Annotated in this window: 56 protein-coding genes (1 of these 56 running past the window's edge); 30 read left to right on the top strand and 26 right to left on the bottom strand. The window is 35.6% G+C overall.

What is annotated here, in order from left to right:
* The 3 genes in view from pheA to lysA are tightly spaced (at most 2 nt apart) and all read right to left on the bottom strand, a layout consistent with a single transcriptional unit that may run on beyond the window.
* On the bottom strand, positions 1–194 hold the 5' portion of the coding sequence (gene pheA, locus CQA38_RS07950) for a prephenate dehydratase (protein ID WP_137633471.1). 871 nt of this gene lie to the left of the window's left edge; 194 of the gene's 1,065 nt are visible here — the first part of the coding sequence; it begins with the start codon at positions 192–194; its stop codon lies beyond the left edge, outside the window.
* On the bottom strand, positions 191–955 hold the full coding sequence (locus CQA38_RS07945; RefSeq protein ID WP_137633470.1) for an HAD-IIA family hydrolase: 765 nt from the start codon (positions 953–955) through the stop codon (positions 191–193). Before CQA38_RS07945 ends, pheA begins: the two co-directional genes overlap by 4 nt.
* Positions 956–957: 2 nt before the next feature.
* Positions 958–2,199, bottom strand: a complete 1,242-nt coding sequence (lysA, locus tag CQA38_RS07940) for a diaminopimelate decarboxylase (protein ID WP_137633482.1) — start codon at positions 2,197–2,199, stop codon at positions 958–960.
* 177 nt (positions 2,200–2,376) lie between these two features.
* Between lysA and CQA38_RS07935 the strand changes: the two genes are divergently transcribed.
* Positions 2,377–2,835 carry a DUF411 domain-containing protein gene (locus tag CQA38_RS07935; protein ID WP_137633469.1) on the top strand — a complete coding sequence of 153 codons (459 nt, stop codon included), beginning with the start codon at positions 2,377–2,379 and terminating at the stop codon, positions 2,833–2,835.
* 11 nt (positions 2,836–2,846) lie between these two features.
* Complete coding sequence (locus CQA38_RS07930) at positions 2,847–3,434, top strand: isochorismatase family protein (protein WP_137633468.1); 588 nt, start codon at positions 2,847–2,849, stop codon at positions 3,432–3,434.
* A gap of 166 nt (positions 3,435–3,600) precedes the next feature.
* Here CQA38_RS07930 and CQA38_RS07925 read toward each other — a convergent pair whose 3' ends face one another.
* The 10 genes from CQA38_RS07925 to bamA all read right to left on the bottom strand — a co-directional run bounded on the left by CQA38_RS07925 (position 3,601) and on the right by bamA (position 14,596).
* Positions 3,601–5,244: a flagellar hook-basal body complex protein gene (locus CQA38_RS07925; RefSeq protein ID WP_137633467.1), complete on the bottom strand. Its 1,644-nt coding sequence runs from the start codon at positions 5,242–5,244 to the stop codon at positions 3,601–3,603.
* A gap of 25 nt (positions 5,245–5,269) precedes the next feature.
* Entirely contained in the window at positions 5,270–5,998 is a 729-nt protein-coding gene (locus CQA38_RS07920) for a flagellar basal body rod modification protein (protein ID WP_137633466.1), read from the bottom strand.
* Between the two features lie 50 nt (positions 5,999–6,048).
* On the bottom strand, positions 6,049–8,181 hold the full coding sequence (locus CQA38_RS07915) for a flagellar hook-length control protein FliK (RefSeq protein ID WP_137633465.1): 2,133 nt from the start codon (positions 8,179–8,181) through the stop codon (positions 6,049–6,051).
* 21 nt (positions 8,182–8,202) lie between these two features.
* On the bottom strand, positions 8,203–8,529 hold the full coding sequence (locus CQA38_RS07910) for a hypothetical protein (RefSeq protein WP_137633464.1): 327 nt from the start codon (positions 8,527–8,529) through the stop codon (positions 8,203–8,205).
* A gap of 195 nt (positions 8,530–8,724) precedes the next feature.
* A complete protein-coding gene (locus CQA38_RS07905) occupies positions 8,725–9,642 on the bottom strand; it encodes a tRNA-dihydrouridine synthase (RefSeq protein ID WP_137633463.1) in 918 nt (305 codons plus the stop codon).
* 3 nt (positions 9,643–9,645) lie between these two features.
* Positions 9,646–10,632, bottom strand: a complete 987-nt coding sequence (locus CQA38_RS07900) for a hypothetical protein (RefSeq protein ID WP_137633462.1) — start codon at positions 10,630–10,632, stop codon at positions 9,646–9,648.
* Positions 10,629–10,985 carry an RNA polymerase-binding protein DksA gene (gene dksA, locus CQA38_RS07895; RefSeq protein ID WP_137633461.1) on the bottom strand — a complete coding sequence of 119 codons (357 nt, stop codon included), beginning with the start codon at positions 10,983–10,985 and terminating at the stop codon, positions 10,629–10,631. The genes CQA38_RS07900 and dksA overlap by 4 nt, the downstream gene beginning before the upstream one ends.
* Positions 10,986–10,994: 9 nt before the next feature.
* A complete protein-coding gene (locus CQA38_RS07890) occupies positions 10,995–11,447 on the bottom strand; it encodes a 23S rRNA (pseudouridine(1915)-N(3))-methyltransferase RlmH (RefSeq protein WP_137633460.1) in 453 nt (150 codons plus the stop codon).
* 3 nt (positions 11,448–11,450) lie between these two features.
* On the bottom strand, positions 11,451–12,293 hold the full coding sequence (gene accD / locus CQA38_RS07885; RefSeq protein ID WP_137633459.1) for an acetyl-CoA carboxylase, carboxyltransferase subunit beta: 843 nt from the start codon (positions 12,291–12,293) through the stop codon (positions 11,451–11,453).
* A gap of 77 nt (positions 12,294–12,370) precedes the next feature.
* Complete coding sequence (bamA, locus tag CQA38_RS07880; protein WP_137633458.1) at positions 12,371–14,596, bottom strand: outer membrane protein assembly factor BamA; 2,226 nt, start codon at positions 14,594–14,596, stop codon at positions 12,371–12,373.
* Between the two features lie 80 nt (positions 14,597–14,676).
* On the opposite strand from bamA, the gene CQA38_RS07875 reads away from it, so the two are divergent.
* The 11 genes from CQA38_RS07875 (at position 14,677) to CQA38_RS07825 (ending at position 24,457) form a co-directional block, all read left to right on the top strand.
* Positions 14,677–15,504, top strand: coding sequence for a prephenate dehydrogenase (locus CQA38_RS07875; RefSeq protein ID WP_137633457.1), 828 nt, complete (start codon positions 14,677–14,679; stop codon positions 15,502–15,504).
* Positions 15,505–15,600: 96 nt separating this feature from the next.
* Entirely contained in the window at positions 15,601–16,980 is a 1,380-nt protein-coding gene (locus CQA38_RS07870) for a M23 family metallopeptidase (protein WP_137633456.1), read from the top strand.
* Complete coding sequence (gene lpxC / locus CQA38_RS07865) at positions 16,977–17,861, top strand: UDP-3-O-acyl-N-acetylglucosamine deacetylase (RefSeq protein WP_137633455.1); 885 nt, start codon at positions 16,977–16,979, stop codon at positions 17,859–17,861. Before CQA38_RS07870 ends, lpxC begins: the two co-directional genes overlap by 4 nt.
* A gap of 41 nt (positions 17,862–17,902) precedes the next feature.
* A complete protein-coding gene (locus CQA38_RS07860) occupies positions 17,903–18,304 on the top strand; it encodes a tRNA threonylcarbamoyladenosine biosynthesis protein TsaB (protein ID WP_137633454.1) in 402 nt (133 codons plus the stop codon).
* An 8-nt stretch (positions 18,305–18,312) separates the two neighbouring features.
* Positions 18,313–19,197 carry a homoserine kinase gene (gene thrB, locus CQA38_RS07855; protein WP_137633453.1) on the top strand — a complete coding sequence of 295 codons (885 nt, stop codon included), beginning with the start codon at positions 18,313–18,315 and terminating at the stop codon, positions 19,195–19,197.
* The gene (locus CQA38_RS07850; RefSeq protein ID WP_249355246.1) at positions 19,178–19,477 is read left to right on the top strand and encodes a DUF448 domain-containing protein; all 300 of its coding nucleotides are present in this window, start codon (positions 19,178–19,180) and stop codon (positions 19,475–19,477) included. Before thrB ends, CQA38_RS07850 begins: the two co-directional genes overlap by 20 nt.
* Complete coding sequence (infB, locus tag CQA38_RS07845; protein ID WP_137633452.1) at positions 19,464–22,100, top strand: translation initiation factor IF-2; 2,637 nt, start codon at positions 19,464–19,466, stop codon at positions 22,098–22,100. Before CQA38_RS07850 ends, infB begins: the two co-directional genes overlap by 14 nt.
* 18 nt (positions 22,101–22,118) lie before the next feature.
* Positions 22,119–22,484: a 30S ribosome-binding factor RbfA gene (gene rbfA / locus CQA38_RS07840; RefSeq protein WP_137633451.1), complete on the top strand. Its 366-nt coding sequence runs from the start codon at positions 22,119–22,121 to the stop codon at positions 22,482–22,484.
* The gene (rimP, locus tag CQA38_RS07835; protein WP_137633450.1) at positions 22,471–22,905 is read left to right on the top strand and encodes a ribosome maturation factor RimP; all 435 of its coding nucleotides are present in this window, start codon (positions 22,471–22,473) and stop codon (positions 22,903–22,905) included. The genes rbfA and rimP overlap by 14 nt, the downstream gene beginning before the upstream one ends.
* Before the next feature lie 96 nt (positions 22,906–23,001).
* Positions 23,002–23,994 carry a bifunctional diaminohydroxyphosphoribosylaminopyrimidine deaminase/5-amino-6-(5-phosphoribosylamino)uracil reductase RibD gene (ribD, locus tag CQA38_RS07830; RefSeq protein WP_137633449.1) on the top strand — a complete coding sequence of 331 codons (993 nt, stop codon included), beginning with the start codon at positions 23,002–23,004 and terminating at the stop codon, positions 23,992–23,994.
* Positions 23,975–24,457: a hypothetical protein gene (locus CQA38_RS07825; protein ID WP_137633448.1), complete on the top strand. Its 483-nt coding sequence runs from the start codon at positions 23,975–23,977 to the stop codon at positions 24,455–24,457. The genes ribD and CQA38_RS07825 overlap by 20 nt, the downstream gene beginning before the upstream one ends.
* Positions 24,458–24,505: 48 nt before the next feature.
* Here CQA38_RS07825 and CQA38_RS07820 read toward each other — a convergent pair whose 3' ends face one another.
* From CQA38_RS07820 to rmuC, 5 genes are all read right to left on the bottom strand, one after another.
* Positions 24,506–25,036, bottom strand: a complete 531-nt coding sequence (locus tag CQA38_RS07820) for a YagU family protein (RefSeq protein WP_249355248.1) — start codon at positions 25,034–25,036, stop codon at positions 24,506–24,508.
* A gap of 165 nt (positions 25,037–25,201) precedes the next feature.
* The gene (locus tag CQA38_RS07815) at positions 25,202–25,999 is read right to left on the bottom strand and encodes a TerC family protein (RefSeq protein WP_137633446.1); all 798 of its coding nucleotides are present in this window, start codon (positions 25,997–25,999) and stop codon (positions 25,202–25,204) included.
* A gap of 47 nt (positions 26,000–26,046) precedes the next feature.
* Positions 26,047–26,619, bottom strand: coding sequence for a phosphoribosylglycinamide formyltransferase (gene purN / locus CQA38_RS07810; protein ID WP_137633445.1), 573 nt, complete (start codon positions 26,617–26,619; stop codon positions 26,047–26,049).
* Positions 26,610–27,998 (bottom strand): NAD(P)H-hydrate dehydratase, encoded by a 1,389-nt coding sequence (locus CQA38_RS07805; RefSeq protein ID WP_137633444.1) that lies wholly within the window; start codon positions 27,996–27,998, stop codon positions 26,610–26,612. The genes purN and CQA38_RS07805 overlap by 10 nt, the downstream gene beginning before the upstream one ends.
* Positions 27,979–29,460, bottom strand: coding sequence for a DNA recombination protein RmuC (rmuC, locus tag CQA38_RS07800; protein WP_137633443.1), 1,482 nt, complete (start codon positions 29,458–29,460; stop codon positions 27,979–27,981). The genes CQA38_RS07805 and rmuC overlap by 20 nt, the downstream gene beginning before the upstream one ends.
* Positions 29,461–29,608: 148 nt before the next feature.
* Here rmuC and CQA38_RS07795 point away from each other — a divergent pair, with 148 nt between their 5' ends.
* Positions 29,609–32,176, top strand: coding sequence for an autotransporter outer membrane beta-barrel domain-containing protein (locus CQA38_RS07795; RefSeq protein WP_137633442.1), 2,568 nt, complete (start codon positions 29,609–29,611; stop codon positions 32,174–32,176).
* A gap of 115 nt (positions 32,177–32,291) precedes the next feature.
* Here CQA38_RS07795 and fumC read toward each other — a convergent pair whose 3' ends face one another.
* Complete coding sequence (fumC, locus tag CQA38_RS07790; protein WP_137633441.1) at positions 32,292–33,689, bottom strand: class II fumarate hydratase; 1,398 nt, start codon at positions 33,687–33,689, stop codon at positions 32,292–32,294.
* Between the two features lie 189 nt (positions 33,690–33,878).
* On the opposite strand from fumC, the gene CQA38_RS07785 reads away from it, so the two are divergent.
* Complete coding sequence (locus CQA38_RS07785) at positions 33,879–34,448, top strand: ribonuclease HII (protein ID WP_137633440.1); 570 nt, start codon at positions 33,879–33,881, stop codon at positions 34,446–34,448.
* Positions 34,449–34,479: 31 nt separating this feature from the next.
* On the opposite strand, the gene dmeF is transcribed toward CQA38_RS07785, so the two are convergent.
* Positions 34,480–35,451 carry a CDF family Co(II)/Ni(II) efflux transporter DmeF gene (gene dmeF / locus CQA38_RS07780; RefSeq protein ID WP_137633439.1) on the bottom strand — a complete coding sequence of 324 codons (972 nt, stop codon included), beginning with the start codon at positions 35,449–35,451 and terminating at the stop codon, positions 34,480–34,482.
* 119 nt (positions 35,452–35,570) lie between these two features.
* On the opposite strand from dmeF, the gene CQA38_RS07775 reads away from it, so the two are divergent.
* The 5 genes from CQA38_RS07775 to CQA38_RS07755 all read left to right on the top strand — a co-directional run bounded on the left by CQA38_RS07775 (position 35,571) and on the right by CQA38_RS07755 (position 40,600).
* The gene (locus CQA38_RS07775) at positions 35,571–35,843 is read left to right on the top strand and encodes a metal/formaldehyde-sensitive transcriptional repressor (protein ID WP_137633438.1); all 273 of its coding nucleotides are present in this window, start codon (positions 35,571–35,573) and stop codon (positions 35,841–35,843) included.
* 225 nt (positions 35,844–36,068) lie between these two features.
* Complete coding sequence (locus CQA38_RS07770; protein WP_137633437.1) at positions 36,069–37,712, top strand: lactate permease LctP family transporter; 1,644 nt, start codon at positions 36,069–36,071, stop codon at positions 37,710–37,712.
* Between the two features lie 50 nt (positions 37,713–37,762).
* Positions 37,763–38,503, top strand: coding sequence for a (Fe-S)-binding protein (locus CQA38_RS07765; RefSeq protein WP_137633436.1), 741 nt, complete (start codon positions 37,763–37,765; stop codon positions 38,501–38,503).
* The gene (locus tag CQA38_RS07760) at positions 38,500–39,942 is read left to right on the top strand and encodes a LutB/LldF family L-lactate oxidation iron-sulfur protein (RefSeq protein ID WP_137633435.1); all 1,443 of its coding nucleotides are present in this window, start codon (positions 38,500–38,502) and stop codon (positions 39,940–39,942) included. Before CQA38_RS07765 ends, CQA38_RS07760 begins: the two co-directional genes overlap by 4 nt.
* Positions 39,935–40,600, top strand: a complete 666-nt coding sequence (locus CQA38_RS07755) for a lactate utilization protein C (RefSeq protein ID WP_137633434.1) — start codon at positions 39,935–39,937, stop codon at positions 40,598–40,600. Before CQA38_RS07760 ends, CQA38_RS07755 begins: the two co-directional genes overlap by 8 nt.
* A gap of 100 nt (positions 40,601–40,700) precedes the next feature.
* Here CQA38_RS07755 and CQA38_RS07750 read toward each other — a convergent pair whose 3' ends face one another.
* Positions 40,701–42,101 carry an outer membrane protein transport protein gene (locus tag CQA38_RS07750; RefSeq protein ID WP_137633433.1) on the bottom strand — a complete coding sequence of 467 codons (1,401 nt, stop codon included), beginning with the start codon at positions 42,099–42,101 and terminating at the stop codon, positions 40,701–40,703.
* A 218-nt stretch (positions 42,102–42,319) separates the two neighbouring features.
* Between CQA38_RS07750 and CQA38_RS07745 the strand changes: the two genes are divergently transcribed.
* The 3 genes from CQA38_RS07745 to CQA38_RS07735 are packed head-to-tail and all read left to right on the top strand — an operon-like array spanning position 42,320 to position 44,462.
* The gene (locus tag CQA38_RS07745) at positions 42,320–42,856 is read left to right on the top strand and encodes a 50S ribosomal protein L25/general stress protein Ctc (RefSeq protein WP_137633432.1); all 537 of its coding nucleotides are present in this window, start codon (positions 42,320–42,322) and stop codon (positions 42,854–42,856) included.
* Positions 42,853–43,404 carry an aminoacyl-tRNA hydrolase gene (gene pth, locus CQA38_RS07740; RefSeq protein WP_137633431.1) on the top strand — a complete coding sequence of 184 codons (552 nt, stop codon included), beginning with the start codon at positions 42,853–42,855 and terminating at the stop codon, positions 43,402–43,404. Before CQA38_RS07745 ends, pth begins: the two co-directional genes overlap by 4 nt.
* On the top strand, positions 43,401–44,462 hold the full coding sequence (locus CQA38_RS07735) for an LptF/LptG family permease (protein ID WP_137633430.1): 1,062 nt from the start codon (positions 43,401–43,403) through the stop codon (positions 44,460–44,462). The genes pth and CQA38_RS07735 overlap by 4 nt, the downstream gene beginning before the upstream one ends.
* A gap of 13 nt (positions 44,463–44,475) precedes the next feature.
* Here the strand turns inward: CQA38_RS07735 and CQA38_RS07730 are convergent, their stop codons facing one another.
* Entirely contained in the window at positions 44,476–45,411 is a 936-nt protein-coding gene (locus CQA38_RS07730) for a bile acid:sodium symporter family protein (RefSeq protein ID WP_137633429.1), read from the bottom strand.
* Between the two features lie 98 nt (positions 45,412–45,509).
* Here CQA38_RS07730 and ilvD point away from each other — a divergent pair, with 98 nt between their 5' ends.
* On the top strand, positions 45,510–47,198 hold the full coding sequence (gene ilvD, locus CQA38_RS07725) for a dihydroxy-acid dehydratase (RefSeq protein ID WP_137633428.1): 1,689 nt from the start codon (positions 45,510–45,512) through the stop codon (positions 47,196–47,198).
* A 163-nt stretch (positions 47,199–47,361) separates the two neighbouring features.
* On the opposite strand, the gene proB is transcribed toward ilvD, so the two are convergent.
* Positions 47,362–48,141: a glutamate 5-kinase gene (gene proB, locus CQA38_RS07720; protein ID WP_137633427.1), complete on the bottom strand. Its 780-nt coding sequence runs from the start codon at positions 48,139–48,141 to the stop codon at positions 47,362–47,364.
* A gap of 147 nt (positions 48,142–48,288) precedes the next feature.
* Here proB and fabZ point away from each other — a divergent pair, with 147 nt between their 5' ends.
* The 5 genes from fabZ to mreC are packed head-to-tail and all read left to right on the top strand — an operon-like array spanning position 48,289 to position 52,521.
* Positions 48,289–48,729: a 3-hydroxyacyl-ACP dehydratase FabZ gene (gene fabZ / locus CQA38_RS07715; RefSeq protein ID WP_137633426.1), complete on the top strand. Its 441-nt coding sequence runs from the start codon at positions 48,289–48,291 to the stop codon at positions 48,727–48,729.
* A gap of 4 nt (positions 48,730–48,733) precedes the next feature.
* Entirely contained in the window at positions 48,734–49,519 is a 786-nt protein-coding gene (lpxA, locus tag CQA38_RS07710; protein WP_137633425.1) for an acyl-ACP--UDP-N-acetylglucosamine O-acyltransferase, read from the top strand.
* Positions 49,516–50,742: an ATP-dependent Clp protease ATP-binding subunit ClpX gene (gene clpX / locus CQA38_RS07705; protein WP_137633424.1), complete on the top strand. Its 1,227-nt coding sequence runs from the start codon at positions 49,516–49,518 to the stop codon at positions 50,740–50,742. The genes lpxA and clpX overlap by 4 nt, the downstream gene beginning before the upstream one ends.
* The gene (locus CQA38_RS07700) at positions 50,742–51,782 is read left to right on the top strand and encodes a rod shape-determining protein (protein WP_034906639.1); all 1,041 of its coding nucleotides are present in this window, start codon (positions 50,742–50,744) and stop codon (positions 51,780–51,782) included. Before clpX ends, CQA38_RS07700 begins: the two co-directional genes overlap by 1 nt.
* Positions 51,772–52,521, top strand: a complete 750-nt coding sequence (gene mreC, locus CQA38_RS07695) for a rod shape-determining protein MreC (RefSeq protein WP_137633423.1) — start codon at positions 51,772–51,774, stop codon at positions 52,519–52,521. The genes CQA38_RS07700 and mreC overlap by 11 nt, the downstream gene beginning before the upstream one ends.
* A gap of 1 nt (position 52,522) precedes the next feature.
* Here the strand turns inward: mreC and CQA38_RS07690 are convergent, their stop codons facing one another.
* The 3 genes from CQA38_RS07690 to CQA38_RS07680 form a co-directional block, all read right to left on the bottom strand.
* On the bottom strand, positions 52,523–54,157 hold the full coding sequence (locus CQA38_RS07690) for a methyl-accepting chemotaxis protein (RefSeq protein ID WP_170999493.1): 1,635 nt from the start codon (positions 54,155–54,157) through the stop codon (positions 52,523–52,525).
* 153 nt (positions 54,158–54,310) lie between these two features.
* Positions 54,311–55,051: a prepilin-type cleavage/methylation domain-containing protein gene (locus CQA38_RS07685; RefSeq protein ID WP_137633421.1), complete on the bottom strand. Its 741-nt coding sequence runs from the start codon at positions 55,049–55,051 to the stop codon at positions 54,311–54,313.
* The gene (locus CQA38_RS07680; RefSeq protein WP_137633420.1) at positions 55,048–56,226 is read right to left on the bottom strand and encodes a glycosyltransferase family 39 protein; all 1,179 of its coding nucleotides are present in this window, start codon (positions 56,224–56,226) and stop codon (positions 55,048–55,050) included. Before CQA38_RS07680 ends, CQA38_RS07685 begins: the two co-directional genes overlap by 4 nt.
* Before the next feature lie 182 nt (positions 56,227–56,408).
* On the opposite strand from CQA38_RS07680, the gene CQA38_RS07675 reads away from it, so the two are divergent.
* On the top strand, positions 56,409–57,671 hold a 1,263-nt coding region (locus tag CQA38_RS07675; protein WP_212741822.1), incomplete at its 3' end, for a cache domain-containing protein.

The following is a 57,671-nucleotide window of genomic DNA, read 5'->3' as shown; positions in this document are numbered from 1 at the left end:
AGCAAATTTTGCTGATTTAAGCTTTTTAAACGCTTGATAATAGCAAGTTCTCGCTCTGGACGATAAATTTGTCCTTTGTTTTTATATTTAAGTTCACCAACACTTTTTACATAAGACATTCGCTTGCCAAGTAGCTTTAAAATCTCATTATCAACCTCATCAATCTTTGCCCTCAAATCCTCTAAATTCATCATTTTTCCTTTAAATTTTGCAAAAACTCAGCCACACTAGGATAGACAAAGTCAAGCTTGCTTTCATCAAGGTTTTTTGTGCTTGAAATTTTACCACTTAAAACCAAAGCTGTTTGCATACCTTGTGCCTTAGCTTGCACCAAATCGCCCCTAAAATCATCACTAATGATAAGCGTATTTTCAAAATTTGCCCTTTTATCTTGACTTTTTAAAAGCTCTAAAGCCCTTTTATAAAAGGCAAAACTTGGCTTTCCAACCACCTCATAGCTTGCATTGCTCGCATATTCAAGCATTTTCATAATGGCTCCAACACCCGGATAAAGCCTCTCATTTTTCTTATAAATACTTGTTTCATGCAAAGCAATCACCCTTACTCCAGATTTTGCAAGCTCTATCATAGCAGCAAAATCATCCATCAAAAAGCCATCAAAACTCGCCACAAGCACAGCCTTTGCTTCTTTATAATCCAAGCTAAAACCAAGCTTTTCAAGGCTTTGTTTAAACTCGGCTGAGCCAAAAGCAGCGATTTTGCAAGGCTTAAGTAAGCTTAAAAGCACGACAAAAGGATCAATATAAGCATTATCCTTTATATCAAGTCCCTTTGCTCTTAAATGCTCTAAAAAATCAAGCTTTTTGGTATTATTTGTCACGATAACATAGGCTAAGTTTTTTTCATTTAAAAAGCTGATTAATTCCTTAGCCCCAGTAATCAAGCTTTTATCTGTATCACTTAAAAGCGTGCCTTGCACATCGATGAAAAACATATTTATCCTTCTTTCAAACACTCAAGCTCATCTTGCACTAAAGTTTCAAAGCTTTGTCTTTTGCGGATAAGTTTGATTTGTGTTTTGTCATTTTCATCTTTGAATTTGGCAAGCTCGCATACTTTTGGGCGGGTATTATAATTGCTACTCATAGAAAAACCATACGCCCCAGCATTTTTAATCACGAGTATATCTCCATTTTTGCTTTGCTCTAAAAGCCTATCTTTAGCAAAAAAATCCCCACTTTCACAAATTCCACCCACCACATCACAAAGACTTTTTTCGCCTTCATTATAAGGTAAAACTATCTCATGATAGGCATTATAAAGGCTTGGGCGTAAAAGATCGTTCATAGCCGCATCTGTTATAATAAAGCGTTTTGAAGGTGTGATCTTTTCATACAGCACGCTACTTACTAGCTCACCAGCTCGTGCAACCAAAAAGCGTCCCGGCTCAAGTGCTATGGTAAGATCAAGCCCACTTAAAGAACTAAGCACGCCTTGAGCATAAGCATATAAGTCTGGCTCGCTTTCGCCTTCATAAGAAACACCTAAACCACCGCCTATATCAAAAAATTTAAGCTCTATATTTAAGGCTTTTAACTCACGCACAAGTTTGGCTACAAGGGCGCTTGCCTCGTGTATTGGGCTTATATCAAGAAGTTGCGAGCCTATGTGAAAATGAATACCAACTGGCTCTAAAAATTCACTTTTATGAGCGTAAAGATACATTTTTCTTGCAAGATCAAAGGCAACGCCGAATTTATTAACATTTAGCCCTGTAGAGATGTAAGGGTGGGTTTTTGCATCGACATTTGGATTTACTCTTATGCTGATACGAGCTTTAATACCTAGCTTTTTTGCCACATTTTCAAGCACATACATTTCAGCTTCGCTTTCAAGATTGATATACAAAATATCATATTCAAGAGCCTGTTTTAGCTCAAGCTCGCTTTTTCCCACTCCACTAAAAATGATCTTATAAGGCTTAGTGCCAACTTGTAAAGCCCTTTTTACCTCGCCTATACTTACGCAGTCAAATCCACTATCAAGCTCTTTAAGCAAAGACAAAAGGCTTAAATTTGAGTTAGCTTTCATGGCATAAAAAATTTGAGATTTTCTTGCTTTAAAGGCTGTTTTTAAACGCAAAAAACGTTCTTTAATCATATCAAAATCATAGATATAAAAAGGAGTGCCAAACTCCTTTGCCAAAGCCTTATAATCAAATTTTAAATCCGCACTCATCAAAACGCCTTTTATCATTTAAAAATGCAAATTATAACAAAATTTTGCTTAAAAGGCGTATATTGCTTTACTTTTTAGCATAAGAATGAATAAAAAATCGTTTTTTATTCATTTTGCAAACATAATGTTAGCAAAGCGTGTTACAATACTTTAATTTCAAATTGAAAAGGAGCAGCAATGAAAAAGATTGTTTTAGCGTGTCTTTTAACCCTGCCACTTTTGGCAAATGACAAGCTTATCGAACTTTATGAAAGCAAAACTTGTGGGTGTTGTGATTTGTGGGCAAAATATATGCAAGAAAAGGGCTATACACTCAAGGTGCATAAAAGTGATGATTTTATGCAAATAAAATACAAAATGAATATCAAACCAGAATTTCAAAGTTGTCATACAGGTATCATCGCAGGCTATGCTATAGAAGGGCATATGCCAGAATCAGCCGTATCGTGGCTTTTAAAAGAAAAACCAAAAAATGTGATAGGCTTGGCTGTGCCGGGTATGCCTCAAGGAAGTGCTGGTATGGAGCAAGGCTTTGAAGATGAAGAATATCCAGTGATTGTTATGATGAAAGATGGTAGCTCTAAGCTTTATGGGATTTACAAAGGGCAAAAGCTCATTCAAAAAGGCGAAATCTAAAAGGAGAAAATATGCAAACCTTACTACAAAAAGATGAAAGCCTACTTTTAGGGCTTGACATACAAGAAAGACTTATCCCAGCAATGTTTTACAAAGAAAAAGTGCTGAAAAACGCTCAAATTTTACTTACTGGGGCAAGAAAACTTGGCATAAAAACGCTCATAAGCGAGCAGTATCCAAAGGGTTTGGGTAAGACTGATGAGGCTTTGAAATTTAAAACTATAGCTGATTTTAACGCCTTAGATCATAATGATGAAAGCCCTCAAGTAAGGCTTTTTGAAAAAATTTCTTTTAGTGTAATGAATGATGAAGCGATCGCAAAATGCATAAAAAGCACAAATTGTAAAAGCTTAGTCTTTTTTGGCATAGAAACACATATTTGTGTTTTGCAAAGTGTGATTATGGCTTTGAAAATGGGCTTTGAAGTATGGCTTATCGAAGATGCTCTAAGCTCAAGAAGCAAAGAAAATCACAAAAATGCTTTGCGTTTTATGCAAACTTGCGGAGCAAAAATCATCAATACTGAAAGCTTTTTATTTGGCTTGATGAGTGATGCAAAAAACGAACACTTTAAAGCCATTAGCACTTTGATCAAATAGCCTTTTACAAGACTTAAAACACAAATTTGAGCTTGAGAATTTAACTTGAGCTCAAACTTTTTGATATATGCTTGCAAATTTTTATAAAAACAAAGCAAAACAAATATTTTGCTTGATTAAAAACTTTTAACTCTTTAACTCGAAACTTATTCATAGTGTTTTAAATTTAATTTTTCATATTGATGGCTCTTTGTATCATCTCATCACTTGTTGTGATACTTTTTGAGCTTGCATCAAAAGCTTTTTGCATAACGATGAGATTGGTTAGCTCCATGCTTAAATCCGCATTTGATTGCTCTAGCTTGCCCCCAACAAAGCTTGCTGTGTAGTTAAAATCGCCATTTTGATCATAAATAAAAGTCGGCGCTCCACTATTTGAAGTTTGCATAAAATTATTGCTACCAGCTGAAGCTAAGCCTTGTTCGTTGATGAAATTATACAAAGCAAGCTTGCCTACAACAGCGGTGCGTCCATTGGTAAATTGCGCGACTAAAGAGCCATCTTTGCTGATATCATATTGCGAGAAAAAGCCCTCAGCAAAGCCATTCGATCTTACAACAAGTTCATCATTTGAGTTAGAATTTTTGTTGATATAGACTCCATCATAGCCAGAGCCTACATTTGCATTTAAAGGTGTGCCAAGATTGACACTAATCGTGCCACCATTTGGATTTGGCACACTAGTAAGTGAGTTAGCGATCAAGGCTCCGTTTTGATTAAATACCAAATTTCCATTACTCAAACCGCCGACTAATTCGCCTTCACTATTATACACCCCAGCACTTATGCTGTATTCGATATTTTCGCCAACTTGAGGCAATACACGAGAAAGCGTGTAACGCAAGGTGCTTCTTGATCCATCGCTATTATACACATCAGCTTCTAAAGTCTTATTATCTGCGCTTTCTTGCTCAGTAGCTAAAACTGCAGAGTCTATATACAAGCTATCCCGGTCAAGCCCAGCTAAATCCACAGCATTGGTTTGATAGTTTAAATTTTCATCTAAAATCGCTTCTATGCTTGATGTTACGCCATTTGCGTCTTTGAAATTTAAAATCACTCTTTCGCCAGCCTTAGCGCTGAAAATATCAGCTCTATTAACAGAGCCACTTGCAACGATCTTACCCTCATCATTTGTAGCGATATTTATGTTATTTGTATTTAATTCTACTTTTACGCTTTGAGTTTTAGTTTCAGCATTTAAACTCCCTTTAAAACTCACACTTGTGGTAACTTCTGGAGGAAGATATAAATTCTTAGGCACTGAAAGTATGCTTTGTGTTGTTGTTGCACCTATGCTAAAATCTTGATTTACATTGTTTATAGTCCAGCCTGAAGTAACTGCGCCTGAGCCTAAATTTGTTCCCATAAGAGAAGAAACTCTGTCGCTAAAGCTCATTTGGGAAAAATTTGGATTCATCGTGCCTAAAACATAGTTTCCAAAGCTATCGACTAAATTTCCATTTCCGTCCCTTGAAAAAGAACCATTTCTCGTATAATAAGCTTGATTATTTGCCCCTAAAACGCCAAAAAAACCCTTGCCGTTTAAAGCCACATCAAACTCACCATCACTTGTCATAAACGAGCCTTGTTCAAAAACAACCTTACTTGCCGAACCTGTGCCGCCAAAGCCTGATTGGGCAGGGTTGGTTGATTGAGAGCTTGCTCTTTGATAAAAAATATCTTCAAATTCAGCAGAGGAGTATTTAAAGCCCGGAGTATTGATATTTGCTATATTATTTGCACTTATATCTATCCCAAAATTTTGAGTTTTGATACCATTTACTCCATTATAAAATCCGCTAAACATAACTCCCCCTTTGTCTTTTTAATTTTTAGCTAATCTCAGCTATTTTATCAAATTTCACATACTGCCCAGCGATTTGAGCCTCAGGCACGCCGTCTTTGAATCGGATACTTTCTATAGGATATGCTCCATACGCACTAGTAGAAGTGCCTCCATCAACATCAGTATAGCTTACCTTCATCGAGTAATTGCCAGCTCCGACATAATTGCCCTTATCATCTCTGCCATCCCAATCAATAGTGTTTGTGCCGACTTTAAGATCATCTTTTGCCACTTTAATGCTTCGCACCACATCACCGCTTGCATTAAGCACTTGAAAAGTCGCCCCGTCTTTTGTCTCTTTAGGAAGATACATTTTGGCTGAAATTTTTTCAGTCGCGCTTGTGAGTTTAAAGGTGCTTTCTGTAATCACAGCTGTTCTTCCTATGGCATTAAGCACGGATAAATTTCCACTTGAAAGCATAACATCTGAAAGCTGAGTCATAGTCTCAACCATTTTTTCCATAGTGGTATTTGTATTTTGTTGCATTTCAAGAGCAGCAAGTTGTGAAGTTTGCGTAAGCATTTTATCACTATCCATAGGATCGGTTGGATCTTGGTGTTGCATTTCTATCAACAAAAGTTTCAAAAATGCGTCTTTATCCAGCATCGCATTTGAGGCTGCTGAACTTGCACTTGAATTATTTGTTGAGCTTGTGTTTGTTGTCGCTGTCGTTGTCGGCGTGGTAACTGAATTGGTTGTTGTTGCTAAAGCCATCTTACTCTCCTTGTGATTTTATCTTTATTTAAAGCAATTTTTGTTCCAAGTTAAAAATATCTTGCTAAAACAAGCTCTAGGGTATTGTTTTCACTTGTATTTTCAAACTCGCTTTCATAATTAAAAGCATTTTTGTTTTTGTTTTGTCCTTGATTTTGCTCTTTTTTGCTTTGATCGCTAAAGTTCATTTCAAGCCCTGTAAATCCCATATTTACAAGTGAATTTTTAAACTCAGCTTGGTTTTGGATAAATAAGTTCATCGCATTGGTATTGGTATTAAAATTGATATGTAAATTACTTCCTCTTTGGATCAAAGTAACCTCAACTTCACCTAAATTTGATGGATTTAAGGTGATATTAAGCTTGGTAATTGGAGCTTTGTAATTTGCCATTTGCTCTTTTAAATCATTTGCAAAATGTTGCAAAGTCTCTTTAGCATTTACTGCTGATTTAAGCTCATTTCTTGATACTTGAGCTAAATCCTTAATCAAAGAATTTAACTCGCTATTATCGCTTTTATTGATATTTAAGGTGCTTTCCTCACTACTTTTTTGCGTACTTTCTTTGCCAAAATTCAAGTTTTGTTGTTCTTTTGAAGCATTTTGGTTTTGCTCGCTATTTGCGTTATTTTGCGCGTTTGAGTCTAAGTTTTCTTTGGTATTGATCTTGTTTAAGATATTTTCAAAAGCAGGTTTTACATCTGTACTTTTAAAATCTTTATTTTCTACTCTTACGCTCTCACTCATAGTTTTTATCTCACTTGCAAGTTTTACTTGCTCGTTTGAGTTTGCTTTTATCTCACTTTTTGGTGTGCTTTTTTCTTTTGTAAGTTCTTTTGTATTTTGATTATGTATTGTTTCAAGCTCATCTTTTACATCAAAATCATTTTTTGTTATGATTTTTTCTGCATTTTTTGGCTCAGCATTTTGAGTTTTTAAAGCTTGGTTTTGAGTTGCTTTTTCATCTTCGTTTTGAATTTGTGTTTGTATTTTTTCTTTTTCTTTTACCAATTTAGAGTTTAAAATTTGAGTATTTTGTCCTTCTTTACTCACTTCTTTTGTAAGATCTTGAGTTTGGCTTTTAGTTTCTTTTATCTCTTGAGTTTGATTAAAGCTCTTAGAAGAAGCCTTTGTGTTTGGCTCATCTTGTAAGATAAAGGTATTTTCTTTTATGCCCTTTTCAGTGCTAGGTGTTTGCAAAGAAGCGTTTGAGCTGTTTTTGGCTGTGTTATTAAGCTTATCGTTGATAGCTTCTTTTGAGCTTAACACTTGCAAAGTGCTTTTAAATTCATCTTTTTGTGTGTTTAAAGTGCTGTTTTTAGCTGTTTTTTCGCTTATATTTTCTTTTGTATTTTCTATTTTGCTATCTAAATGATCGATGATTTTATCTTTAGGCTCTTTACTTGGCGAGCTTGTGTCGATTTTTGTAGCTTTGGTGTGAGTCAGTTCATCAGTATTTTCACTCACTAAAGTTTTTTTGTTTTTGTTTTCTAAATCCAAGCTTTTTAATGCTTTTGAAAGTAAATTTGTAGCATCTTTTGAATTTGATTTTTGTGTATTTTGCTTACTTTCTAAGCCCTCAAGTGCGGCAGCTATTTTGGTGTTGAGATATTGCTTGAATACATTTTCAATAGACTTGTTAAAAAACTCAGCCTTGTTTAAATTTGGAAAAGCTTCTTTAAGTTCAAGCAAGCGATCAACCTTGATGTTTGAAACATTTAAATTTAAGCCTTTAGCAAGCTCTAAGAGTTCGCCTAAATTTTTTGCACCTTTTAAAGCTTCAAGATTGCTTTGTGTGCTTAAAAGCTGTTGAGTTTGGCTTGAAAGATTGCCAAGCTTGATATCTGTGCTTTGAATTTGAAGTTTTTCTAAAACTCCCAAAACCTCCATGAAGCTTAAGGACTCAAATATAGACTCGTTCTTACTCTCATCAAAACTGCCAAAGCCTCCTAAAAGATCGCTTTTTTCAAGCATAGCTCTTGCATCTTGTAATACTTCTTGTTCGCTGATTTGTAAGCGTTCTGGCAAAAATTGATTCGTCTCATCGATAGCTTGGACTAAATTTGCTAAAAAGCTTTGCCCCTCATCACTACTTACTGAACTTGATGAGCTTGCTGGCTCGCTCGCACTTGTTTTTACTTGCTTGAATGCAAGATCGATGATATCACTTTTTGCCGCTAACATAATATTTCCTCGTAATTTTTTTTATAAAAATGACTCTTGAGCTAAATGTGGAAATGATGAGCGCAAGCTTTCACTTGGATAAATTTTAAGCATAATATTTGCTTCATTCATCTCCTCGATAAACTCTAAAAGCTCGTTTAAATCGCGAGCACTTTTGATCTTTTCATAGTTTTTTTCATCATTTAAGATTGCAGAAAGTTCTGCTGAAATTCTTACCATTTTTTCATCTTGTGCCTTTGCTTTTAAATTCTCAAGCAAGCTTAAAACTTGCAATACAAGCTCAGGTTTTTTTGCACTTAATTCCTCTTTGAAAGTCTCTAAAGCTTCTAATTGAATCGGCTTTGACATTTTTGTCTCCTTAAAATAAAATATTTTCTCTAAGAAAAGCAAGTTTCGTTCCAACTTTTAAAATTTCAAAAAATAAAAACTAAACTCAATGTAGCAAAAACTTACAAAAAGCAAAAAAGTTAAAAATCTACAAGAAAAATGATTACATTAAAATAAAAATTACAAAAGATTAAGAAGTATAAAAGCAAAAAACACTTAAAAAAATGCCTCAAGTTCTTGCTGCATAGCCTTTGCATTCTCGCAGCGATTGATCTTGTCTCTAAAAGCTGAAGCGTCCTTGTAGCCTTTGGAATATTCGTGCAAATGCTTTCTAAAAAGCTTCACGCCTTGCTCGCCGTAGTGTTTAAGCATAGCTTCAAAATGAAAAGAAATGATTTCTTTTTTTAAGCTTTCACTGACTTTTTCACCGTTTTTAATCTCATAAAAAATCCAAGGCTTACCTATGCTAGCCCGCCCTATCATCAAAGCATCGCTTTGTGTGAAAGCTAAGACTTCTTTAGCATTTTCAAAGCTTATATCTCCGTTTGCTACTACTGGGATTTTTACAGCTTTTTTAGCTTTTAAAATACCTTCATAATCGGCCTTTCCGCTGTAAAGTTGCTTTCTTGTTCGTGCGTGTATGCTGATAAAATCAGCTCCGGCTTGCTCGCAAGCTTGTGCGATTTGATCTGGGATTTTTTCCTCAAAGCCAAGTCTAAATTTCACACTTAGGCTTTTTTTCTTAGAATGCGTTTTTATCGTGCTAACAAGGCTTTTTAAAAGCTCTAAATTTAAAAGCAAGCTAGCACCTGCGTTTTGTTTGATGACTTTATTGACCGGGCAACCGCAGTTAAAGTCTATACCATCGATAAATTCAAAGTCATTTAAAAGCAAAACTGCTTTTTTAATCACTTCTTTATCAGCACCTGCGATTTGAACTATGTATGGATTTTCAAGGCTTGATTTTTCAAGCATTTTAAGGGTTTTTTTGCTCTCATACACCAAAGCATTTGAGCTTATCATCTCACTTATGGTTAAATCAGCGTTAAATTTTTTTACCACTTCCCTAAAAGGCAGATCAGAAAAACCTGCCATAGGAGCAAGGATTAAAGGCTTTTGAGTAAAGTCTATCATTATTTATTGCACGAGCGTGTTAAAATCAACTTTTTTGTGATGTTCTCTTGCTAAAAGTATGATATTGAACTCTTCATACTCTTTAGAACTCATTTTTAGCTCAAGTCTTAACTCATCAAAAAGCCCAAATTCAGCCAAGATAAACAAATACGCTTTAAGCGCATCGCTATTTTGCTCTTTAAGTTTTTTAAAGATCGCTATTAAAGAATCTGGATCAAGTTTTTTAGTGCTTAATTTAGCGATATCAAGGTATTGCTTTTCACTTAATACCGCTTCATTAAGCAAGCTTTCAAATTCTTGATTATTCATTTGCAAGTTGCCTTGTTCAAAACGTTTGAAAAGCTCGGTGATTTGTTGAGCGTTTTTATGCAAACTCAAACTTTGAATTTGCTTGAAAGTGCCAAGTTTTAAAAGCTCTTCAAAAGCGATAAGATCGAGTTCGTTTTGAAATTCTTTTTTATTTTTGAGTCTTAAAAATGCGTAATTTATATCGTTTAAAATGGTGTTTTTTTCATTAAGTTGCACAAGTGGATTTTCTTGATCAAGTTTAAATTTCTTTAAATTGACGCTTTTTTGCTCTTTAAGCTCACTTAAGATATCAAGCACTTCATTTAATTTATCATTATTTGGAATTTTTTCAAATGTTTTTAAACTTTTTACTAGCTCGGCTGCATTTTGAAATTCTTTGATTTTAAAATGTGGCTTAGGATTTTTTTCTAAGAGTAAATCAAGAGCAAAATGTTGAAATTTGCGAGCATCACTATAAAAATCTTTTGTTTTTAAATACCGCAAAAAGGTATAAAAACTCATATGTAAAATCGCACAAACAAACAAAAACACTACCGGCAAAACAACCCAAACCACCACCGGCAAGGTAAATTCATACCCTCCAAACATAAGGGTAAATTCAGCATTACTCACATGATAAACAAAGGCTCCTAACAAGACTAAATAAAGCAATCCTGAGAATATAAAAAGCTTGATCCTCATAGTTTTTCTCCTTTTTCTATACTTTGACGACAATTAATGCAATATTTTGCATGAGGCTTGATCTTAAGGCGTTCGATACTAATATCTTCTTCGCAAGATTCACAAATTCCATAAATACCTTGCTTGATCTTAGAAAGCGAATTTTCAATCTCGTCAAGCTCTTGTTTGAGATTTGAATTTATAGTTTGTTCAATCTGTGAGCTTGTGTTAATGCTTGAAAAGTCAATATTATCATTTGGTTCTGAATTATACAAATCCTCGATTTCTTGAGTATTGCTATCAAGCTGATTTAAGATAAGTTTTTTTCTCTCTTCTAAAATTTTTTGAAAACTTTTGAGTTTTGATTTATCCATTTGAAGCCTTTATTTGTGATATGGGTGTTGATAGTGCAGACAAAAAGCGCGGTAAATCTGCTCTAAAAGAACGATTTTAACAAGATGATGAGCAAGGGTGAGTTTGCTTAAAGATAAACTTAGATCAAAATTTGAAAGAAAGCTTTTTTCAAAGCCATACGCCCCACCGATAAAAAAGCTTAACTCACTTTTATCTACCAAAAGCCTTGAAAATTCTAAACTATCAAAGCTTTTGCCCCGCTCATCAAGAATGATACTATAGCCTTTTTTATGTGCTAACATTGGCTCTTCATAGCTTTTTTTCGCTTCACTTGCGCTAAGTTTTTGAGCATTGGCGATTTTGTTGTTAAATACATTGTATTCACTTAAACGCGCATAATGACTAATAAGCTTGGTGTATTTATGTTCAAGGTTTTGAAATTCACCTTGTTTTTTTTGCACGCAAACGATATGAATTTGCAAAGCCTAACTCCTACTTAAGAGCTTTAAAAAATCGCTAATACACTGCTTAAGCTCACTTCTTTGCACGATAGCATCAATAAGTCCGTGTTCAAGTAAAAACTCAGCCCTTTGAAAGCCTTCTGGCAAATCAGCCCCTATAGTCTGCTTAATCACTCTTGCTCCTGCAAAGCCTACTAAAGCACCCGGCTCAGCGATAATAATATCGCCTAAAAAAGCAAAAGAAGCTGAAACCCCACCCATAGTAGGATCAGTAAGCACACAAATACAAGGCAACTTCTCATCAGCTAAAAGTTTTAAGGCTGCTGAGGTTTTACTCATTTGCATTAAAGCAAAAGTGCTTTCTTGCATTCTTGCTCCACCTGAAGCACAAACGATGACAAGAGGAGTTTTATTTGTTATAGCCCTTTGCACCGCTCTTACAACCTTTTCGCCCTCAACCGAACCTAAAGAGCCGCCCATAAAAGCAAAGTCAAATACAACAAGTTGAGTTTTTACGCCATTCATCAAACATTCGCCGCTGATTGCCGCACTTTTTCGCCCTGTTTTTTCTTCACTTTCACTCAAACGCTTTTTATAAGACTTGCTATCTACAAATTTAAGTGGATCAATAGCGTGCAAAGCTGCGTCATACTCTATAAAAGAACCCTCATCACTTAAAAGCTCTATCCTTTGAAGCGGAGAAATTCTCATATGAAAATTACATTTTGGGCAGACATTATTTGAGCTTTGTATCTCTTTGTAATACATTAAAGCATGGCAATTATCGCATTTTACCCAGTGATTTGGTGCTTCACTTGGCGAAGCTTGTTTGCGTCTTATACCTGAAAAAAGTTCTAAAAAATTCATTCTTTAAGCCTTGTAATAAAACTTCGCCATTATAGCAAATAAAATATTTGACTTTGCTAAGAATGGCAATTTTTTTCTTAAAATCTCGTTCCAAGAGTAAATTCAAAATTATTTGTATCATCGCCAGGTTTGTCATTTAACGCCCTTGCAAAGACAAGTTGCAAAGGACCTATAGGCGTGATCCACTCTATAGCCATACCTGTAGAGTAGCGGTGTATGCTTTTATCAATATCAAGCACAGATCTACCCACCGCACCATAATCAAAAAACAAAGCTCCTCTAAGCTTGATCCTATCGATGATAGGAAAACTTAGCTCAAATGAGTTTGTATAAGCTATCGTTCCGCCCTCTTCGTAGCCATAGCGGTTTTTTGGGCTTACGGTTCTGCTTTCAAAGCCTCTTATGGAGCTAATACCTCCAAGATAAATTCTTTGATTGATTGGTAATTTACCTGTGTCCCAAATTTTATAAAACGCTCCCTTGTAACGATAAATCAAATCAAGCCCTATATAATCTTGCAAACCTTGATAAAAGTTAAATCTCGTGCTTGAAGCCACAAAATTTTGTGTTCCTCCAACCCCAGCAACTTCAAGGGCTGTTGAAGCGATAATCCCTCTTCTAGGTAGATAATAATCATCTGTATTGTTAAATGAAATCGCCGGTGTAACTGAGCTTTTCACACTTCGCCCAAGCTCATAGCCAGAAAGCAAAAGCGTAGGACTAAGATAATAGATATTATCGGCTTCATAATTATAAGTTAAACTTGCATTAAAATACCTAAAAAACTGCCTTCCAAGCGTGATATCAAAACCACGACTTTTTTCACTATAAGTATCCCAATCATACTCATTTGCATACACGCTTCCGCCCAAACTATAATAAGTATCAAATAAGCGGGGATTTGTAAGTCCTATACGACCAGAAAGATAATCGTCACTTTTATCCACGCTTATGACACTTTTAAGCCCTGTGCCAAAGATATTTGTATCAGAAAGTGAAGCATTAAGCAAAAGCCCATCAGTCGAGCCATAGCCAATGCCTCCTGAAATCGATCCTGTAGAAGCTTCAGTAACTTCAACAATCAAATCAAGTTGAGTCGCATCAACCCTTTGTTCTTTGATATTCACATCATCAAAATACGAAGTCCTGCGAAGTGCATTATTTGACTCTATCAAATCACTTTTGTGATATAAATTCCCTTCTGTAAGATAAAGCTCTCTACGCACGACTTTATCGGCCGTGCGTGAGTTGCCTGAAATAATGACATTTCTAATATACACCTTTTCATTTGGAATAACCTTAAAAACTATACTTACCTCAGCATCAAGTTCGTTTTTTTGTATATCTGGATACACCTGAGCAAAAGCATATCCTAAGTCAGCTGTGGCTGTTTGTATGAGTGTTATATCTTGGCGAATTTTTTCTATATTTGCTGTTTTGCCGACTTGAGATTTAAGATCATCAACTTGCTCGGTATTTTCTTCTTCGCTAAAAACGGGGTTTTCTATACGAATTGCAGCGATTTTATAAGAAATTCCTTCCTCGATAAAATACGACAAATCAGCTTTGTAATTATTTGTATCTGTGCGTAAAAATGCTGAAGAAACTTTAGCATCAAGATAGCCTCTTTTCATATATTCATCACTAATCCTTGCGCTATCATTGCCAAGTTCAAAGATTTTCAAAGCCCCATCATTCCTACCCCACATCCAGCCCATAAATTCGCGTTCTTTATTAGCTATACTTGGTTCTACATCACCATAATCAAGCTTTTTACTCCCACTTAAAAGCACATTTTCTATAGTGATATTTTCGCCTCTATTGATGATGAAATTGAGCTGCAAACCGCTTGCATTACTCAAAGGCTCGGTGCTTGTTTCTACCACAGTATCAAAATACCCCTTTGCTTCATAAAACATACGTATGCGCTCAGCAGCTTCTTTTACAGAACCCTCATCATACAAATATCCTCGTTTGATATTAAGTATGCTATCAATTTGCTTGCGATCATTTGAAGCAACACCGGTAATATCAATCCTTGCAATACTTTGCTTTTGTTTGAGCTTAAACTCAAGCACGCCATTATTTAGCTCAGCTTTTATATCACTAAAATAATTTTGCTTGTATAAATTTAAAATCGCTTTATTAATCTCTTTTTCACTTATATTTTGAGGGGCTTTAAGCCCGCTTATATCAAGAGCGCTTTGAGCTGAAAGTTGAGTCAGTCCGCTAAATTTGATCTCATTGACTTGCACAGCCAAAGCAAAATTTACTAAAAAACAAAAGCCAATTATTTTTTTCATACTGATTTTTTACCTCAATTTGAGTTTTAAGCGTGTATAATAACCAAAAAAATATAATGAAAAGTTTTTGAAAGGATAATATGAAAATAGGTATCATTGGTTTGGGGCTTATGGGTGGAAGTTTGGGGCTGTGTTTAAGAGAAAACAAGCTCATTAGTAAGGTGCTTGGATATGATACGGACGAAAAAAATGCTAAAGAAGCTTTAAATTTAGGGCTTGTTGATGAACTTGCAAGTTTTAAGGAGATCAAAACTTGTGATATTATCATTTTAGCTATCCCTGTTGATGCTATAGTAAAAGTGCTTAAAGAGCTTAAAGATACAAGCTCAAATACAACTATTATAGAACTTGGAAGCACAAAAAAAGAGATCATTAAAAGCTTACCAAAAGAACTAAAAAGCCATTTTATCGCCGCTCACCCTATGGCAGGCACTGAAAATAGCGGTGCTAAAGCAGCTTTTAAAGAACTTTATAAAAACGCTGTATGTGTGCTGTGTGAGAGCGAGGCAGCTGAGGTAAAACACAGACAAAGAGCGGTTGAGCTTTTTTCATATCTTGGTATGCAAATCATCTTTATGAATGCCTCAGCTCACGATCATCACACCGCTATCATCTCTCATCTTCCACACGCCATAAGCTTTGCCTTAGCAAATTTTGTGATGAAAGAAGAAAACAAAAAAAATATCGTGCATCTAGGCGGTCCTTCTTTTAAAGGAATGAGCAGAATCGCCAAATCAAGCCCAGCAATGTGGGGCAGTATCTTTGAGCAAAATAAAGAAAATTTGCTCGCAAGCATAGAGCTTTTTCAAAATGAACTTGAATTATGCAAGAAAATGATCCAAGATGATGATGAAAAGGCTTTAAAAAAGTGGATGAAAAAAGCAAATGCTTTAAGAGATATTTTATAAATTTAAAAAAACAGAAGTAAGCAAATGCAAGGATAAATTTACTTCTAATTTACTTAAACACATTAAAATATCAAGAAATTTTTAAGGAAAACGATCATGGCACGCAGAAAGAAAACGAATAAAATCATCTTTTTACTCGTCCTTGTTGTGATCGCTCTTGCTTTGTTTTTTGCAAAGCAATTTGAAATTTTTGAAAAAAATCCTCCTGTAATTTATGCTGAAGACAAGGTGTATCTCAATCTTGCTGAGCCTATCATTATGCGTATTGCTGATGAGCAATCAGGGCTTGCGAGCATTAAAATCACACTCAAAAAAGATAGCAACGATAGCGGTGTGGTAATCAAAGATGAAAGATTAAACAATAAATTTGAATCAACGCTTGAAATTTTCTTGCCTAAAAACTCTTATAAAGAAAAGATAAACTCCTATATCATGCAGGTTGAAGCCAAAGATAAGAGCTTTTGGAATTTCTTTGGTGGAAATACCGCCTTTAAAGAAATTCTTATCATCCTTGATGATAAAAAACCCCTTGTTTCAATACTTTCAAACTCATATCAAATCGAACAAGGAGGAGCTGCAAGCGTTGTTTTTAAAGTAAAAGATGAGAATTTAGATCAAGTATTTATCCAAACTGACAAAGGAAAAGTATTTGCGGTAAGTCCTTATCTCAAACAAGATTATTATGCAAGTTTAATCGCTTGGGACTCTAAAGATGAGGATTTTCGTGCATATGTTGTCGCTAAGGATAAAGCCGGAAACACTACCAAAGAGCGCATACGATTTTATCTTAAAAACCGACAATACAGAAACTCAAACATAGCCTTAAATGATCGCTTTTTAGAAGGCAAAATTCAAACCCTAGCCGAGCAATACGCTCCACAAGGAAGCAATTTTAACAAACTTGAAAGCTTTAAATTTGTCAATGAAGACTTAAGACTTGGCAATGAAAAACGCATTCACGCTCTTACAGCTCAAGTAAGCAATCAAACACTTAAAAGCTTTCCTATCAGGCTTTTTCTACCGCTTAAAAACGCGATGAAAGTAGCTGATTTTGCCGATCATCGCTTTTATTCTTATGAGGGCGAATTTGTAAGCGATAGCTATCACATGGGACTTGATCTAGCAAGCGTGGCAAAAGCTCCAATTTTTAGCTCAAATGATGGGCGAGTTGTATTTGCTGAAGAAAATGGAATTTATGGTATAAATATAGTTATTGATCATGGCTTTGGGCTTTACAGCCTATATGGACACTGCACAGTAAGTGAAGTAAGCGTAGGCGATGAGGTTAAAGCTGGAGACATCATCGCGGATACTGGTGTAAGTGGCTTAGCTTTGGGCGATCATTTGCATTTTGGTATCTTGATACAAGGTGTTGAGGTGCGTCCTGAAGAATGGCAGGATAGCAATTGGATCAAAAACAATATCAGCAAAGTCCTTGATGAGGGCAAAAAAATCATACAAAGTGAGACAAGATGAAACAATTAAGCATTGCAAAAAGCGTCAAAGGCGTAGGCATAGGACTTCATAAGGGCGAGCCTATAGAAATCACTCTTGAGCCTATGGAGGCAAATTCAGGTATAGTTTTTTTTAGAAGTGATTTAAATGCCACTTATAAGGCTTTACCAAGTTCAGTGATTAATACCAAGCTAGCTACAGTTATAGGCGATGAAAAAGGTTATGTTTCAACTATAGAGCACTTAATGAGTGCCATTAATGCTTATGCTATAGACAATATACGCATAGTTTTAAATGCAAATGAAGCTCCAGTAATGGACGGAAGCTCTATAAGCTTTTGCATGATGCTTGATGAGGCTGGGCTTAAAGAGCTTGATGCGCCTAAAAAAATCATGGTGATTAAAAAGCCCATAGAAGTGCGAGATGGGGATAAATTCGTCCGCCTTACTCCAACTGATGAGCCTAGGATTAGCTATACTATCAAATTTGATAATGCCCTTATTGGCGAGCAGCATTACAGCTTTGAGTTTAGCAAGAAAAATTATATAGAAGAAATAGCTAGAGCTAGAACCTTTGGCTTTTTAAAAGATGTTGAAACCTTGCGTGCAATGAATTTAGCTCTAGGTGGCAGTCTTGAAAATACCATAGTTGTTGATGAAAATCGCGTCTTAAATCCTGAGGGCTTGCGTTTTAAAGATGAGTTTGTGCGTCATAAAATTTTAGATGCCATTGGGGATTTAAGCTTGCTTGGATATAGGGTGTATGGGGATTATATCTCTTATGCAGGAAGCCATCATTTAAATCACTTACTGACCAAAGAAGTGCTTAAAGATAGTAGTGCGTATGAGATTGTCAGTCTTGAGACACAAAAAGCTCAAATTTATGAAAAGGTCTTTGCATAAAAAAGTATTCTTTGCTTTTAAATGCCCTTGCAAAGCCTTTAATGCTGGGCATTTATGAAGATGATATTTTGATTAAAAGCGTGCAAAGTGATGAAAGAGCAAGTGAGGCTCTGCCTGTTTTACTTCAAGCTTTGCTTAAAGAATTTGAGTTTTCAAGGCTCATTTATGCTAATGGACCAGGTTCTTATATGGGGATTAAAATCAGCTTTTTAACCCTTAAAACTCTAAGTATAGTCAAAGATATACCCCTTCTTGCACTTAGTGCTTTTGAGCTAAATGACTTTAAGCCTATAAGGGCAAATAAAAAGCTATGTTTTGTGTATAAAAAGGGCGAAATTTTCTTAGAAGACACAGAAGCAGGCGAGTTTTTCTTGCCTAAAAGCTTGCAAGACTTGCATTTAAAAGAGGATAATTTGCCTTTTTATTTTTTAGAAGCGATTTAGGAGTAAATTTGAAGATCATCGTTCCAGCTACTAGTGCGAATTTAGGACCAGGCTTTGACTGCTTGGGACTAAGTTTAAAGCTTTTTAATGAGGTTGAAATTTTACCCAGCAAAGAACTTATTATTAAGATCAAAGGCGAGGGAGAAAAGAATAAAAACTTATATACTAGCAATAACGCCTTTGTGCAAATTTTTTATCAAAAGTTTTTTGAACTTAGCAAAGAAAAAAATCCTCCTTTTAGCTTTCATTTTACAAACAAAATCCCCCTCTCAAGAGGCTTAGGAAGCTCATCAGCTGTTATAGTTTCAGCCCTAGCTTGTGCGTATAAGCTTGCAAAAATAAAGATCAGCAAAGAAGAAATTCTAAATGAGGCTTTAAACTATGAAAATCACCCCGATAATATAGCCCCTTGCACGCTTGGAGGCTTTGTTTGCTCTATAGTTGAAAATAAACAAGTTTTAAGTATCAAAAAAAAGATTGATGATAATCTTAAAGCCCTTGTTGTTGTGCCAAAAAGCGAATTTAGCACTAAAGAAAGCAGAAATACTTTAGCTAAAAATGTCAGTTTTAAAACTGCTGTATATAATCTTGCCCATGCTTCTTTTTTAACGGCGTGCTTTTTAGAAAAAAAATATGAGCTTTTACATCTTGCAAGTAAGGACAAACTTCATCAATTAAGACGTATGAAAGCCTTGCCCGAACTTTTTAGCGTGCAAAAACTTGCCCTTGAGAACAATGCCTTAATGAGCGTGCTTTCAGGCTCAGGATCAAGCTTTTTTTCTTTATATTTTAAAGATGATATTATGCAAGCTATGCGTAAAATGCAAGAAAAATTTTCAAATTTTAAAGCTTTAATTTTAGAATTTGACAATAATGGCTTTGAATTTTGCTAAAAATCTAAGAAAAAAAGATATAATTTTGAAGAAAAAACATACAGCGATTAGAATGTGCGTTATTTGCAAGCAAAGATTTTCCCAAAACGAGCTTTATCGTTTTTGGCTCAAAGATAAAAAAATTGTTCTTAATCTACATTTTGGACGCAGCTTTTATCTTTGTGAGATATGCTTACATAAAGAGGATAAAAAAAGCTTGCAAAAACCTTGTTTTAAGGCACAGGATATCAAAATAACTCTGCAGGATTTAAAGGAGATACAAAATAATGGCAAAGATTAGAATTCACGAGATTGCTAAAGAAATGGGCTACAACAGCAAAGAAGTTTTAGAAAAAGCCCTTGAACTTGGACTGAATGTAAAAACCGTTTCATCAGCAGTAGATGAAGAACTCGCAGCAGTGATTTATGAATACATACAAACTAAGCAAATTCCAGAAAGCTTTAAGGCAAAAATGCCAAAATCAAATAACACAAAAAGTGAAAAAAAGAAAGAGGAGACAAAAACTAGCCAAACAAATAAAGAAGAAGTCAAAAAAGAAACAAAAAAACCAGCCACAAAAGCAAAAAAAACAAATGAAAAAAGCATAAATTTAGAAAAAAATGAAGCTAAAATCGAGCCAATCTCTCAAGAAAACCTTGCTCAAAAAGAAATGATACAAGAACTCAAAAAAGAAGAACCTGCCGCACCGCAACAAGCTTCTCTCACCCAAAGAAGAGGACTTGTCATCGTCAAAAAGAAAAAAGATGAAAATCTAAAAGCAAGAGAAACTCAAGCAAGCGAAGAAAAACCAAAAACAAGCACAAGAATTGATCTTAAAGATATGTTTTCAAGCACTCAAGAAGAAAGCATAAAAAAACCAAAGAAAAAAGACAAAAAACCAAACACCTCAGCTCGCAAAGATGCTATGCAAAAAATGGACTTGCTTGGAGGGAATGATTTTAGCGATATAAGCCTTGATGATGAAGATGTCGTAGTTTTGCCAGATTTTAGCAATATAGCACAAAAACCAGCCCCAGCACCTACAAACAAAAAACAACCCGGAATTTTAAAGCAAAGTTTTAACCAATTCACTGAAACGAGCATACAAAGAAGAGGACGTAAAAAACCACCAAAACGTATAGAAAAGAAAGAAAGTGCGCAAGTTACTAGCCTTGAAATTCCAAAAGAAATTCGTGTATATGAATTTGCTGATAAGCTTGGCAAAAATACAAGCGAGATTATCTCAAAGCTTTTCATGCTAGGTTTAATGACGACTAAAAACGACTTTTTAGATGAAGCAGCGATTGAAATTTTAGCTGAGGAATTTGGAGTTGAGATCAAGATCATTGATGAGGCTGATGAGTTTGATTATGTTAAAGAATACGAAAGCGTGCAAGATGAGGGCGAACTTAGTGTAAGAGCTCCGGTAATTACTATAATGGGGCATGTTGATCATGGTAAAACTTCCTTGCTTGATTATATAAGAAAATCTCGCATTGCAAGTGCTGAAGCTGGAGGCATTACTCAGCATGTAGGTGCTTATATGGTAGAAAAAAACGGACGCAAAATAACTTTTATCGATACCCCAGGACATGAAGCCTTTACAGCTATGAGAGCAAGAGGGGCAAGCATTACTGACATCGTTATCATCGTTGTTGCTGCTGATGATGGGGTAAAACCACAAACCAAAGAAGCTATTAATCACGCAAAAGCAGCTAATGTGCCCCTTATCATAGCCATTAATAAAGTCGATAAAGAAGGTGCAAATATTGATAGGGTAAAAACTCAGCTTGCTGAAATGGATATAACACCAACTGAATGGGGCGGAAGCTATGAATTTGTGGAAGTTTCAGCTAAAAAAGGCACTGGGGTTGAAGATTTGCTTGAAATCGTGCTTTTACAAGCTGATATTTTAGAGCTAAAGGCTAATGCTAAGGCTCTAGCTAAGGCAAGCATAGTAGAAAGTTCTTTACAAAAGGGCAGAGGAGCAGTCGCTACTGTCATCGTGCAAAATGGAACGCTTAAGATAGGAAGCACCATAGTTGCAGGCGTAGCCTATGGCAAGGTGCGAGGGCTTTTTGATGATCAGGGCAAGGCTTTAAAAGAGATAAAGCCTGGAGAATGCGGAGTCATCATAGGCTTAAGTGAAGTAGCTGAAGCTGGAGAAATTTTAATTGCTGTGCATAGTGATAAAGAAGCTAGAGAATACGCTCAAAAACGTCAAGAATACAACCGCCAAAAAGAACTTAGTAAATCCACAAAAGTAAGCCTTGATGAACTAGGAGCAAAGATCAAAGAAGGCAATCTTAAAGTCTTACCAGTGATCTTAAAAGCTGATGTGCAAGGCTCACTTGAAGCCTTAAAAGCAAGCCTTGAAAAGCTTAGCAATGAAGAGATTAAAGTTAATATCATTCATGCTGGTATAGGCGGTATCACTCAAAGCGATATAGAACTAGCCAGTGCTAGTGAAAACTCTGTCGTGCTTGGCTTTAATGTGCGTCCAACAGGAGAGATTAAAGAAAGGGCTAAGGATAAGGGCGTAGAGATTAAAACCTATAATGTTATTTACAACCTCATCGATGATGTAAAAGCCCTTTTAAGCGGACTAATGAGTCCAATCATCAGCGAAGAGCAACTCGGACAAGCCCAAATTCGCCAAGTGATAAATGTGCCAAAAATAGGACAAATCGCAGGTTGCATGGTAACAGAAGGCGTGATTAACAGAGGGGCAAAAATCCGCCTTATCCGCGAAGGCGTGGTTGTATATGAGGGCAATGTAAGCTCGCTTAAACGTTTTAAAGATGATGTTAAAGAAGTCGCAAAAGGCTTTGAATGTGGCGTTGGCATAGAAGGATGCAATGACATGAGAGAGGGTGATTATATAGAAAGTTATAAAGAAGTCAAGGAAATGGTGAGCTTGTAGGCTACTTAAGGAGCAAAAATGAACGAGCAAGAGCTAAGAAAACTTCGCACCCAAAGTGTGCTAAAAGAACTTATCCCAGAGGCTTTAGCAAGTCTTGATGATGAGCTTTTAAGGAATTTAAGCATTACTGATGTAGAGTGCAAAAAAGGTAGATATGATGCCTTTGTGTATGTAGATAAAGCTTTTTTTAACGCCTTAGAGCAAGAAAAAATTTTACTTGCTCTAAAAAAAGCTGCTAAAGCCTTGCAAAATTACTGCATGAGCGAGCAAGGCTGGTATCGCTGCCCAAATTTTCACTTTAAATTCGATGAAAGACTTGAATATCAAAACCACATAGACGCCCTTTTTGAAAAGATAAAAAAGGAAAAAGATGAACGAAAATGATTTAAAAGCCCTTTGTGCTGAAGCTAATGTAAGTTTTTATGATAGCGAGCTTGTGCGTGAAAACTCAAAGCTGTTTTATAGGGTATATATCGTCAAAAAAGGCGGTGTGAGCTTAGAAGACTGCCAAAAAGTAAGCGAAATACTCTCGCCCTTACTTGATGCAAATGAGCCAAGTAAAGAGGCATACTTCTTTGAAGTTTCAAGCCCGGGACTTGAAAGAAAGCTCAGCAAATTAGAGCATTTTGTTTTAAGCGTGGGCGAACTAGTGAAAATCACTACAAATGAAAAAGAAAAGCTTAAAGGCAAGCTTTTAAGCGTGGAGGGCGACAATTTAAGCTTTCAAGATTTAGACGATGAAAAGTCTCATTTTACCTTGAATTTTAAAGATATAAAAAAAGCTAAAACTTTTGTGGTGTGGTGAAGATTATAATTTTTTAAACAAAAATTATAAAGAATTTAAACTACAAAGCATTTTTCATCTTTTGCTATACTTTCACAAAAATTTAAAGAAGCAAAGATGACAAAAGAATTTTATATGAAATTAGCCTTAAATGAGGCTTGGAACTTTCAATTTTTAACCTATCCTAATCCAGCTGTAGGTTGTGTGATTTTAGATAAAAATGGCAAGCTTTTAAGCATAAAAGCTCATGAACAAGCAGGACAAGCTCATGCTGAGTTAAACGCCATAAAAACAGCCTTAAAAGAGCTTGATCCAGCCTTACAAATCCCTGATGAAGCCAATGCTGCTCATGAGTTTATACTTAAAAATCATCATTTTTTGCTTAAAGGCTCTAGTGCTTTTGTTACTCTTGAGCCTTGCACTCATAAGGGCAAAACCCCAGCTTGTGCTAGACTTTTTAGCGAGCTTAAGTTTAAAAAAGTTTTTATCAGTGTAAAAGATACGCACAAGCTAGCAAGTGGTGGGGCTGAGTTTTTAAGGCAACATGGCATTGAAGTTGAGCTTGGGCTTTGTGAAAAAGAAGGGCTTGATCTACTTAAACCCTTTTTAAAATGGCAAAAAAATGAGCCTTTTAAGCTTTTTAAACTCGCTTTAAGCCTTAATGGCTCGCCTTTTGGTAAGTTTGTCAGCAATGAATTAAGCAGAAGCTATGCTCATAAAATCCGCTCAAAGCTTGATTTACTTGTAGTTGGCGGAGAGACTTTAAGAAAGGATCGCCCAATTTTAGATGCAAGATTAGCTGGCAAGGAAGCTAAGGCTCCAAATTTGTGCATCTTAAGTCATCAAGAACTTGCTAGCTTTGATGAGAAAATCCCAGCCCTTAAGGTGCCAAACCGCCAAATTTTCACTCAACTTCCAAAAGAAGCCAAATTTATGATGTTTGAAGGTGGGGCAGAGTTTTTAAAAAACTTTGCTAAGGATATGGATATGTTTTTGATCTTTTCAAACTCAAAATTTACCGCACAAGCAAATGTGAGTTTAAATTTAGAACTTAAGCCTTTATACAAGGGCTTTTTAGGAGATGATACTTATGGCATTTATGAGCTTTGAGCCTTTTTTTGTGGCACAAAATGAGCTGATTTTTTTTCATATTAAAGAATTGCAGAAAAAAAAGACGAGCAAATATTGCCTTTATAAACTCAAAGATGAACGCGATGAGCTTGAATATATAGGCGTTTTAGATGAACTTTTTAAGCAAAATGATGAACTTATACTTGCAAAAAGAAGGAATAAAATCATCTTATTTAAAAATTTCACTCAAAACACGGACAATTTCAAAGAAGCAAATTTGAGATCTTTGCTTTTTTTGATCTTATGCTTTGTAGCAAGTGCTGTTTTTTTGGTATTTTGCTTTATGAATGACTTTCAAATGATAGATATATTCTTTTTTGCAATATTTATTCTAGCTTTTATCTTAAGTTTAAACAATTTTTTAAAAATTATAAAACAAATTTCCATGCTTAAAATGACAAAAAAGGAAGAAATTCAAAATTTTATCGATAATAGTTCTTGAAAATAGCTAAAAGCCCTTGCAAAAACAAGGACTTTTTTAAAAAGTATTTTAGCTTGCATCAGCCGTTTTTGTGATACGATTTCTTATATCGCGACGTGCTATTTCTATACCCCAAAGCCACACTATATGCCCAAAAAGCTCTGATAAATGCTCATCAAGAGGAATTTGACTGAGTGGTGGCACTTCAGCAACCAAAGGCATAACGATAACATGAGCAAAAAGATATACAAAAAAGCCAAAAACAGCACCCTGCCACATCTTAATGCGAGGATATACCTCAGCAAGCATACAATATGCCACACCAAAAACTACCGAAAAGCCAATATGCACGATAAAAATGCTTAAAGGTAGCTCAACACCTGAAAACATATATGTCCAATCACTTGGCAAGCCAAGTTGCTCTAAGAAAATTTTTGGTGGAGTTGTTCGCTCAAGAGCATCGACAGGCCAAGGCACACTTGGATCTCTTGGAGGAAAAGGCACTTCCCAACCCCACTTAACAATACCACCAAAAACACCTGCTAAAATTCCTATAAAAAAGGCAAGAGTAAGACGTCTTTGGCTAGGATTTGTAACCATCATTTTCATTCCTTTTTGATAAAAATATGCAAAAATTTGTAAAACTGATTATAGGATTTTATATTAAATTTATTTTTAATATAAAATTAAAATTTTGCTTTTTTTTAAACTCTATCAAAAATTATAATTTGATACCATATCTTACAGGCTTCAAAAAAATAATTTTTATTTTTCTTTTGGCTTGAAATGTTCTATTTTCTTGCTCGAAATGATATTTAAAATTTCAACCACCAAAGAAAAGATCATCGCTACATAAATATAAGCTTTATCGATATGCAAATCCACGCTTTCAGCCACTAAAACCACACCAACCATAATTAAAAAAGCCAGAGCAAGAATTTTTATACTTGGATAAGTTTCGACAAAATCAGCGATAGGCTTACTTGCAAAAAGCATAACAGCTACAGCGATGATAATAGCTATAACCATAATTTGCAAGTTATTTGCTATACCTACAGCTGTAATGACGCTATCAAGAGAAAAAACTATATCAAGAAGTATGATTTGAGCGATAATGATCCAAAATTTTGAACTTGTGCTTGTGTGATGTGCTTCGCCATGGTGCATTTTAAGCTGTTCGACTATCTCAAGCATAGGTTTGATGATTAAAAAAAGCCCACCAAAAAAGAGCACTAAATCCCTGCCTGAAATTTCACTTGGCATAAGCTCAAGAGTGCTTTTAAGCGTAGCATTATCCTCTATAATCATCGGCAAATATACATTAAACAAAGGTGCGGTAAGCTTCATAATCCAAAACAAAGAAAAAAGCAAGCCTATACGCGCAAGCATGGCTAGCATTAGCCCAAGATATCTTGTTTTGTCGCGTTGATGAGCGGGAAGTTTATTGACTAAGATGGCTAAAAGTATGATATTATCGATTCCCAAAACGATTTCTAAAGCGGCTAAAGTTGCCAAAGTCAGCCAAGAATCAAGGCTAAAAATCCACTCTAAACTTTCTATCATCACTTGCTCCTATTTACTATCAAAAGCACAATTATAAGCTTTTTTACTTAATTTTTACTAAAGATTTTTATCACACTTTGGGGTAAAATTTTATGTTCTAGGGCGTGAATTTTTGCCTCAAACTCCTCTAAGCTCAAGCCTTCTTTTTGAAAGGCTTCTTGAGCGATGATTTGTCCGCCATCAAGCTCTTCATTTACCCAATGCACGCTTACTCCGCCTAGCTTCATATCGCTGTAAAAGCTTTCTTTGATCGCATTTGCTCCCTTAAAAAGTGGCAGTATAGAAGGGTGTAAATTTATAGCTTTGATGTTTTGAGTAAAAACAGGGCTTAGTATCCTCATAAAACCAGCAAGCACCACTAAATCCGCCCCACTTTTTTGAATTTCACTTACTAAAGCTTGATCAAATTCTTCCCTACTTTTAAACTTTGTGTGCTCTATGATAAGAGTATCAAGCTTATATTTTTTAGCTCTTTGTATGCCAAAGGCATTGGCTTTATTACACAGACACAACACCACTTCAAATTCATTTTCACCAAACTTTTTTTTATGCAATTTTTCAAGTAAATTTTCTAAATTTGAGCCATTTCCAGAAAATAAAATCGCCAGTTTTACAAGCATGAAAGTCCTTTTATGAGTTTTAGGGCATCAAAGCTATTTGCATTTGCCTTGTATTTTTTAGCCACTATTGCGTGAGCTAGGCTTGCTTGCATAGCAGCATCAAAGGCTGAAAAATCATTTGCAAGCAAGGCAAGTATCATGCCACTTAAAGCGTCCCCACTGCCACCCTTAGCCAAGGCACTTGTGCCAAGATTAACAACATAAAGCCTTTCTTTTTGTGTGATGATAGGATTTGCACCTTTTAAGAGCAAGACGCATTTAAATTTAAAAGCAAATTTTCTTGCAAAAGCAAAGCGATTGGCTTGAATTTCTTCTACGCTCACTTCTTCATTAAAAGCCATTTTTAAAAGCCTTGAAAACTCCTTTGGGTGTGGGGTTAAAACCACATTTTCCCTCTCTAAAAAAGGCAGAATTTTTTCACTTAAAAAGCAGTTTGCATCAAGCACAAGGGGGATATGTTTTAAATGCGGCTCATCAAGCACACTAAGATCATCTAGCCCCATGCCAATAGCAGCTGCATTTGCACTTTCTTCAAGCCTTTCTTTACACATGATAAGAGGCGAAAAAGCCCTTTTTCCCACCAAAGAAACAAGTCCTAAGCCAAAATTTAAAGCAGATAACGCACAAAGTGAGCCAGCACTTGCACTCCCACATACAAAGCCATGTCCAAAAGAGCCTTTATTTGTATTTTTAGCCCTTGCAATAAGCCTTAAATCCTTTTTTTCAAGTAAAAAACTCTTTGCCTTTTCAAAGCTAAGGTATTTTTCCTCGCAAAGTCCTAAATTTGCCGTTTTTATCTTACCCACAAAGTCCTTTGCAAAGTCTTCAAGCATAAGTTCTTTTATACAGCCCATACTTACGCTTATATGAGCTTTAAAACCAGCTTTTTCTTGTGCGTAAGAAGCCAAGCCACTTGGCATATCACACGCCACTTTTAAGGCTCTGCTTTGACTTGCTTTTTCAAATACAGCCTTAGTATTTGTATCTAAGACTCCCTTAAAACCACTTCCAAACACACAATCAACTATACAATCAAAGCTTGCAAAAACAGGCTCTTTTTCAAGAAAGCTTAAGCCTAAATTTAAAGCGATTTGCTCTTGTTTGACAAATAAAGCACTTTTTTTAGCTCTTTTATCAAGCACATATAAAAAGGCATTTTTTAAGGTTCGTGCTGCTACAAGCCCGTCAGCTGCGTTATTGCCAGAGCCAAGTAAAAAAAGTATTCTTGGGTGTTTTTTCTTTTTGTATTTTTTTTTAAGCTCTTTTTTAATGATAAGAGCGAGGTTTTTGCCTGCATTTTCCATTAAGATAAGCTCATCAAGTCCTAAATTTATGGCATTTAAATCATGCTCTTTAGCACTAAAACAAAGCGTTTTCATCAGCTTCCTTTTTTTGATTTTCGTGTGAGTTTTGTGCTAAAAAAGGCTTATCTTGAGGCTCTAAAATCCCCTCATCAAACTCAGCCTTAAGCTCTTTACTTGTTTTTACGCCAAGTTCTTTAAGCTGATGAAAGCGAGAAGCAAGATTGCCACTTCCTCTAAGAAGCTTTTTTTCAGCCGCATCAAGCTTGTTTTCAAGGGTGCTAAAAGCCCTTTTTACGCCCTCAAAATCCTCAACGAAGCTCACAAATTTATCATGAAATTTAGCCAAAGCTTCAAAGGCTTTCATGACATTATCATTACTTTGAATGTGTCTCCAAGCTATATTTATGGTATTTAAAGCCATAAAAAGTGTGTGAGGAGTGGTAAGATAAATCTTTTTTTCATAGGCTTCTTTGTATAAATTTGGGCTATGTTCTAAGGCTAAATCAAGTATGTTTTGATAAGGTAAAAAGAGCAAAACAAAATCATAAGTATGCGTATCAAAGTGAGTATAAGGCTTACTTGCAAGCTCATTGATACGAGCTTTTATGTTTAAAGCAAGTTGCTCGCAAATTTGCCTATCGTTTTGATTAAAATCAAAGTCATTTGGCAGGGAAAACTTAGCATCGATAATAATGCTTTTTTGATGATCTAAATACACCACCGCATCAGGATAATAGCTCTTGCCATCAAGCTTTAAATGCTCTTGAAGCTTATATTGCACCCCTTCTTTTAAGCCGCTGTGCTCAAGCACGCTTTTAAGCTGAAGTTCAGCAAAATTACCCCTTGTTTTTTTATCCCCTTTTAAGATATTTGCAAGTTGTTCGGCGTTTTGGCTTATCTTTTGGCTGTATTCAAACATATTTTTGATATTAGTTTTTAGCTCTATTTCATTGTGAGCGAGTTTTTCATGATAGGCTTTTACGCTGGTTTTTAAAGGAGTGAAAAGCTCATCAAGGATTTTTTTGCTCTCATCGCTGAGCATATTTTTATTTTGAGTCAGTAAGAGTTCGTGCTGTTTTTCAAGGCTTTTTTCAAACTCAAATTTGAGGCTTTCAAGATTTGCTTTGTATTTTAATTCAAGCTCATTAAGGCTTGCTTTTTGCTCTTTAAAAAGCTTATTTTGTGCCTCAGCATGAGTGTGTAAGAGGCTTTGTTCTTTTTCTTGAAACTCAGCCTTTAAATTTGCTTTTTCTTTTTCAAACTCAAGCTTTTGCAAGCGTAAATACTCATCTTTTGAAGCTAAGTTAAGCTCTTGTGCATCAAGCTTGCTTTGTGTTTTTATAAGGCTTTCTTTAAGCTCTTTAAGATCGAGTTTAAGGCTTTCATTTTCTAGTTTTATAGCCTCATTTTGAGTTTTTAGCTCTTGATCTTGAGTGTGTAAAAACTTATATATTAGCTTTAAACGACTAAGCTTAAAAGCTAAAAATGAAGCGCATACAAATAACACGATTAAAGAGGTTATAAGAAATTCTTGCACTTTTTTCCTTTGTTTTAAAAGATCAATTCTAGCCAAAAGCCACTTAAATTTCTCAAAAAAAGAAAGATTTTTCAAAAAAATGCTTGGTATTTTACTTTTATATGATAAATTTTATTATTTAAAAAAAATTAAAAGAGACTAGACACTAATGAAAAAACAAAGCATTTTTATCATACTTTTATCGGCTGGTTTGTATGCTGATTATACAAACGTTTTGCCATCAGTAATTACTTTAACATCATCAGAAACGCACAATGCTATCGCAGTCTGCAAACAGCAGCAATGCACTTTTAATGAGACAGTAAGTCTTAACCTCACAAGTAGTGCAAAAACAAATGTGCTTACACTTAATAGGCAAGATCCACCAAATGGCGACCCTAACCTTCTTGCTAGAGGCGTACCCATTTATTTTAATACTTTAAATATAAATAATGCTGGCCTTAATATAAACGACTTTGATAGTATAATCATTAGTTCAAATGCTACTTCTACTATTAGTAATTCTGACTTTACTTTTACAGGTAGAACAGGCACAGGTTCTTTTTCGAGCTATGGCAACATAAATGTAACAAATTCTAATTTTACGGTAAAAGCAGATAAAGGCTTTGCTGTGACAGGTATCTTTAGAGCAACGAATTCAAACACTCTTATTGACTCAGGTTCAACTTTATTTAATGATGATGTTATTATAGAAGGAGGAACAGCAACTTTTGAAAGAGGCTTAAGTTTGATAGGAAAGGAAAAAACTACAATAAGCTATATAGGAAAAACTAGCACTTTTACAAATAAGGGTGCTACCATTACTATAAATGGAAACTTAAATAATGGAGCAAAAATAAATACAAGGGTAGATGACGCTACTTGTGTTCAGGGTGGATTTTGTGGCAATGCAAAATTAGTCAATGAAGGTGGGACGATTAATATCACTGGAAAACTTGTGAATCAAACTTTTACAGATTCATCAGGCTCAGCAACCAATCTCACAAGCTCAAGCCTTACTATACAAGGTGGAAGCGTAAATGTAACCGGTGGAGTAGAAAATAAAACTGGCTCAAGCATAGATTTTAAACCGGGAACTGGTGGTGCTATGGGCTCTTTAAATGCTAATGTTACAAATGATGGTGGCACGATTAATGCAGATATTACCGGTATCAATCAACAAGGAGCCCTCACACTCATCAATGGCACGCTTAATGGCACAAATACAAACATCGCGATCAGTGGTGGCAGCAATATGACAAGTAGCAAAACTTGTGGAGATGGCTCTATAGTCGTTTGGCAAACAGGCACAGCAGAGCCAAGCTGTCCTACTACAGGCAGTGGTTCTGGGGGAAGTGGCTCAGGTGGAGGTAGCACCGGTGGAAGTGGCAGTGCTGGAGGAACAGGCGGAAGCGGTTCTGGTGGAAGCACGCCAACAAAACCAAACCAAAATGGCTTAGCTGTGCTTGAAAAAGCTGTTTTTGGTAACAAAGAAGCGTATAATGGCAGAGCAATATTAGCCACTCTAGCTCAAGCAAGTATAGTTGCTTGTGATAATGAAAACTGCTCAAATATCCAAACCACAAGTAACACAACAACAAAAAGCGCCAATTCAAATATTCGCACCGCCCAAACACTAAATTCGGCTCAAATAAGCACTTTAAGTAGCACAAATTCAAGTCAAACAAATAGCATACAAACCAAATCGCAAAACACACCAAGTAGCACCTTAAATACCCTAGCAAACAACACCGGCATACAAACTCTAGCTAATGATGAAAGTATCAAAAACTTTTTTGTCGTAAGTTCTTATGATAGTAACAAACTTGAAGAAATTATCAATGATACTGATGAGGGCATACAAAGCAACTACCTTAAACAACCTTATATTATGCTTGATGCGATGAAGAACAAAGAACTCTTAAGCCCTTATACAAGTGAAGATAAATTTGATATTTCTGCTTTTGCTTCTGGATATTTGGGCGAAGGAAGTGGAGGTATGGGTGGATTGCGTCTTAATCAAACAAAGCATTTTAACGAGCATATATTGCGATTTGAAGCAAATTATGCTTATGGTAGCATTAAAAAAGATGATGAATACCACAAAGCAAGCTCAAACTCACATATGTTTCAACTTGGCACAGCACAGCTTTATGCGCTTGGGGGCGATTATGAACTTGATATAAAAGCTTATGCTTCTATGGGTAAATTTGATACGCAAAGACAGATTTATTTTCCAAATTTTGATCTTAATTCAAAAGGCAAGTATGATTTTTATCAGCTAAATGGCGAAGCAAGTTTGGGCTATAGGATCAATCAAGATTATTTTACTTTAAAGCCTTTCATCGGTTTATCGCACTCTTATAATATACGCACAAAGGTTGAAGAAACAGGCGATGCGCTAGCCCTTCGCTCAGCAAATCACAAAGCCTATAATCTTGACTTGCTTCTTGGTTTTGAAGCTCAAAGCTTTTTTGTAAATAATGCGTATTCAAGCCTTAAGCTTGGTTATGAAAAGGTGCTTTATAATAGCCATAAAAACACCATTTTTCGCACTCAAACAGGAGCAAAGCTCAAATACGAAGAGCCCTACAAGCAAAGACTTGGCGTAAGCTTAGGCGGATATTTTTATATAGCTAATAACGCAAAAATGGGCTTTGAAGGCTTTTACAAAACAGCCTTTGATGATAAGATGGATTATTTTGGAGCAAATATTATCGCTAAGTATGAGTTTTGATCTTAAGCATATAATTTTTATTGAGTATCTTAGATCAAAAGCTTAAAAATTCTTAAAAATTAACATACAATTATAGCCAAATTCATACAAACTTGGCTATAACACACTATATATTTTACTTGCCTAAAGGATGAATCATATCCTTTGGCACCACAAATTTATCATAATCAGCCTCGCTTACAAGCTTAAGCTCTAAAGCACTTTCTTTAAGTGATATGCCTTTTTTGTGGGCGTTTTTAGCTATTTTGGCTGCATTTTCATAGCCTATGTGAGGATTAAGCGCGGTAACTAGCATTAAAGAATTGTGTAGATAGTAATCAATTTTTTCTTTATTTGCACTAATGCCAACAGCACAATGCTCGTTAAAGCTCAACATAGAATCAGCAAGCAAATCAAGACTTTGTAAGAAATTATAAATGATAACAGGCTTAAAGACATTAAGCTCAAAATTTCCTTGAGAAGCAGCAAAACCTATAGCTGCGTCATTTCCCATCACTTGCACGGCGACCATAGTTACAGCCTCACACTGCGTAGGATTAACCTTGCCCGGCATTATGCTAGAGCCCGGTTCATTTTCTGGTATGCTTAGCTCGCCAAGTCCGCATCTTGGACCACTAGCTAGCCATCTTATATCATTTGCGATTTTCATTAAATTTGCAGCCAAGCCTTTCATCGCTCCGTGTGTAAAAACCATAGCATCATGGCTTGTTAGAGCGTGGAATTTATTTGGGCTGGCTTTAAGCTCAACGCCTAAAAGTTTAGTTAATTCTTTGCTTACTTCTTCGCTAAAATGAGCCGGTGCATTAAGCCCTGTGCCAACAGCAGTGCCACCGATAGCAAGCTCTCTTAAAGTAGGAAGTGAGGCTAGAATTTGTTCTTTAGAATGCTCTAGCATAGAAAGATAACCGCTAAATTCTTGTCCTAAGGTTAAAGGCGTAGCATCTTGCAAATGTGTGCGTCCGCTTTTAATGATATCTTTAAATTCCTCAACCTTTTTCTTTAAAGTTGCTGTTAGAGTATCAAGAGCTGGTAAAAGCTTTTGTTCTACTTGCTGGACTGCTGCTATACTCATAGCTGTTGGAAAGGTGTCATTTGAGCTTTGCCCGCGATTTACATGATCGTTTGGATGGACGAATTTTTCTTTGCGAAAGTCTTTACCAAGTATTTCAGTTGCGCGGTTTGCGATGACTTCATTGACATTCATATTACTTTGTGTGCCTGAACCTGTTTGCCAAATCGCTAGTGGAAAGTTATCATCAAATTTGCCAGCTATCACCTCATCGCAAGCCTTAACTATGGCTTCTTTTCTTTCATCATCAAGCCCATTTTTTAAGCGGTTATTAACTATAGCTGCTGCTTTTTTGAGATTAGCAAAAGCATAGATTAAAACCTTTGGCATTTTTTCTATGCCTATGCGGAAATTTTCTAAACTCCTCTCAGTTTGTGCGCCCCAATACTTCTCATCAGGCACTTTAACCTCACCCATAGTGTCTTTTTCTATCCTAAAGCTCATATTTTCTCCTTTTTGTAAAAATTTAAACTGCTTAAAGTGTAGCAAATTTGCACTAAAAAATCACCAAAAAGCTTTAAAATATTTAATTTTTATTTACAAAATGTAAAACTAGCTCTTTTATAGTCTATCTTGCAAGAAATTTTTTAAGATAAATTCTATATAATCACAAAAATTCAAAAGAGTGCAAAAATGAATCACAAAAAGCTTATAGGTATAGATGAAGCAGGTAGAGGTGCTTTGGCTGGTCCTCTTTTTATGGCGGCTTGTTTGCTTAATAAAAATATCGCTGGCTTAAAAGACTCAAAAGCCTTAAGCGCCACACAAAGAAAAAAACTTTTTACACTTATCAAAGAAAACTCAAGCTTTTTAATCCTTGCATTTTCAAACAAACAAATCGATGAAAAAGGCTTATCTTACTGCCTTCAAACAGGCTTAAAAATCATACTTAGGCATTTTTCATCTATGCAAAATACTGAGTTTTTGTTTGATGGCAATACAAATTTTAAAGTCCAAGGCATAAAAACACTTATAAAAGCTGATACCTTAGTGCCAGAAGTTTCAGCTGCAAGCATACTTGCTAAAGTAAGCAGAGATGAAGTGATGATACACTTAGACTCAAAGTATCAAAACTACGGCTTTAAACAACACAAAGGCTACGCAAGCAAAGCTCACATAGAAGCTTTACGCACATTTAAAGAGAGCGAAATTCATCGCTCAAGCTTTAAATTGAAGTGCTTTGAGGGCTCTTTGTTTGATTAAAGAATGCTTTTTGCATATAGCTTAAACTAAGCTAGCTTGAAATTTCAACTGATATATGTGCTAAAGCCTTGCAAGTTTGTAATTTTGACTTGATTTGAGCTAAGTTTTGCTGACTTTTTAAACTTAAAATACAAGCATAATGATCCTTATCGATTTTAAGCAAATGCAAATCCTCAATCTCACCAAATTCTTTACTCAAAGCCAAAACTTCACTCAAAACAGGTTCGTCCATAGTAATATCAAGTAGAATTTTTCCGCTGTCTTTTATAAGTCCTATAGACCAGATAAAAACAAGAGTTGCTCCCACTAAACCCATAGTTGCATCAAGCCACCACCAGCCCAAAAATAAGCCGCCTAAAAGAGCGATAATCGCAAGTATAGAAGTTAAAGCATCAGCTAAAATATGCACATACGCTGCTTTTAAATTCAAGTCTTTAGAATGATCCTTCCCCTTAATTTGCACTTTTTGTTCTGTGTGCGAATGTGTGCAATTTTCATGCTCGCTGTGATCGTGTGTATCGTGGTTGTGATTATGCCCGCAAACACCGCCATCATCTTTTAAGAGCCACACACAAACAGCATTAACAAAAAGCCCTAAAAAAGCCACAATAATAGCTTCTGTATAAGCTATATCTTTAGGATTTAAAAAACGATGGATAGACTCATACACCATAAAAAAAGCTACTGCAAGTAAAAATAACGCACTTGTATAAGCTGTGAGTATCTCGACTTTATAAGTGCCAAAATTAAAACGACGATCTGTAGCATAACGTTTAGCGAAAAAATACCCAAGCAAAGCCAAGCCAAGTGCTACAGCATGAGAACTCATATGCCACCCATCAGCAAGCAAGGCTATAGAATTAAAAAAACTTCCAGCGATAATCTCAACAACCATAGTAATAAGAGTAAAAACAAAAGCATAAAAAATGCGTTTTTGTGCTTTTTCATTTGAACTACTAGGGCTATAAAAGCAAGTTTTTCCATGCAAAGAAGAAGTATTCATCTTTTTTTCCTTGTATAAATTTAAATCGTATTTTTTAGAATCAAAGCTCTTTAAGCAAGCTCTAATTTGATTTTTGATACTATACCCTAGTATATCTTAAAATTTACTAAAGGGATAAAATGGCACACACCATAGCTCATAAAAGCAAACTCTTAACAAGACTCAAAAAGATAAAAGGACAGATCAATGCCCTAGAAAAAGCCTTAGAAACTGAAAACGAATGCTTTAAGATACTCCAGCAAATCGCTGCTGCAAGAGGAGCGATGAATGCTTTGCTTAATGAAGTCTTGCAAGAACATATCAAAGAACATTTACTTGACGCAAATACAAAAGCAAGAAGACAAGAAGAAATTGACAATCTTTTAGTGATACTTAAAAGCTATTTTCGCTAGCAGCTCACAATAAGTGCAAATTAAACTAACAAGCAAAAGGTGCATTTACACACTAATTTAAATAAAAAAATAACTTTTTTTATATACTTTTGTAACAAGTATTATTTATGCTTATAGCTAAGTTACAATTTTACACATTTTACACTCCACTTAAATAAACAAAACAAATTTTCATTTTTCTTTTGCTACACTTAGACAAAATACAAAACATTTTAAGGAGTTTCAATGTATCAACAAATTTTTGATCCATTAGGTAACATTTGGTTGAGCGCATTAATGGCTTTTATCCCCATCTTGTGCTTTTTACTTTGTTTGCTTGTGTTTAAGCTTAAGGGCTATCAAGCTGGCTTTGCTACCGTTGTTGTGGCAACTTTGGTGGCATATTTTACTTATGGTATGCCTTTTTCACTCATTGGTGCAAGTTTTGTGCAAGGTTTTGCTCAAGGTATGTGGCCTATCGCTTGGATTATCGTTGCTGCGATCTTTCTTTATAAGCTTTCAGTTAAAAGTGGTTCTTTTGAAGTCATCAAACAAAGCGTTATGACAATCACTCCTGATCATAGAATTCAAGTTATTCTCATCGGCTTTTGTTTTGGTTCTTTCTTAGAAGGAGCGATTGGTTTTGGTGGTCCAGTAGCCATTACTGCGGCACTTTTAGTAGGCTTAGGACTTCGCCCACTTTATGCAGCTGGACTTTGTCTTATCGCAAATACAGCTCCTGTTGCTTTTGGTGCAGTTGGAATCCCTATCATCGCTATGGCAAATTTAGTTGGGGTTGAACAGCACGCAGTTTCTGCTATGGTAGGTCGTATGCTTGTGCCACTTAGCCTTACTGTGCCTTTTTTCATCGTCTTTTTAATGGACGGCTTTAAAGGTGTAAAAGAAACTTTTCCGGCTATCTTGGTTGCCGCAGTAAGCTTTACAGCAACTCAATTTATAAGCTCAAATTATCTTGGTGCAGAGCTTCCAGATATCGTTTCAGCTGTCGTTTCACTTGCTTGTACGACTATCTTTTTGAAATTTTGGTCGCCTAAAAATATCTTTAGACTTGATGATTTAAAAGACTTTTCAAACCACGAGCAACTTGAATTTGGCAAGGTATTTAAAGCTTGGCTTCCATTTATCTTACTTATCCTTTGTATCATCATTTGGACTCAACCTTGGTTTAAGGCTTTATTTGTTAAAGGAGAAGTGTTTGATTATACTCAAGTCACTATGGCATTTAATAATATAGAAGGCAGCATAACTGATCCAGATGGTAAGGCTATAGGCTTAAATTTACCGATAAACTTTATCGCTTTACAAGCTGGAACGGCTATCTTAGTCGCAGCATTTTTAACAATCATCTTTTTAAGGATCAAATCAAATGTCGTTGAAGAAGCGTTTGGAGATACTTTAAAAGAAATGGCTATGCCTTGTATCACTATAGGACTTGTGGTTGCCTTTGCATTTATCGCTAAAAACTCTGGTATGAGCGCAACTCTAGGAACAGCATTTGCACAAACTGGCGATGCCTTTGCTTTCTTTAGCCCGGTTATTGGCTGGATAGGCGTGTTCTTAACAGGCTCTGATACAAGCGCAAACTTACTTTTTGGACCATTACAACAAGTTTCAGCTAATGCACTTGGCATAAAAGAAGCTCTTTTCTTAGCAGCAAACTCAGTTGGTGGTGTTGTTGGTAAGATGATTAGCCCTCAAAGTATAGCTATAGCTTGCGCTGCGGTTGGTTTAGCTGGTAAAGAATCAGACTTATTTAAATTTACTCTTAAATATTCTGTTGGCTTTATCATCTTAATAGGTATTTGGACTTGCATCATCGCGTTTTTCCTTAATGGAATAATCCCTGATGTTGTTTATATACAAAAATAATGTTTTGCCTTGCTTGAAAAAGCAAGGCTTATCTTTATTATAAAGGATTTATTTTGAATAAAGTGTATTTTTACGCAACTTGCTTAGGCACTGCTGCCATGCAAGAAATGGTGCTTAATGCGATTAAGCTTCTTCGTAAAGAAGGTGTAGAGGTGATTTTTAAGAAAAATCAAACCTGTTGTGGACAGCCGAGTTTTAATTCAGGTTATTTTAACGAAAGCAAAGAAGTGGCTTTGTATAACACTCGACTTTTTGAAAAAGACTATCCTATCATCGTGCCAAGCGGTTCTTGTGCAGGTATGATGAGTCATGATTATATAGAACTTTTCAAAGAGGATAAAAGACTTGATGAGATCAAACATTTTAGCTCAAAAGTAATCGAGCTTTCTCAATATCTCGATCAAGTTTTAAATGTAAATTATGAAGACAAAGGTGAGCCTATAAAAGTAACTTGGCATTCAAACTGCCATGCTTTAAGGGTGCAAAAAAGCATTACCTCAAGTAAAAATCTTATCAAAAGGCTTAAAAATGTCGAGCTTGTCGAGCTTGAATACGAGCAAGAATGCTGTGGTTTTGGCGGAACTTTTTCTGTAAAAGAACCAGAAATTTCAAACGCAATGGCAAGAGCAAAGGTAAATGATATACAAAATACCGGAGCAAAATACATTATCAGCGGTGATGGTGGTTGTTTGCTTAATATCAAAGGCACGATGAGTAGAATGGGGCTTGATATAAAAGGCTTTCATTTATATGACTTTTTACTTAAAAGACTTGAAGGAGCAAAACTATGAGTGCAGAACACAAATTACCGCACGAAGTTGCTGTTCATGAAAATCTCAGCAATGAACAAATGAGAACAAATTTAACCACTGCAATGCATATCTTACAAAAAAATCGTCTTAAGGTTATTGATGATAGATTTGAGGATTGGCAAGGCTTAAGAGCAAGGGCAAGACAGGCTAAAAATAACGCCTTAATGAGTCTTGATGAACGTTTGCTTGAATTTGAAAAAAATGCTACAAAAAATGGTATGCACGTGCATTGGGCGAGCTCTGATACTGATGCTTGTGAGATTATTTATCAAATTATGATGGAGAAAAAAGCAAATAAAATCCTCAAAGGCAAATCCATGGCAAGCGAGGAGATAGGCTTAAATCATTATCTTGAAAAAAAGGGCTTAAAAGCCATTGAAACTGATCTTGGCGAGCTTGTTTTGCAGCTTGATGAAGATACGCCAGTGCATATTGTCGTGCCAGCTATTCATAGAAATCGCTATCAAATCGGACAAACCTTTAAAGATAAACTTGGTGCAAGCCTTGAAAGCGAACCAGAAAAGCTTAATGCCATAGCTAGAGAGCATTTAAGAAATCAATTTGAAGATTTAAAAATAGGCTTAAGTGGTGTAAATTTTGCGATGTCAGAACAAGGTGCAATTTGGCTTATAGAAAATGAAGGCAATGGCAGAATGTGCACCACCGCTTCAGACATACATATCGCTCTTTGTGGTATAGAAAAAGTGATGCAAAGCTTTGAGGATGCGGCAACTATGGTGCATTTGCTTACCCCTTCAGCAACAGGACAATTTATCCCAACTTATAACAATATCATTACAGGACCTCGAAAAAATGGGGATTTAGATGGACCAAAAGAAGTGCATATCGTGCTTTTTGATCACAACCGATCAAGAATGCTTGCAAATAAAAATTATTATGAAGCCTTGCGCTGTATTCGTTGTGGTGCGTGTATGAACTTTTGTCCGGTATATGATAAAATAGGCGGACACACCTATCAAACCACTTATCCAGGACCAATTGGTGAAGTGATTAGCCCAAATCTTTTTGGTATAGATAAAACCGGCGATATTTTAAGCTTTTGCTCGCTTTGTGGGCGTTGCTCTGAAGTTTGTCCGGTAAAAATTCCACTCGCTAATCTCATACGCACATTAAGAAGCGATAAAGCAGGACAAGGCGAACAAAAGCTCTTAGGCGATGAAAATATGCATCATAACAAAGCCGAAGCTTTTGCAATGAGAAATTTCCAAATGGCAGCGACAAATGGTGGGCTTTGGCGTTTTTCTCTAGGCAACGCACATTATTTTAACTGGGCGGTGCAAGGGCTTAAGAGTGCGTTACCGGTGATTAAAAAATGGAGTGAATTTAAGGATTTACCTTCCATAAAAGTCGATCTTTACAAAGAAGTTCAAAAGCTAGAAGGAGTAAGCTATGAGTGAAAATAAAAGTGAAATTTCAAGTCGTAGCAAAGAAGCGATTTTAAATGCCGTAAGACAAAGAAATAAAATAAAAGACTTTGAACGCATACAAACAAGTGATCCAGTCGTACATATCAAAAGAGTTGGTGGTGAAGAGGCGATAGATGAGATGAAACGCAAGATGAGTGATAACAAATTCATCGTCGAAGAGTGCGAAAAACACGAACTTGAAACAAAGATCAATGAAATTGTTGCTTTGTATGGCTATGAAAAATTCATTTATGGCACAGGCTTAGAACTTGATATAGATAAAATCAAAGCCAGCGAAAAAGTATGTTTTGATAAAGAGATAGAAAATTTGCGTCACGAGGTTTTTCACAGCGAATTTTCTGTCATTCACGCAAAATGTGGCATAAGCTCACACGGAGTTGTATGCGTGCCAAGCTCGCCAAAACAACCTAGAATGCTTTCTTTGGCACCAACACTTTGTATCATTTTGCTTGAAAAAAGCAAGATTTTAAACTCGCTAGCTGAGGCTTTAAATTTAGTAAAAAGTGAAAATGAGGTACTACCAAATAATATTTTATTTATCGCTGGTCCTTCAAGAACGGCTGATATAGAGCTTATCACGGTTTTTGGCGTGCATGGCTCGCAAAAAGTGCATTTGGTGCTATATTGACAAAAACTCTAGGGCTTTTTTGCCCTAGAACCTTAATTAAATTTACACAAACTTAAATTTCTAAAATTCTCATTTCTAAGCTTTAAGTGTTAAAATGTATTTAGAAAAGATACTTAAAACCAGCAGTTACAAGGTGTAGCTCACCCCAGCCATCGTGTGATTGGATAAAGCTTTTTCTGTTGTCTTTTACTGCTAAAGAATACGCTAAACCCACATCGACACTTTCGCTCAACCTTTTTCTTAACCCAAGCCCAAACATAAACGCATTTGCATCAGGTATGCCAAACACACCTTGAGGCGTTGGCGTCTCATCATAAGCAAAAGAAAGCATAAAAGTATGATCATCACCAAAATAGCTCAAACCCAAACGATACGCATTGCTATCTTTCCAGCCTTGTCCGTAATATACAGCATTATAATCAGCTGAATTCATTTGACTTGCTGTAGTTCCGGGATTAGCTTGCTCAAGACTTCCTAAAATACCAGTTTGTCCGTAAAACCGAGCATTAGAATAGCCGAATTTAAAGATATCAGCACTACTCCAAAAGGTGCGTTCATACACAAACTCAGCCCTAATCCTACCAAAGTCTTGAGCTAAAGCGATATTAAAAATTGCTGGCAAATCTGCATCAAGCTTTAAATCCGCATCCATATAAGTTGAACCTATATCAAGAAATCCACCAAGACTTCCCATTTGAGCTAAGGCATTAAGATTTCCTTTCATATTTAAAGCTCGTTTAGAGCGGTAAGTCGTTGATATAGTCGTGCTTGAAGTAGGCTTGATACTCAAAGCAAGGTTATAGCCCCCCCCCCAGCCCTTAGCACTAGAAGTTTGAGTTACATTTGTTGTGCCATACATCGTTCCTACGAGATTACTTGTAAAAGGCACATTTAAGGTATTATCAAAATCTCCCCAAGAATACAACACGCTTGCACCCACGCCCACGCTGATAAAGTCTTGATAAGTCAAAGATACAACAGGATTTAAATCAAGTATAGCAAGGCTTAAATCATCCATAAAGCCACCACCTTCTTTATCCCAATTCATATTGAGCCCTTGAGGCGTGGTAAGTGAAAGCCCATAATGAAGCTTTGTATCCTCGCTTAACTCATAAGCCTTGCTTTTAAAGAAAAATTTTGGCACAAATTGTTTGGTAGCATTCGCATAGCCTTGCACTCTTACACTTTTTGGATCAGTTGTGGAAGGAATGCTTGATATATCTTGTTTTATATCCCCACCAACCTTAGTAAAATCAAAACCCGGCACATAGATAAAAGTTGCATCAAACTCAAATTCAAATTTATCACTATCCTTACCAAAAGCCATATTTGCAGGATTATAATAACTCGCATCAGCCCCATACGCCCCAGCTACAAAGGCTGAGTTTAACGCCGTGCCATTTAAGCTTTGCTCGGCTAAACGATATCCAGAAGCAAAAGCTAAATTCGAACATAAAACGCACGAGAGGGCAAAATAAATCTTTTTTGAGTGTTTATTCATTGTTTTCCTTATAGTCTGTATAAAATTACATTGTATAATAAATAATTTAAATTACACTTAAGCCATTTATTTTATTCTTGTGTGCTGCAAGATAATTTATATATTTTGTTTTTTGCAAGCTCAATATTTTTCAAAAAAGCATTTTCTAAGCTAAATTCAACTTTTTTTTAACTTAAATTTGCTACAATCAAGCCTTTATTTTTTACGAAAGGAAAAAGATGTTAGAAGGTATCGTTAGAGAGAGTATCGGCAGAAAGGCAGCTAAAGCCTTAAAAAGAGATGGTTATCTAATCGCAAACATCTATGGTAAAGGTGTGGAAAATATCCACGCTGCGTTTAAACTAAACGATTTTATCAAAGAAGTGCGTAAAAAAACCAGCCTTATTTTTGATGTTAAAGTTGGAGCAAACACTTATAGTGTTGTGGTTGTGGATTATCAAAAAGATCCTGTTACTAGCCAGCTTAAACATGTGGATTTAAAAGTCGCTCAAAAAGGTGTTATCGGCAAATATATGGTGCCTGTAAAGCTTAGTGGCACAGCTATTGGGCTTAAAAACAAAGGTGTTTTAATCCAAAGCAAAAGACGCTTAAAGGTAAAATGTGCGGCTGAAAATTTACCAAATTTCTTCGAACTTGATGTAAGCAAGCTTGATGTAGGCGATGCTTTAATGGTGCGTGATATAAGCTTACCTCAAGGTGTAAGCATTGTCGAAGCTGATCGCGTAGCTGTTGTGGGTGTAGAAAAGGCAAGATGATCTTAGTCGTAGGACTTGGCAATATTGGCAAAGAATACGAAAATACAAGACATAATGTCGGTTTTATGCTCGTTGATCTACTCTTAAACGAGCTTGAAACTACCCCAATTTCAAACACCAAATTTAAAGGAGAATTGTTTAAAAGCAATTCTTCGCCCCTTTTACTCTTAAAACCCCATACTTTTATGAATAATTCTGGCATAAGTGTAAGTGCTGTGATGAACTTTTACAAATGCGATCGCTTAATCGTGATCCATGATGATATAGACTTAAGTCTAGGCACACTTCGTTTCAAAAAAGGCGGCTCAAGTGGGGGACATAATGGACTTAAAAGTATTGATAGTTTTTGCGGAAATGATTATGAACGCGTGCGTATAGGCATAGGCAAAGATAAAAATGTGATTAATTTCGTGCTAGGGCATTTTAGTGCTGATGAACTTAAAAGCTTAGAGCCTGTTTTAACGCAAGCTAAAAATGCTGTTTTAGCCCTTATCAATAGCGATATAATAAGCGTTGCCTCAAATTTTTCTTTAAAGAAAAAAGAATGAGTATTTTTTTTCGTTTTATCTCTGGAATTTATCTTAAAAGCTTTTTTATCATCTTAATCGCTTTGACTTTTTTCTTTGTAGGCATTGATCTACTTTTAAATTTCAAAGATTTGCCAAATTCAGCTAATCTTGTTTTTTTGTATGTCTTGTTTCTTGCCTGCACGGCGTTAAGCTATATAATGCCTATTTCACTAGTCTTTGCTTTAATCATTTGTTTGATTAATATGATACGCTCAAACGAACTTGTAAGTTTTTATGCCTTAAGTTTGTCAAGAAATTTAGTGATTTTATATCCTTTTTTATGGGCTGTGTTTTTTTGCTGTGTATTTATAGGGCTTAACTTCACGCCTTTTGCTTATGCAAATGATTATAAAAGCAATATCTTAAATAATGCCGTTTTAAGCACGCAAAGCTCGAGTATCTTTGTAAAATACGATGATAAATTTATCTACATAGAAAGCCTTGAGCCTTTACAAAATGAAGTTAAAAATATAAAAATCTTTAGTATAGACAAGCTAAATCTAAATCAAATTCAACAAGCCCTAAAAGCGCGTTTTAAAGATGATATTTGGCTTCTTGAAAATGCAAATGAACTCACCACACCAAGTGAGCTGAAACTTTATGGTGAAGGGCTAAAGATAGAAAATTTTAATGAACTTGAGACTTTAGAAGGCTTTAAGCCAAAGATCATTGAAAGTGTGGCAAGCAAGAGTAATTACACTATCATTGATGCGTGGCAGAGCTTTAAAGCTTTTCAAACTCAAGGCGTGAATACAAGCAGAGTAAAAACAGAGCTTTACAAACTTATCTTTGCACCTTTGTTTGCGCCTTTTTTAATGCTGATTTTATATCAATTTTTTCCTATCATAGGACGTTTTTTTAATCTTGCTTTTATTAGTTTTATCTTTTTTGTCGTTACGCTTGGCACTTGGGGCTTTTTGTTTTTACTTACCAGACTAAGCGAAGGCGGGGTTATCAGTGCAGAAGTGGGTATCATAGCCCCTGTTTTAAGCCTTGCATTTGTTGCTTTTTTTATCCTTTATAAAAAGAAATTTTAGCTGGATTTTCTCATCATTTTTCTTTCAATCTTAAAAGATTAGCCAAAATCGCACCTGAGATATTATGCCACACAGAAAACAAAGCTCCAGCTACTGCAGCTAATGGCATAGAAGCAAAATGAGTAGCAGCTAAGCTTGTAGCAAGAGCTGAGTTTTGCATACCAACTTCTATACAAATTGCTTTTCTTTTAGCAAGGGGCATTTTTAAAAGCTTTGCTAAAAGATAGCCTAAGATATAACCTAAAACATTATGAAGCATAACTACTATTATGATCAAAAGCCCTATTTGCATAAGCTTGGCTGAGTTTATACTCACCACACAAGCGACGATAGCCATAATCGCAAGCACTGAGATAAGAGGTAAAATTTCTTCTATCCTTGCTGTAAAGCGAGGGAAAAAATAAGAAATCAAAAGCCCCAAAAGTATAGGAAAAATCACTATTTGCACTATAGAAAAAAACATAGCAAAAACATTGACTTCAACCCTTTCTCCAACAAAAAGTAAGGTTAAAAGTGGAGTAAGCAAAGGCGCTAAAAAAGTCGAAAATGAAGTAATGCTTACTGATAAAGCTAAATCTCCCTTTGCAAGATAGGTTATCACATTTGAAGAAGTTCCACCCGGACAAGTGCCAACCAAAATAACGCCAATAGCAAGCTCAAGTGGTAAGTCAAATAAAAAACAAAGCACAAAAGCGATCAATGGCATTAGGGTAAATTGTGCTATAACGCCTATACTTAAATCTTTTGGACGCTTTAAAACAAAAGCAAAATCACTTGCCCTCATCGCAAGTCCCATACCAAACATAACTATCATCAGCAAATAATTAATATAACTTGCCTTAATAAAGCTTACCGAACTTGGATAAAACAAAGCCAAAGCCGCGACAAGCAAGATGAGAATAGCCATATATTTTGAAAAAAAATTACTCACAGCTTTTAAAAAATTCATAATTTGCCTTATACATTGAGATTAAAAAAATCATTATAATATAAATTATAGTAATTTTTGGCTAAAATGCTGATATTATTTGAATTTTAAGGATGTATATGCGAAGTGATGTTATTAAAAAAGGGTATTTAAAGGCACCAAACCGCTCTTTACTAAGGGCTTGTGGGCTTGAAGATGAAGACTTTGATAAGCCTTTTATAGGCATAGCTAATTCTTATATAGATATTATCCCCGGACATTTTTACCTCAACAAATACGCTGCGATTATCAAAGATGAAATTCGTAAAAATGGTTGTGTGCCCTTTGAGTTTAACACTATAGGCGTTGATGATGGCATAGCTATGGGGCATAGCGGTATGCTTTATAGCTTGCCAAGCCGTGAGATTATCGCAAATTCAGTAGAAAGTGTGATGAATGCACACCAACTTGACGCACTTCTTTGCATACCAAATTGCGATAAAATCACTCCAGGTATGCTTATGGGAGCTTTAAGGGTAAATGTGCCAACCATATTTGTAAGTGGCGGTCCTATGAAAGCTGGAAAAAGTACAAAGGGTGAAAAACTCACTTTAAATAGTGTCTTTGAAGCAGTAGGCGAGTTTGAAGTGCAAAAGATAAGTGAAGAAGAGCTTAAAGATATAGAATGCAAAGCCTGTCCGGGCGGAGGATCTTGTTCTGGTATGTTTACTGCAAATTCTATGAACACGCTTTGTGAAGCTATGGGTATAGCTCTAAGTGGTAATGGCACGGCTCTAGCCTTAAGTGAAGAAAGAGAAAATTTACTTCGAAAAGCTGCAAAACGAATTTGTGAGATCGCCCTTGATGAGAGATTTAAAATCAGAAATATCATCACTGAAAAAGCAATCAAAAATGCCATGGTAGTTGATATGGCTATGGGAGGAAGCTCAAATACTATACTTCATATGCTGGCTATCTCTCGCGAAGCTGGCGTACCTCTTGAGATAAAAAGTCTTAATGACATAAGCAAAAAAATCGCTCACATTGCCAAAATCGCTCCAAGTTTGCCAAGTGTGGCTATGGAAGATGTAGGCAGGGCTGGGGGAATGAATGCTGTGATAAAAGAAATTTCGCGTCGTGATAATGGACTTTTAGCCCTTGATGCTCTTACTATCAGCGGGGAAAGCTTAGGTGAAAGGATAAAGGACGCTCAAATTCTTGATGAAAGTGTAATTCACAAGGTAGAAAATGCGTATTCAAAGGTTGGCGGTTTGGCGATTTTGTTTGGAAATTTAGCTGAGCAAGGTTGTGTGATAAAAACCGCTGGTATAGTTGGCGAGCGTAAATTTAGTGGTAAGGCTGTGTGTTTTGATAGTCAAGATGAGGCTATTAAAGGCATTATCAAAGGCAAAGTGAAAAAAGGCGATGTATGCGTGATAAGATATGAAGGACCTAAAGGGGGTCCGGGTATGCAAGAAATGCTCTCTCCAACAAGCCTAATCATGGGTATGGGGCTTGGAGCTGATGTTGCTTTAATCACTGATGGGCGTTTTAGTGGTGCAACAAGGGGCTTAAGCATAGGACATATAAGCCCTGAAGCTGCTGAAGGAGGTCTTATAGGCTTACTTAAAGATGGAGACATCATCGATATAGATGTAGATACTTACAGCATAAATGTGCGTTTAAGCGAGGCTGAGATCAAAGAAAGAAAGCAAAATTTCAAACCTTTACAAAAACCTTTAAAATCTCGTTATCTTGCCCAGTATCAAAAACTTGTTTCAAATGCAAGCAATGGTGCTGTGCTTGATCTTGATTTTTTTAAACACTAAGTTTTGTAGCCTTATTTGAAGTTGAAATATGCATTCAAAATAAGGCTACGAAAGTGTTTTCGAGCAACATAATAAAAGTAAAAATAATCAAGCTAAATTTAAAAAGATAAATTCAAAACAAGAATTTTGAGAAATTTAAGGCTTAGGATAAAATGACAAGAACTCATTCATCTTTGATGAAAAGTGTGCCACCGATTTGTTTATTTTCGAGTAAAAAAGCCCTAACCACAGAAAGATCAAAACCACTTGCCAAAAACATAGCCTTATTCCTTTCAAGCACAAATGAAGCTGCTTTTAACTTCGTTATTATACCACCTGTGCCATGCTCGCTACCTGTTTTTGAGCTTTGCTTGAGCCATTTTTCATCGATATATCCAAGCTTTGAGATAAGTTTTGCGTCTTTAAATTCATGTGGATTTTTATCATACAAACCATCAATATCGCTTAAAATCACAAGCAAATCAGCATTAAAATAATGCGTGGCATATGCTGAAAGCGAGTCATTATCCCCAAAGAAAAACTCAAAAGTCGCTGTCGTATCATTTTCGTTAATGATAGGCAAAATTCCGCACTTAATCATAGTATCAACGACATTCTTAGCATTTTTGCTTGCTTTTCTTGAGTCAAAATCACTTGCAGTAAGCAAAATTTGAGCAGCAATTTTATCAAATTTGGCTAAAAAATCATTATAAGTTTGCATTAAAAAAGGCTGTCCTATAGCAGCTAAGACTTGTTTATTGACAAGCTCTTTCCTGTCTAAATGAAATTTTGTATAGCCAGCTGAAGTTGCCCCAGAACTCACTAAAATCACTTCAAAACGCTGCATCAAATCAGCCAAAAAATGCACCAAATTTTTTATACGATCAAGACTTAAAGCATCTTTTTCACTCAAGGTATGTGAGCCAACTTTGATGATGATTCTTTTAAAATTTTGTGTTTTCATAGGCGGTATTATAACAAATTTTAAAAACTTTGTTATCAAATTCGCTTTTTTTGAATTTTAAAGCTTAAACTTGCTAAATTTAATGATTTTATTAGGATTTTTTTTGTAAAATTGCCTTTTTGAATACGCTTTTTTAAGGTTAAATTTATGATAGATGTCATGCAAATTCAAGCAATCCTCCCTCATCGCTACCCATTTTTGCTTGTTGATAAGATCACAGAGTTAAAAATCGGCGAGCTTGTAAAAGGATATAAAAATGTCAGTATTTCAGATCAAGTTTTTATGGGGCATTTTCCAGATCATCCTATATATCCGGGCGTATTGATTTTAGAGGGTATGGCTCAAACGGGTGGAGTTTTGGCTTTTGAAAGTATGGACGATAAGGTTAATCCTAAAGAAAAGGTGGTGTATTTTACCGGCATTGATAAGGCTAAGTTTAGAAATCCGGTTCGCCCGGGCGATAAGCTTGATTATGAAATGTGTGTGGTAAAAAATCGTGGGAATTTATGGATATTTGAAGGAAAAGCTTTTGTAGAAGGAGCTTTGGTAGCTGAAGCTGAATTAAAAGCTATGATTATTGATAAGTAAAACAATGCAAAAAATTCATCCAAGTGCGGTTATAGAAGATGGGGCTATTTTAGGCGATGATCTTATCGTTGAAGCCTATGCTTTCATTAGCAAAGACGCAAAAATCGGCAATGAAGTGGTGATTAAGCAAGGCGCTAGAATACTTGCTGATACAACCATAAATGATAAAAGTAAGGTTTTTTCTTATGCTATAGTAGGTGATATCCCTCAAGATATCTCATATCAAGACGGACAAAAAGGCGGAGTAATCATCGGTAAAAACTCGGTTATTAGAGAGTTTGCGACTATAAATTCAGGCACAGCTAAAGGAGATGGATTTACACGCATTGGGGATAATGCTTTTATCATGGCGTATTGTCATATCGCGCATGATTGTTGTTTAGGAAAAAATGTTATCTTAGCAAATAATGCTACCCTAGCCGGACATGTTAGACTTGATGATTTTGTCGTGGTTGGTGGCTTAACACCTATCCATCAGTTCGTGCATGTAGGAGAAGGAGCGATGATCGCTGGAGCTTCAGCACTTTCTCAAGATATAGTGCCTTTTTGTTTGGCTGAGGGAAACCGTGCAAGCATTAGAAGTCTTAATCTTGTAGGCATTCGCAGACGTTTTGATAAAGATGAGATAGAGTGCATTAACAAAGCTTATAAGTTCTTGTTTAGAGGTGGGGATTTAAAAGAGAAGGCTGAAGAGCTTTTAAGTCAAACTTCAAGTGAAAATGTAAAAAAAATGTGTGAATTTATCCTTGAAACAAAGCGAGGAATTCCTGTATATAGAGGAAAGAAATGATTAAAAAATGTAATTTTTGTGGAGAAAGCGAAAGCGCACAAAGAAGAATTCTAGCAAATGAACAAGATGACGCTTTTATCTGTCAATATTGCGTTGAGGGTGCGTATAATCTCATCTTTGGCGATGAAAGAGCAAAAAACACTCCATTAAAGCAAGAAACAATAGATTTTAAAGATATCACACCAAAAGAGCTTAAGGCTTATTTAGATCGTTATGTTATAGGACAAGATAGAGCCAAAAAAATCTTTTCTGTAGGTGTATATAATCACTACAAAAGGATATTTAAATCTGCCTTGCAAGATGATGATACTGAGCTTTTTAAGTCAAATATCTTGCTTATTGGTCCCACAGGAAGCGGAAAAACTTTGCTTGCTCAAACTTTAGCTAAATTCTTAGATGTGCCAATTGCTATTTGTGATGCGACTTCTTTAACTGAGGCTGGCTATGTGGGTGAGGATGTCGAAAATATACTTACAAGATTAGTTCAAGCTGCAAATGGCGATGTTGAAAGAGCTCAAAGGGGTATAGTTTTCATAGATGAGATTGATAAAATCGCTAGAATGAGTGAAAACCGCTCCATTACAAGAGATGTAAGCGGAGAAGGCGTGCAACAAGCTTTACTTAAAATCATCGAAGGAAGCCTCGTTAATATTCCGCCAAAAGGTGGAAGAAAGCACCCTAATCAAGACTTTATACAAATTGATACTTCAAATATACTTTTTGTATGTGGTGGGGCATTTGACGGCTTAGATCAAATTCTCAAACGCAAGCTTGGAGATAAGGTTGTGGGTTTTGCTGATACAGCTGAAGCTGATAAAAAAAGCTTGCTTGAAAAGATAGAACCTGATGATTTGGTGCATTTTGGGCTTATCCCTGAGCTTATCGGTAGGCTTCATGTTATCGCTTCTTTAAATGAGCTTGATGAAGATGATATGGTTCGTATCTTAACCGAACCAAAAAATGCTATCATTAAGCAGTATCAAAAGCTTTTTGCTATAGATGGTGTGGGTTTGAAATTTGAAGATGACACGCTTAAAGAAATAGCCAAACTTGCCTTGGAGCGAAAAACAGGTGCTAGGGGCTTAAGAAGCATTATTGAAGAATTAATGGTGGATTTGATGTTTGAGCTACCAGAATACAAAAATTACGATATAATCATCACTAAAGAAGTGGTGCGAGAAGGTGCAAAGCCTTTATTTATCAAAACAAAAAGGGTGGGATAATGATACTTGATCAAGTGATTGGATTTTTTTCAAGCGATATGGGCATAGATTTAGGCACAGCAAATACTTTAGTGCTTATCAAAGACAAGGGTATAGTGATCAATGAGCCTTCTGTAGTGGCGGTTGAACGCGAAAGATACGGAGGAAAAGCAAAAATTCTAGCCGTAGGTAAAGAGGCTAAAGATATGGTGGGTAAAACCCCAGCAAACATAGAAGCGATCCGCCCTATGAAAGATGGCGTTATCGCTGATTTTGATATGACTGAAAAGATGATCCGCTATTTTATAGAAAAAACACATCGTCGCAAAAATTTCCTTCGCCCAAGGATCATTATTTCCGTGCCTTATGGGCTTACTCAAGTTGAAAGAAAAGCAGTTAGAGAAAGTGCTTTAAGTGCTGGAGCAAGAGAGGTATTTTTGGTTGAAGAACCTATGGCAGCAGCAATTGGAGCAAATTTACCTATACAAGAACCAAAGGGAAATTTAGTCGTTGATATAGGTGGAGGAACAACTGAGATAGGCGTTACTTCGCTTGGTGGTTTAGTGATTTCAAAATCAATCCGCACCGCCGGAGATAAGCTTGATATGAGTATAGTGAATTATGTCAAAGAAAAATACAATCTTGTTATAGGCGAACGAACCGGCGAAGAGATCAAGATCACCATAGGTTCAGCTTATCCTCTAAATAAAGAGCTTACCATGGTTGTTAAAGGACGCGATCAAATCAGCGGACTTTTAAGCCGCATAGAACTTACCAGCGAAGATGTGCGCGAGGCAATGAGAGAAAATTTAAAAGAAATTGCCGATGCTTTAAAAATGGTGCTTGAGATGATGCCACCTGATTTAGCAGCTGATATAGTCGAAAATGGCGTAGTTTTAAGTGGTGGTGGTGCTTTAATAAGAGGGCTTGATAAATACTTATCAGAAACCGTGCGTTTGCCTGTTTATGTTGCTGATGAGCCACTTTTAGCCGTAGCAAGAGGCACTGGTAAAATTCTGGAAGAAATCGCATTGTTACGACAATTAACCAATGAAGAATAAAATTCGTGGTGTTTTAATTCTTTCTTTTTTAGTCTTTATCTCTTTTTATTATGGAGGTTCGATTAAAAAAAATGTTTTATTCATTAACGATATTATCATCACAACATATTATGATGTAAAAGATTATATGAGCGAGAGTATAAGCGAGCATTTTAATCAAGTTGATCAAATTCGCGCCCTAAAAGCACAAAACAAACAGCTTGAAGAAGCTACTGCTTTGATCTCAACCTTTGCTAATCAACTCAATTTGCTTTTAGAAGATAAAAACTCCACTCAATACCTTCCAAAAGTTTCTTTAGTTAAAGCTATTTCTTATGCACAAATAAGCGATTATAATAGACTTTGGCTTTCCACAACCCATTTTAATGGAACTCAAAATAGAGGATTGATCTATCAAGGCTACACAGCTGGTATTGCCATACTTAAAAATGATCGTCCTATGGCTTTACTTCAAAGTGATGAACAATGTGCTTTTTCAGTATATATAGGCAAAGACAAAATTCCAGGTGTGTTACAAGGCAATGGCAATAAAGTTATCGTTAAATTTATACCAAAATGGCAAAGCATTCACATAGGCGATGAGGTTTTAACAAGCGGATTAGATAATATCTTTTTTAGCGGTGTGCCTGTGGGTAAAATCACAAAAATTGATGATAGCGATATGTATCAAAGCGCTGAGATAGAACCTTTTGTCAAGGTTAATATCCCAGCTTATATGTATATGGTAGAAAGATTTTAACTTAGAGTTTGAAAATTTCTATTTCTTTTTGCAAGTGTTCAGCGATATTTTTAAGCTCCTCAGCTGCTTTTTTATTTTCGATAATGGTATTTTTGGTTTGAATTGAGATATCCGCACATGAAGTAACTTGCTTTTCTATCTCTTCCATAAGTTTGATTTGCTCATTGACTTCTTGATTGACTTCTCTTGCTTTTATGAGACTATCGCTAGCTTGTTTTGCGATTAAGTCCATAGAATCACGCATTTCATCACTTAAGTTTTTACCTTGAGTGATGAGAGGGATTGATTCTTGTATGGCTGTAGCTGTAGCAACGGTTTCTTCTTGAATTTTTTGGTTGATGATAGTGATCTGTCCGGTAGCTGCACCTGTTCTTTCAGCAAGCTTTCTAATCTCATCAGCAACCACAGCAAAACCCCGCCCTACTTCGCCAGCTCTTGCAGCTTCTATAGCAGCATTTAAAGCTAAGAGATTGGTTTGATCTGTGATTTCGCTGATAAGTTCTGTACTTTGTCCTATATTTTGAGCATGTTCGTTTAAGAAACTGATTTGCTCTGACATCTTACCTGAGTTTTGAGCCACATTTTCCATTTGTTCAGCTGTTTCTTGAGCTGCTGTTTTGTTTTCTTGACAAATTTGAGTTGTATTTTTAGAGTTTTGTTCGGTTTCATCAGCTATTTTTTGGATATTATAAGTTTTTTGCACAAGTGCGTGTATGCCTTGTGCTGATTTGTTTGACAAATCGCCTTGCTCATTTGTGGCTTTTTCGGTATTTTCAAATATATCATTAACAAGCTCAACTTTTTTATTGATCTCATTTGAAAGGGTGGCGATTTTTTGCACTATATTTTTAAGCTGATTTTGCATTTTGCTCGCCGTATGTAGTATGCTTGCTTCGTATTTGGTTTGAATTTGAAGCCTTAAATTTCCTTGTGCAACTTCATTAATGATACGATTTACTTCAGCTGGTTCTCCACCTACAACCTTTTTGATATAACGAGCACTATAACTTGCTACGATAATTGAGATGATAAGGGCGATTAAAATAATAGCGATCATAATCGGCACAAAAGCTTGAGAATCAGCGATAGCTTGATTTGTTAAATTTGAGTTTGCAAGCTCTTCATGATCGATGAGAGTGTTAATGCGTGCAAGCCAAGTGATAAACTGCGGACGAGCTTGATCTAAAATCATCGCTTTGGCTTGTTCTGTATTACCTTGTTTTAAGTTTTGCAAGATCATTGTGTAAGTTTGCAAGGTTGCATTTTTGATCTCTTCTATATCTTGATACATTTTTGTTTCAGTTTCATCGAGTAATTTTTTACTAAAAAGTTCCGCGAAATTAGCTTCAGCTTTATTATAATCATCTTCAAGCTTTTTAATCATATTTAAAGTGTTTTGAAGATCTTGTTCATCTGTAATTAAAGCTGCATCACGAATTAAAATCGATCGATCATGCACAGAGCCTCTAAAATTAATCGCTTGTCTTGAAATCACCCCATTGACATAGGTTGCACGAGTAAGCATAGAGTTAAGCTCTTTAACCTTATATATAGAAAAGATAGAGGTTATAATCATAATAACAACAATACAAGCAAAACCCATATAAAGTTTAGCCGAAATTCCTAGCTTCATTATCAATGCTCCTTTTGATTAACTAAGATTTGATTTACAATTTATAACGAATTTGTATTAAATTCTATCACATTTTCATACAATTATAATAAAAAATTATAAATAATTTCCAAATTTTTATACTAAATTCATACTAAAAAAGTATGATCAAAACCTTTAAATTTGAGAACATAATTTTTGCTTATGGGCTATATATTGTGTGTTTGATCGTGTAAGAGCTGGTAAAAACGCATAACCGCTGAGTGTATCGATGAGTATGCAAATACTTTGAGTTTGATTGATAAGCTTGATAATGCAGTATTTGTTTTTGTGTATAAGAAGCTTATCAAAGGCTTGATTTGCTCCCCTTAAAGGTGAATAAAGTCTGCCAAATTCATCAAAAACCACACGAGTGCTACCAGCACAAGCGTCTTTAAATTCCACCCTTAAAATGCCAAAAGTTTTTTGGATATTAAACCTCTGACTTGCCCTTTCATCTTGGGCGCTAATCACTCCACTTTGCCCTGAATTCATCAGCTTTTTTGGATTAAAAAGATCAACAGCGATTTCTCTGTCTATATTGACATTGATTTTACCGATATTTGCATTTCCATCGCCATTTTTATCCAAAAATAAAGTATAAGTTTGCTCGTTATTTGTTGCGCTTTTTGATCGGATAAAATACAGCTGCCACCTTGCCTTAAACCATTCATCTTTTGTAGCAACGCTTAGTTTTTCATCTCTAAAACTTTCTTGCATTAAGGCTAAAGCTCTTGCGTAGTGCAAATCATTTACAATTTGCTTTGCACCTAGATAAATTTTATTTTCATTGCTTGGATAAAATTGAGCTAAAGAAATAATCAACGCAAGGATAATCAACACAAAAACACTCTCAAGCAAAGAAAAAGCATACTTCACTTTTGTTTTATCCTTTCAAGCCTGTAGTATTCTTGCAAGCTCGCAATTTGCACTTTAATATTTGAATTTTTAGCACTATCTAGCTTGATTAAACGATAAGTTTTACTTGAATCAATGCCATAAAATTTGAGTCTTAAGGCTAAATTTTCATTTGTTTTTACACCTTTTATACCCATTTCATTAAGCTTTAAAGCAAGCTCTTTAACGCCGTGATAATTATATGCAAAATGCTTTTTGGGATTTGAAATAAAAGCATACAAAAAAGTATTAAAAACTATAGCCGCGTAGCATAAAATTAAAAAAATAAGCGAACATTGTATAAAAATATCATATTTTACGCGTAAATTTGGCAAACGAACGCGATAAGACTGCATTAAAGTGCGGATAAGCAAAGGTGTAGAGATCACACAAAAAGGTAAAAAATCTTCCAAATAAAGCTTTTGTCTTATCGAAACTAAGCAACAAAATACAAAAGTTGTAGCCATAACAAACCACAACAAAGGCTTTTTATCACTCAAAGCAATACGATAAATCACATAGAAAAAATACACAAAAACCAAAGGCGAAAAACACGCCGCAAAAATCCCCAAGGTATCTAAAAAATAAGTCTTAGGCTTACCACCAGTATCAAAACCATAAAAGCTTAAACATAAACCAAAAAGGATTAAGGTTACACTCCAAAGTAAGGCATCTTTTTTATAAAAACCAAAGAAAAAAAGTGCAAGATACAAGATCATCACCGAAGGATCGACAAAAAAAGCCAAACACAAAAGAACATAAAAGCTGTATTTTTTCTCATATTCATAGGCGCACAAGATCAATAAGCTCATCAATATCACTAAAGAAGCTTGATTGACAAGCAAAGCACTAGCAACACTACCGGGCAAAAGCACAAATAAAATAAGCGAAAACAAAGCATCTTTTGGTGTTTTTGTGATCTTTAAAGCAAGCAAATACAAAAGGATACACGATAAAACATGCAAGATCAAAAGGGGCAAACGAAGAGCAAGATCATTTTGTCCAAACACAAAAGTAGAAGCATGCGTAAGATAGTAAAGCAAATTTGTATGTGTAAAATATATCTTTGCTTCATCAATGCCTATGCTTAGTGTGCTTGAACCATAAAGCAAAGCAAGCAAATCAAAGATCAAAACCAAGGCGACTATCTTTTTCATCACACTCCTTTTGAGTTGATTTATAGCATATTAGAGCTTAAAAAAAGATTGTGATGAGGTTAGCAATTATAGCTTAAAGCTTGAAAGCTTAAGCGAGCTTAAAGCTTTTGAAGACTATAATTTCAGTCTTTAGATACTTACAATTTTTCGCTAAATATTTTGGGATTTTAAGGAGTAAAGAAATGGGTTCAAATAAGTCTCTTGGTGTGGCTTCCAAACTGACGATATGGGTTGGAGCTTTAATCGTTTTAGTTTTGGGTGTAGCAAGTATGGTAAGCTACTTTGATGCTAGAAATAAAACTTTTGAATTGCTTAGAGAAAACCAATTTCAAGTTGTTGAAGGCGTATTATCAACTTTTAATTCATATGACTCACAAAAAAGAAAAGTTATAGAAATTTTAGCTCAAGAAGTAGCTAAGAGTGAAATTACAGAGGAAGATTTTATCGCTTTTACGGCAGCTTTTAAAGAAGCAAATGGCTTTGATTTGGTATATATAGCTCTTGAAAGTAATGGCAAAAATTATCAATCAAATGGACAAATTCTTGATCTTTCAGTAGGCTATGATACAAAAAACCGCCCTTGGTATGTAAAAGCCAAACAAGAAGGTAAATTAATCGTTACTGAGCCTTATAAATCAATCGATAATGGACAAACCTCGCTTACTTTTGCCATGCCTTTTTATGATCAAGCTGGAAATTTAAAAGGCGTTGTTGGGGGCGATTATAGTATTAATAAATACTCTCAAGACATACTCTCTTCAGTATCAAGCGCAAATTCTTATGTTGGAGTATATGATAAAATAAGTGAAAACATCATCTTTCATCAAGATAAAGATAAAGTTTTAACCAAAAATAAACTCTCTCAAACGATTTTTGATTCAATCAAAGCAGAACCTTATTTGCTAGAAGATGATGAAATATTTTTTGCAAAAGATGATGAGGGTGTAGAACAAGCCATTATGTGTACTCCAAGCCTTGCAAATCCAAATTACTTCTTCTGTTCTGTTATGCAAGCTAGCATTTATTCAAGCTATTCAAATCAAATTCTTTTAAAGCAAGTAGCGGCTGGATCGATTTTTATCATCATTGCACTTGTAGTAGTTAGATTTTTAATCAGCAGAAGCTTATTTCCACTTCGTGCTATTCAAAATGCTTTAAATTCTTTCTTTGATTTTCTTAACTATAAAACAAAAGATATTGCCATGATTAATATTAAGGGCAATGATGAATTTGGACAAATTTCAAAGGTTATTAATGAAAATATCTCACAAACAAAAAAAGGCTTAGAACAAGACTCTCAAGCCGTCCAACAATCAGTGCAAACCGTGCATATAGTAGAAGAAGGTGATTTAAGTGCAAGAATCACAGCTAGCCCTAAAAATCCTCAACTCATAGAACTTAAAAATGTATTAAATCGCTTACTTGATGTCTTACAACACAGAGTG

It is taken from the genome of Campylobacter sp. MIT 12-5580, from assembly GCF_005406235.1.
GTDB lineage: Bacteria > Campylobacterota > Campylobacteria > Campylobacterales > Campylobacteraceae > Campylobacter_D.
Note: the sequence above shows the minus strand (reverse complement) of the source record. Positions and strands in the feature narration are given on the sequence as shown.

Excerpts from the sequence above, each read along its gene's own strand:
- CQA38_RS07945 (WP_137633470.1), bottom strand. The coding sequence starts at position 955 with ATGTTTTTCATCGATGTGCAAGGCACGCTTTTAAGTGATACAGATAAA.
- lysA (WP_137633482.1), bottom strand. The coding sequence starts at position 2,199 with ATGAGTGCGGATTTAAAATTTGATTATAAGGCTTTGGCAAAGGAGTTT.
- CQA38_RS07935 (WP_137633469.1), top strand. The coding sequence starts at position 2,377 with ATGAAAAAGATTGTTTTAGCGTGTCTTTTAACCCTGCCACTTTTGGCA.
- CQA38_RS07930 (WP_137633468.1), top strand. The coding sequence starts at position 2,847 with ATGCAAACCTTACTACAAAAAGATGAAAGCCTACTTTTAGGGCTTGAC.
- CQA38_RS07925 (WP_137633467.1), bottom strand. The coding sequence starts at position 5,244 with ATGTTTAGCGGATTTTATAATGGAGTAAATGGTATCAAAACTCAAAAT.
- CQA38_RS07920 (WP_137633466.1), bottom strand. The coding sequence starts at position 5,998 with ATGGCTTTAGCAACAACAACCAATTCAGTTACCACGCCGACAACGACA.
- CQA38_RS07915 (WP_137633465.1), bottom strand. The coding sequence starts at position 8,181 with ATGTTAGCGGCAAAAAGTGATATCATCGATCTTGCATTCAAGCAAGTA.
- CQA38_RS07910 (WP_137633464.1), bottom strand. The coding sequence starts at position 8,529 with ATGTCAAAGCCGATTCAATTAGAAGCTTTAGAGACTTTCAAAGAGGAA.
- CQA38_RS07905 (WP_137633463.1), bottom strand. The coding sequence starts at position 9,642 with ATGATAGACTTTACTCAAAAGCCTTTAATCCTTGCTCCTATGGCAGGT.
- CQA38_RS07900 (WP_137633462.1), bottom strand. The coding sequence starts at position 10,632 with ATGAGGATCAAGCTTTTTATATTCTCAGGATTGCTTTATTTAGTCTTG.
- dksA (WP_137633461.1), bottom strand. The coding sequence starts at position 10,985 with ATGGATAAATCAAAACTCAAAAGTTTTCAAAAAATTTTAGAAGAGAGA.
- accD (WP_137633459.1), bottom strand. The coding sequence starts at position 12,293 with ATGAATTTTTTAGAACTTTTTTCAGGTATAAGACGCAAACAAGCTTCG.
- bamA (WP_137633458.1), bottom strand. The coding sequence starts at position 14,596 with ATGAAAAAAATAATTGGCTTTTGTTTTTTAGTAAATTTTGCTTTGGCT.
- CQA38_RS07875 (WP_137633457.1), top strand. The coding sequence starts at position 14,677 with ATGAAAATAGGTATCATTGGTTTGGGGCTTATGGGTGGAAGTTTGGGG.
- CQA38_RS07870 (WP_137633456.1), top strand. The coding sequence starts at position 15,601 with ATGGCACGCAGAAAGAAAACGAATAAAATCATCTTTTTACTCGTCCTT.
- lpxC (WP_137633455.1), top strand. The coding sequence starts at position 16,977 with ATGAAACAATTAAGCATTGCAAAAAGCGTCAAAGGCGTAGGCATAGGA.
- CQA38_RS07860 (WP_137633454.1), top strand. The coding sequence starts at position 17,903 with ATGCTGGGCATTTATGAAGATGATATTTTGATTAAAAGCGTGCAAAGT.
- CQA38_RS07850 (WP_249355246.1), top strand. The coding sequence starts at position 19,178 with ATGGCTTTGAATTTTGCTAAAAATCTAAGAAAAAAAGATATAATTTTG.
- infB (WP_137633452.1), top strand. The coding sequence starts at position 19,464 with ATGGCAAAGATTAGAATTCACGAGATTGCTAAAGAAATGGGCTACAAC.
- rbfA (WP_137633451.1), top strand. The coding sequence starts at position 22,119 with ATGAACGAGCAAGAGCTAAGAAAACTTCGCACCCAAAGTGTGCTAAAA.
- rimP (WP_137633450.1), top strand. The coding sequence starts at position 22,471 with ATGAACGAAAATGATTTAAAAGCCCTTTGTGCTGAAGCTAATGTAAGT.
- ribD (WP_137633449.1), top strand. The coding sequence starts at position 23,002 with ATGACAAAAGAATTTTATATGAAATTAGCCTTAAATGAGGCTTGGAAC.
- CQA38_RS07825 (WP_137633448.1), top strand. The coding sequence starts at position 23,975 with ATGGCATTTATGAGCTTTGAGCCTTTTTTTGTGGCACAAAATGAGCTG.
- CQA38_RS07820 (WP_249355248.1), bottom strand. The coding sequence starts at position 25,036 with ATGGTTACAAATCCTAGCCAAAGACGTCTTACTCTTGCCTTTTTTATA.
- CQA38_RS07815 (WP_137633446.1), bottom strand. The coding sequence starts at position 25,999 with ATGATAGAAAGTTTAGAGTGGATTTTTAGCCTTGATTCTTGGCTGACT.
- purN (WP_137633445.1), bottom strand. The coding sequence starts at position 26,619 with ATGCTTGTAAAACTGGCGATTTTATTTTCTGGAAATGGCTCAAATTTA.
- CQA38_RS07805 (WP_137633444.1), bottom strand. The coding sequence starts at position 27,998 with ATGAAAACGCTTTGTTTTAGTGCTAAAGAGCATGATTTAAATGCCATA.
- CQA38_RS07795 (WP_137633442.1), top strand. The coding sequence starts at position 29,609 with ATGAAAAAACAAAGCATTTTTATCATACTTTTATCGGCTGGTTTGTAT.
- fumC (WP_137633441.1), bottom strand. The coding sequence starts at position 33,689 with ATGAGCTTTAGGATAGAAAAAGACACTATGGGTGAGGTTAAAGTGCCT.
- CQA38_RS07785 (WP_137633440.1), top strand. The coding sequence starts at position 33,879 with ATGAATCACAAAAAGCTTATAGGTATAGATGAAGCAGGTAGAGGTGCT.
- dmeF (WP_137633439.1), bottom strand. The coding sequence starts at position 35,451 with ATGAATACTTCTTCTTTGCATGGAAAAACTTGCTTTTATAGCCCTAGT.
- CQA38_RS07775 (WP_137633438.1), top strand. The coding sequence starts at position 35,571 with ATGGCACACACCATAGCTCATAAAAGCAAACTCTTAACAAGACTCAAA.
- CQA38_RS07770 (WP_137633437.1), top strand. The coding sequence starts at position 36,069 with ATGTATCAACAAATTTTTGATCCATTAGGTAACATTTGGTTGAGCGCA.
- CQA38_RS07760 (WP_137633435.1), top strand. The coding sequence starts at position 38,500 with ATGAGTGCAGAACACAAATTACCGCACGAAGTTGCTGTTCATGAAAAT.
- CQA38_RS07755 (WP_137633434.1), top strand. The coding sequence starts at position 39,935 with ATGAGTGAAAATAAAAGTGAAATTTCAAGTCGTAGCAAAGAAGCGATT.
- CQA38_RS07750 (WP_137633433.1), bottom strand. The coding sequence starts at position 42,101 with ATGAATAAACACTCAAAAAAGATTTATTTTGCCCTCTCGTGCGTTTTA.
- CQA38_RS07745 (WP_137633432.1), top strand. The coding sequence starts at position 42,320 with ATGTTAGAAGGTATCGTTAGAGAGAGTATCGGCAGAAAGGCAGCTAAA.
- pth (WP_137633431.1), top strand. The coding sequence starts at position 42,853 with ATGATCTTAGTCGTAGGACTTGGCAATATTGGCAAAGAATACGAAAAT.
- CQA38_RS07735 (WP_137633430.1), top strand. The coding sequence starts at position 43,401 with ATGAGTATTTTTTTTCGTTTTATCTCTGGAATTTATCTTAAAAGCTTT.
- CQA38_RS07730 (WP_137633429.1), bottom strand. The coding sequence starts at position 45,411 with ATGAATTTTTTAAAAGCTGTGAGTAATTTTTTTTCAAAATATATGGCT.
- ilvD (WP_137633428.1), top strand. The coding sequence starts at position 45,510 with ATGCGAAGTGATGTTATTAAAAAAGGGTATTTAAAGGCACCAAACCGC.
- proB (WP_137633427.1), bottom strand. The coding sequence starts at position 48,141 with ATGAAAACACAAAATTTTAAAAGAATCATCATCAAAGTTGGCTCACAT.
- fabZ (WP_137633426.1), top strand. The coding sequence starts at position 48,289 with ATGATAGATGTCATGCAAATTCAAGCAATCCTCCCTCATCGCTACCCA.
- lpxA (WP_137633425.1), top strand. The coding sequence starts at position 48,734 with ATGCAAAAAATTCATCCAAGTGCGGTTATAGAAGATGGGGCTATTTTA.
- clpX (WP_137633424.1), top strand. The coding sequence starts at position 49,516 with ATGATTAAAAAATGTAATTTTTGTGGAGAAAGCGAAAGCGCACAAAGA.
- CQA38_RS07700 (WP_034906639.1), top strand. The coding sequence starts at position 50,742 with ATGATACTTGATCAAGTGATTGGATTTTTTTCAAGCGATATGGGCATA.
- mreC (WP_137633423.1), top strand. The coding sequence starts at position 51,772 with ATGAAGAATAAAATTCGTGGTGTTTTAATTCTTTCTTTTTTAGTCTTT.
- CQA38_RS07680 (WP_137633420.1), bottom strand. The coding sequence starts at position 56,226 with ATGAAAAAGATAGTCGCCTTGGTTTTGATCTTTGATTTGCTTGCTTTG.